General features: G+C 73.9%; 56 protein-coding genes, 1 tRNA gene and 2 pseudogenes (1 of these 59 only partly in view). 24 read left to right on the top strand and 35 right to left on the bottom strand.

Annotated elements, in window-relative coordinates:
• Positions 1-219: 219 nt before the first annotated feature.
• The 3 genes from ACSNN7_RS09490 to ACSNN7_RS09500 all read right to left on the bottom strand — a co-directional run bounded on the left by ACSNN7_RS09490 (position 220) and on the right by ACSNN7_RS09500 (position 4,562).
• Positions 220-669, bottom strand: a complete 450-nt coding sequence (locus ACSNN7_RS09490; RefSeq protein ID WP_436680305.1) for a DoxX family protein — start codon at positions 667-669, stop codon at positions 220-222.
• A gap of 114 nt (positions 670-783) precedes the next feature.
• Complete coding sequence (locus tag ACSNN7_RS09495) at positions 784-1,695, bottom strand: ABC transporter permease (RefSeq protein WP_436680306.1); 912 nt, start codon at positions 1,693-1,695, stop codon at positions 784-786.
• Entirely contained in the window at positions 1,695-4,562 is a 2,868-nt protein-coding gene (locus ACSNN7_RS09500) for an alpha/beta fold hydrolase (protein ID WP_436680307.1), read from the bottom strand. Before ACSNN7_RS09500 ends, ACSNN7_RS09495 begins: the two co-directional genes overlap by 1 nt.
• A gap of 379 nt (positions 4,563-4,941) precedes the next feature.
• Here ACSNN7_RS09500 and ACSNN7_RS09505 point away from each other — a divergent pair, with 379 nt between their 5' ends.
• Genes ACSNN7_RS09505 through ACSNN7_RS09535 form a run of 7 tightly spaced genes read left to right on the top strand, consistent with a single transcriptional unit; the run spans position 4,942 to position 13,602 of the window.
• Entirely contained in the window at positions 4,942-6,150 is a 1,209-nt protein-coding gene (locus ACSNN7_RS09505; RefSeq protein WP_436680308.1) for a hypothetical protein, read from the top strand.
• Positions 6,137-9,001 (top strand): nitrate- and nitrite sensing domain-containing protein, encoded by a 2,865-nt coding sequence (locus ACSNN7_RS09510; protein ID WP_436680309.1) that lies wholly within the window; start codon positions 6,137-6,139, stop codon positions 8,999-9,001. Before ACSNN7_RS09505 ends, ACSNN7_RS09510 begins: the two co-directional genes overlap by 14 nt.
• The gene (locus tag ACSNN7_RS09515) at positions 8,998-9,468 is read left to right on the top strand and encodes a roadblock/LC7 domain-containing protein (RefSeq protein WP_436680310.1); all 471 of its coding nucleotides are present in this window, start codon (positions 8,998-9,000) and stop codon (positions 9,466-9,468) included. Before ACSNN7_RS09510 ends, ACSNN7_RS09515 begins: the two co-directional genes overlap by 4 nt.
• On the top strand, positions 9,465-9,941 hold the full coding sequence (locus ACSNN7_RS09520; RefSeq protein ID WP_436680311.1) for a DUF742 domain-containing protein: 477 nt from the start codon (positions 9,465-9,467) through the stop codon (positions 9,939-9,941). The genes ACSNN7_RS09515 and ACSNN7_RS09520 overlap by 4 nt, the downstream gene beginning before the upstream one ends.
• Positions 9,928-10,683: a GTP-binding protein gene (locus ACSNN7_RS09525; RefSeq protein WP_436680312.1), complete on the top strand. Its 756-nt coding sequence runs from the start codon at positions 9,928-9,930 to the stop codon at positions 10,681-10,683. The genes ACSNN7_RS09520 and ACSNN7_RS09525 overlap by 14 nt, the downstream gene beginning before the upstream one ends.
• A gap of 44 nt (positions 10,684-10,727) precedes the next feature.
• Positions 10,728-11,228, top strand: coding sequence for a hypothetical protein (locus ACSNN7_RS09530; RefSeq protein WP_436680313.1), 501 nt, complete (start codon positions 10,728-10,730; stop codon positions 11,226-11,228).
• 46 nt (positions 11,229-11,274) lie between these two features.
• Positions 11,275-13,602: an AAA family ATPase gene (locus ACSNN7_RS09535; RefSeq protein WP_436680314.1), complete on the top strand. Its 2,328-nt coding sequence runs from the start codon at positions 11,275-11,277 to the stop codon at positions 13,600-13,602.
• Positions 13,603-13,670: 68 nt separating this feature from the next.
• Here ACSNN7_RS09535 and ACSNN7_RS09540 read toward each other — a convergent pair whose 3' ends face one another.
• The 18 genes and pseudogenes from ACSNN7_RS09540 to ACSNN7_RS09625 all read right to left on the bottom strand — a co-directional run bounded on the left by ACSNN7_RS09540 (position 13,671) and on the right by ACSNN7_RS09625 (position 25,258).
• A complete protein-coding gene (locus ACSNN7_RS09540) occupies positions 13,671-13,865 on the bottom strand; it encodes a DUF397 domain-containing protein (RefSeq protein WP_436680315.1) in 195 nt (64 codons plus the stop codon).
• A pseudogene (locus tag ACSNN7_RS09545) lies at positions 13,853-13,978 on the bottom strand (XRE family transcriptional regulator); the annotation flags it as partial. The gene ACSNN7_RS09540 and the pseudogene ACSNN7_RS09545, both read right to left, overlap by 13 nt.
• Before the next feature lie 308 nt (positions 13,979-14,286).
• Complete coding sequence (locus ACSNN7_RS09550) at positions 14,287-14,655, bottom strand: gas vesicle protein K (RefSeq protein ID WP_436680316.1); 369 nt, start codon at positions 14,653-14,655, stop codon at positions 14,287-14,289.
• Positions 14,649-14,894 carry a gas vesicle protein gene (locus tag ACSNN7_RS09555; RefSeq protein ID WP_436680317.1) on the bottom strand — a complete coding sequence of 82 codons (246 nt, stop codon included), beginning with the start codon at positions 14,892-14,894 and terminating at the stop codon, positions 14,649-14,651. The genes ACSNN7_RS09550 and ACSNN7_RS09555 overlap by 7 nt, the downstream gene beginning before the upstream one ends.
• Positions 14,888-15,706: a GvpL/GvpF family gas vesicle protein gene (locus ACSNN7_RS09560; protein ID WP_436680318.1), complete on the bottom strand. Its 819-nt coding sequence runs from the start codon at positions 15,704-15,706 to the stop codon at positions 14,888-14,890. Before ACSNN7_RS09560 ends, ACSNN7_RS09555 begins: the two co-directional genes overlap by 7 nt.
• Complete coding sequence (gene gvpJ, locus ACSNN7_RS09565; protein WP_436680319.1) at positions 15,690-16,058, bottom strand: gas vesicle protein GvpJ; 369 nt, start codon at positions 16,056-16,058, stop codon at positions 15,690-15,692. The genes ACSNN7_RS09560 and gvpJ (ACSNN7_RS09565) overlap by 17 nt, the downstream gene beginning before the upstream one ends.
• 1 nt (position 16,059) lies before the next feature.
• Positions 16,060-16,401 (bottom strand): gas vesicle protein, encoded by a 342-nt coding sequence (locus ACSNN7_RS09570; protein WP_436680320.1) that lies wholly within the window; start codon positions 16,399-16,401, stop codon positions 16,060-16,062.
• 4 nt (positions 16,402-16,405) lie between these two features.
• Positions 16,406-16,759: a gas vesicle protein GvpG gene (locus ACSNN7_RS09575; protein WP_436680321.1), complete on the bottom strand. Its 354-nt coding sequence runs from the start codon at positions 16,757-16,759 to the stop codon at positions 16,406-16,408.
• Positions 16,760-16,763: 4 nt separating this feature from the next.
• On the bottom strand, positions 16,764-17,540 hold the full coding sequence (locus tag ACSNN7_RS09580; RefSeq protein ID WP_436680322.1) for a GvpL/GvpF family gas vesicle protein: 777 nt from the start codon (positions 17,538-17,540) through the stop codon (positions 16,764-16,766).
• 1 nt (position 17,541) lies between these two features.
• Positions 17,542-17,967 carry a gas vesicle protein GvpJ gene (gene gvpJ, locus ACSNN7_RS09585; RefSeq protein ID WP_436680323.1) on the bottom strand — a complete coding sequence of 142 codons (426 nt, stop codon included), beginning with the start codon at positions 17,965-17,967 and terminating at the stop codon, positions 17,542-17,544.
• Entirely contained in the window at positions 17,964-19,193 is a 1,230-nt protein-coding gene (locus tag ACSNN7_RS09590; RefSeq protein WP_436680368.1) for an SRPBCC family protein, read from the bottom strand. Before ACSNN7_RS09590 ends, gvpJ (ACSNN7_RS09585) begins: the two co-directional genes overlap by 4 nt.
• A 2-nt stretch (positions 19,194-19,195) precedes the next feature.
• Positions 19,196-19,624: a hypothetical protein gene (locus tag ACSNN7_RS09595; RefSeq protein ID WP_436680324.1), complete on the bottom strand. Its 429-nt coding sequence runs from the start codon at positions 19,622-19,624 to the stop codon at positions 19,196-19,198.
• Positions 19,625-19,909: 285 nt separating this feature from the next.
• Positions 19,910-20,419 (bottom strand): GNAT family N-acetyltransferase, encoded by a 510-nt coding sequence (locus ACSNN7_RS09600; RefSeq protein ID WP_436680325.1) that lies wholly within the window; start codon positions 20,417-20,419, stop codon positions 19,910-19,912.
• A gap of 144 nt (positions 20,420-20,563) precedes the next feature.
• On the bottom strand, positions 20,564-21,463 hold the full coding sequence (locus tag ACSNN7_RS09605) for a hypothetical protein (RefSeq protein WP_436680326.1): 900 nt from the start codon (positions 21,461-21,463) through the stop codon (positions 20,564-20,566).
• Between the two features lie 188 nt (positions 21,464-21,651).
• Complete coding sequence (locus ACSNN7_RS09610) at positions 21,652-22,194, bottom strand: DUF3263 domain-containing protein (RefSeq protein ID WP_436680327.1); 543 nt, start codon at positions 22,192-22,194, stop codon at positions 21,652-21,654.
• Between the two features lie 133 nt (positions 22,195-22,327).
• A complete protein-coding gene (locus tag ACSNN7_RS09615) occupies positions 22,328-23,344 on the bottom strand; it encodes an ABC transporter permease subunit (RefSeq protein WP_436680328.1) in 1,017 nt (338 codons plus the stop codon).
• Positions 23,341-24,351 carry an ABC transporter ATP-binding protein gene (locus ACSNN7_RS09620; RefSeq protein WP_436680329.1) on the bottom strand — a complete coding sequence of 337 codons (1,011 nt, stop codon included), beginning with the start codon at positions 24,349-24,351 and terminating at the stop codon, positions 23,341-23,343. The genes ACSNN7_RS09615 and ACSNN7_RS09620 overlap by 4 nt, the downstream gene beginning before the upstream one ends.
• Before the next feature lie 121 nt (positions 24,352-24,472).
• The gene (locus ACSNN7_RS09625) at positions 24,473-25,258 is read right to left on the bottom strand and encodes a DeoR/GlpR family DNA-binding transcription regulator (protein WP_436680330.1); all 786 of its coding nucleotides are present in this window, start codon (positions 25,256-25,258) and stop codon (positions 24,473-24,475) included.
• A gap of 200 nt (positions 25,259-25,458) precedes the next feature.
• Between ACSNN7_RS09625 and ACSNN7_RS09630 the strand changes: the two genes are divergently transcribed.
• Genes ACSNN7_RS09630 through nagA form a run of 3 tightly spaced genes read left to right on the top strand, consistent with a single transcriptional unit; the run spans position 25,459 to position 28,426 of the window.
• On the top strand, positions 25,459-26,388 hold the full coding sequence (locus tag ACSNN7_RS09630) for an SIS domain-containing protein (protein WP_436680331.1): 930 nt from the start codon (positions 25,459-25,461) through the stop codon (positions 26,386-26,388).
• Positions 26,385-27,314 carry an ROK family protein gene (locus ACSNN7_RS09635; RefSeq protein WP_436680332.1) on the top strand — a complete coding sequence of 310 codons (930 nt, stop codon included), beginning with the start codon at positions 26,385-26,387 and terminating at the stop codon, positions 27,312-27,314. Before ACSNN7_RS09630 ends, ACSNN7_RS09635 begins: the two co-directional genes overlap by 4 nt.
• 2 nt (positions 27,315-27,316) lie before the next feature.
• Positions 27,317-28,426 carry an N-acetylglucosamine-6-phosphate deacetylase gene (nagA, locus tag ACSNN7_RS09640; RefSeq protein ID WP_436680333.1) on the top strand — a complete coding sequence of 370 codons (1,110 nt, stop codon included), beginning with the start codon at positions 27,317-27,319 and terminating at the stop codon, positions 28,424-28,426.
• A 138-nt stretch (positions 28,427-28,564) separates the two neighbouring features.
• On the opposite strand, the gene ACSNN7_RS09645 is transcribed toward nagA, so the two are convergent.
• Complete coding sequence (locus tag ACSNN7_RS09645; protein ID WP_436680334.1) at positions 28,565-29,776, bottom strand: DUF4032 domain-containing protein; 1,212 nt, start codon at positions 29,774-29,776, stop codon at positions 28,565-28,567.
• A 111-nt stretch (positions 29,777-29,887) separates the two neighbouring features.
• On the opposite strand from ACSNN7_RS09645, the gene ACSNN7_RS09650 reads away from it, so the two are divergent.
• Entirely contained in the window at positions 29,888-30,655 is a 768-nt protein-coding gene (locus tag ACSNN7_RS09650) for a phosphatase PAP2 family protein (protein WP_436680335.1), read from the top strand.
• A gap of 10 nt (positions 30,656-30,665) precedes the next feature.
• On the top strand, positions 30,666-31,901 hold the full coding sequence (locus ACSNN7_RS09655) for an APC family permease (protein ID WP_436680336.1): 1,236 nt from the start codon (positions 30,666-30,668) through the stop codon (positions 31,899-31,901).
• Positions 31,902-31,933: 32 nt separating this feature from the next.
• On the opposite strand, the gene ACSNN7_RS09660 is transcribed toward ACSNN7_RS09655, so the two are convergent.
• The gene (locus ACSNN7_RS09660) at positions 31,934-33,715 is read right to left on the bottom strand and encodes an NAD-binding protein (RefSeq protein ID WP_436680337.1); all 1,782 of its coding nucleotides are present in this window, start codon (positions 33,713-33,715) and stop codon (positions 31,934-31,936) included.
• Between the two features lie 87 nt (positions 33,716-33,802).
• Between ACSNN7_RS09660 and ACSNN7_RS09665 the strand changes: the two genes are divergently transcribed.
• From ACSNN7_RS09665 to ACSNN7_RS09685, 5 genes are all read left to right on the top strand, one after another.
• Positions 33,803-34,294 carry an MSMEG_6728 family protein gene (locus tag ACSNN7_RS09665; protein ID WP_334449818.1) on the top strand — a complete coding sequence of 164 codons (492 nt, stop codon included), beginning with the start codon at positions 33,803-33,805 and terminating at the stop codon, positions 34,292-34,294.
• Positions 34,295-34,332: 38 nt separating this feature from the next.
• On the top strand, positions 34,333-35,859 hold the full coding sequence (locus ACSNN7_RS09670; RefSeq protein WP_436680338.1) for an FAD-dependent oxidoreductase: 1,527 nt from the start codon (positions 34,333-34,335) through the stop codon (positions 35,857-35,859).
• 140 nt (positions 35,860-35,999) lie between these two features.
• Positions 36,000-37,145, top strand: a complete 1,146-nt coding sequence (locus ACSNN7_RS09675) for a hypothetical protein (protein ID WP_436680339.1) — start codon at positions 36,000-36,002, stop codon at positions 37,143-37,145.
• Between the two features lie 223 nt (positions 37,146-37,368).
• The gene (locus tag ACSNN7_RS09680) at positions 37,369-37,812 is read left to right on the top strand and encodes an HNH endonuclease (protein ID WP_436680340.1); all 444 of its coding nucleotides are present in this window, start codon (positions 37,369-37,371) and stop codon (positions 37,810-37,812) included.
• Between the two features lie 147 nt (positions 37,813-37,959).
• Positions 37,960-38,184: a hypothetical protein gene (locus ACSNN7_RS09685; protein ID WP_436680341.1), complete on the top strand. Its 225-nt coding sequence runs from the start codon at positions 37,960-37,962 to the stop codon at positions 38,182-38,184.
• 90 nt (positions 38,185-38,274) lie between these two features.
• On the opposite strand, the pseudogene ACSNN7_RS09690 reads toward ACSNN7_RS09685, so the two are convergent.
• The 3 genes and pseudogenes from ACSNN7_RS09690 to ACSNN7_RS09700 all read right to left on the bottom strand — a co-directional run.
• Positions 38,275-38,412 (bottom strand): annotated as a pseudogene (locus tag ACSNN7_RS09690) (DUF6228 family protein); the annotation flags it as partial.
• A 240-nt stretch (positions 38,413-38,652) separates the two neighbouring features.
• The gene (locus ACSNN7_RS09695) at positions 38,653-39,414 is read right to left on the bottom strand and encodes an enoyl-CoA hydratase/isomerase family protein (protein WP_436680342.1); all 762 of its coding nucleotides are present in this window, start codon (positions 39,412-39,414) and stop codon (positions 38,653-38,655) included.
• Positions 39,415-39,537: 123 nt separating this feature from the next.
• Positions 39,538-41,925 (bottom strand): M4 family metallopeptidase, encoded by a 2,388-nt coding sequence (locus tag ACSNN7_RS09700; protein ID WP_436680343.1) that lies wholly within the window; start codon positions 41,923-41,925, stop codon positions 39,538-39,540.
• 206 nt (positions 41,926-42,131) lie between these two features.
• Between ACSNN7_RS09700 and ACSNN7_RS09705 the strand changes: the two genes are divergently transcribed.
• Positions 42,132-42,617, top strand: coding sequence for a hypothetical protein (locus ACSNN7_RS09705; RefSeq protein ID WP_436680344.1), 486 nt, complete (start codon positions 42,132-42,134; stop codon positions 42,615-42,617).
• A 7-nt stretch (positions 42,618-42,624) separates the two neighbouring features.
• Here the strand turns inward: ACSNN7_RS09705 and ACSNN7_RS09710 are convergent, their stop codons facing one another.
• Positions 42,625-43,509, bottom strand: a complete 885-nt coding sequence (locus ACSNN7_RS09710; RefSeq protein WP_436680345.1) for a LysR family transcriptional regulator — start codon at positions 43,507-43,509, stop codon at positions 42,625-42,627.
• Between the two features lie 72 nt (positions 43,510-43,581).
• Between ACSNN7_RS09710 and ACSNN7_RS09715 the strand changes: the two genes are divergently transcribed.
• On the top strand, positions 43,582-44,244 hold the full coding sequence (locus ACSNN7_RS09715) for a type 1 glutamine amidotransferase domain-containing protein (protein ID WP_436680346.1): 663 nt from the start codon (positions 43,582-43,584) through the stop codon (positions 44,242-44,244).
• Between the two features lie 114 nt (positions 44,245-44,358).
• Here ACSNN7_RS09715 and ACSNN7_RS09720 read toward each other — a convergent pair whose 3' ends face one another.
• From ACSNN7_RS09720 to ACSNN7_RS09735, 4 genes are all read right to left on the bottom strand, one after another.
• Complete coding sequence (locus tag ACSNN7_RS09720) at positions 44,359-44,784, bottom strand: ASCH domain-containing protein (protein WP_436680347.1); 426 nt, start codon at positions 44,782-44,784, stop codon at positions 44,359-44,361.
• 30 nt (positions 44,785-44,814) lie between these two features.
• Positions 44,815-45,429 (bottom strand): histidine phosphatase family protein, encoded by a 615-nt coding sequence (locus tag ACSNN7_RS09725; RefSeq protein WP_436680348.1) that lies wholly within the window; start codon positions 45,427-45,429, stop codon positions 44,815-44,817.
• 112 nt (positions 45,430-45,541) lie between these two features.
• Entirely contained in the window at positions 45,542-45,961 is a 420-nt protein-coding gene (locus ACSNN7_RS09730; RefSeq protein WP_436680349.1) for a VOC family protein, read from the bottom strand.
• A 35-nt stretch (positions 45,962-45,996) separates the two neighbouring features.
• On the bottom strand, positions 45,997-46,401 hold the full coding sequence (locus ACSNN7_RS09735) for a helix-turn-helix domain-containing protein (protein WP_436680350.1): 405 nt from the start codon (positions 46,399-46,401) through the stop codon (positions 45,997-45,999).
• A gap of 127 nt (positions 46,402-46,528) precedes the next feature.
• Here ACSNN7_RS09735 and ACSNN7_RS09740 point away from each other — a divergent pair, with 127 nt between their 5' ends.
• On the top strand, positions 46,529-46,756 hold the full coding sequence (locus ACSNN7_RS09740) for a hypothetical protein (protein WP_436680351.1): 228 nt from the start codon (positions 46,529-46,531) through the stop codon (positions 46,754-46,756).
• A gap of 315 nt (positions 46,757-47,071) precedes the next feature.
• Positions 47,072-48,025, top strand: a complete 954-nt coding sequence (locus ACSNN7_RS09745) for a serine hydrolase domain-containing protein (RefSeq protein ID WP_436680369.1) — start codon at positions 47,072-47,074, stop codon at positions 48,023-48,025.
• A 50-nt stretch (positions 48,026-48,075) separates the two neighbouring features.
• Here ACSNN7_RS09745 and ACSNN7_RS09750 read toward each other — a convergent pair whose 3' ends face one another.
• Positions 48,076-48,744, bottom strand: a complete 669-nt coding sequence (locus ACSNN7_RS09750; protein ID WP_436680352.1) for a hypothetical protein — start codon at positions 48,742-48,744, stop codon at positions 48,076-48,078.
• Positions 48,745-49,152: 408 nt separating this feature from the next.
• Positions 49,153-49,229, bottom strand: a tRNA-Thr gene (locus ACSNN7_RS09755).
• Between the two features lie 366 nt (positions 49,230-49,595).
• Between ACSNN7_RS09755 and ACSNN7_RS09760 the strand changes: the two genes are divergently transcribed.
• On the top strand, positions 49,596-50,687 hold the full coding sequence (locus ACSNN7_RS09760; protein WP_334455595.1) for an ABC transporter ATP-binding protein: 1,092 nt from the start codon (positions 49,596-49,598) through the stop codon (positions 50,685-50,687).
• Positions 50,688-50,758: 71 nt separating this feature from the next.
• On the opposite strand, the gene rlmB is transcribed toward ACSNN7_RS09760, so the two are convergent.
• Together rlmB and cysS are read right to left on the bottom strand one after the other, a co-directional pair.
• A complete protein-coding gene (rlmB, locus tag ACSNN7_RS09765) occupies positions 50,759-51,886 on the bottom strand; it encodes a 23S rRNA (guanosine(2251)-2'-O)-methyltransferase RlmB (RefSeq protein ID WP_436680353.1) in 1,128 nt (375 codons plus the stop codon).
• Positions 51,886-53,301, bottom strand: coding sequence for a cysteine--tRNA ligase (cysS, locus tag ACSNN7_RS09770; RefSeq protein ID WP_436680354.1), 1,416 nt, complete (start codon positions 53,299-53,301; stop codon positions 51,886-51,888). The genes rlmB and cysS overlap by 1 nt, the downstream gene beginning before the upstream one ends.
• Before the next feature lie 171 nt (positions 53,302-53,472).
• Here cysS and ACSNN7_RS09775 point away from each other — a divergent pair, with 171 nt between their 5' ends.
• Both ACSNN7_RS09775 and ACSNN7_RS09780 read left to right on the top strand, forming a co-directional pair.
• Positions 53,473-54,147 (top strand): IclR family transcriptional regulator, encoded by a 675-nt coding sequence (locus ACSNN7_RS09775; RefSeq protein WP_436680370.1) that lies wholly within the window; start codon positions 53,473-53,475, stop codon positions 54,145-54,147.
• Positions 54,148-54,396: 249 nt separating this feature from the next.
• Positions 54,397-55,023 carry the 5' portion of a DUF559 domain-containing protein gene (locus ACSNN7_RS09780; RefSeq protein WP_436680355.1) on the top strand. It continues 297 nt past the right edge of the window, so 627 of the gene's 924 nt are visible here — the first part of the coding sequence; the start codon lies at positions 54,397-54,399; the stop codon falls past the right edge of the window.

Genomic DNA, 55,023 nt, shown 5'->3' on the forward strand with positions numbered 1-55,023 from the left:
GTCCTGTCGATCAAGGTATCCGGGCAGCGGGCCACCGTCGTGTGGCTGACCCGCAGCGACGGCAAGGGCATGGCCGAGCTGGACATCAAACGCACGTCGACGTACCAGCTCTCCGGCAAGAGCCTGGTCGAGGTCGGCCACACCGACGCGCCGTACGCGCCCTGACCGCACCGCCGCCGGAGCCGCGCGGAACGGCTCCGGCGGCGGACGGCCGGCGGGTCAGGCGGGTACGGAGTTCCGGCCCGCCGCAGCCGGGGTGGCCACGCCGGCGCGGCGTCGACCGATCAGGCTGTCGAGCGCCCAACTGCCCGGCCCGAGCACGACCACCAGGGCGAACGCCCAGCAGAACAGGGCGGCCAGCTCGCCGCCGTTGTGTATCGGCAACAGCCCGTCCGGCTGATGCACGGTGAAGTAGGCGTACGCCATCGAGCCCGAGGCGAGCAGCGCGGCGGGCCGGGTGAGGAGTCCGACCAGCACCAGCGCGCCGCAGACCACCTGGATCAGCGCCGCCCACCAGCCCGGCCACTGCCCCACGGGCAGGGACTCGCCTGTGCCGCGGGCACCGCCGAGCACGCCGAAGATCGACGACAGGCCGTGGCAGAGGAAGAGCAGGCCGATGACCATGCGGAAGAGGGACAGGGCGGGTCCGTTGAACCGGTCGAGATTCATCTCGCTACCTCCGGGTGAGTGGAACGGGTGCACCCAGAATCAGCCAGGAAATATCCGACTTTATGAATTTTCTGTTAACGAACCCGTCGTCCGCGGGAGTTAGCGCTCAAGTCGTCAGCTCGTGATGTCCTTTCGGGTGAATCGCCAGAAGGCCAGCCCCCAGAAGAGGGTCGCGTAGCTGACCGCCGAGATCGCACCCCGCACCACGTCGTCGGTCTGCACCGGCGTGGAGAGCAGCCCGAGCCAGGCGGTGCTGTAGTGCGTCGGCAGGAAGTCGCGCACCGCACCGAGGGCGGTGATCTGGTCCAGGATGCTGGAGAGGATCCAGAGCAGCACCGCCCCGCCGACCGCGCCGAGCGCGGCGTCGGTGGTCACCGACAGCAGGAACGCCAGCCCGGCCACCACCAGCAGGACGACCGCCAAGTAGCCGAGCACCGCCAGCAGCCGCAGCAACCCGTCGGTCGGCGCCAGTTCCGCAGCGACCTGGCTGCGCAACGGCGCCCAGCCGTACCGGAGGGTGCCGGCGAGCAGGGCGGTGCCGGCGAGCAGCAGCAGGGCCAACGCCGAGTACGCCAGCGCCACCAGCAGCTTCACCGCGAGCAACCGGGACCGGGGCACCGGCACCGCCAGCAGGTAGCGCAGGCTGCCCCAGCTCGCCTCGCTGGCCACGGTGTCCCCGCAGAAGAGCGCGACCACCACGACCAGCAGAAACGACGCCGAGACGAAGATCGAGAAGAGGGTGAAGTTGAGGCCGCCCGAGGTGGCCAGCTCGACCAGGCTGCCGAACTCGTTGCGCCCGTTGTCGTCGTCGTCACCGGAGTCGAACTGGAAGGCGATCAGGATGATCAGCGGCAGCAGCACCATGAAGCCCAGCGCGAGCTGGGTACGCCGCCGCGAGGCCTGCCGGCGGAACTCGGCCGCGAACGGCAGGGTCGCCGACGGCCGGTAGCCCGCGGCCGCGCCGCCCGGGCCGATCCGCCGCCCGGTGTCGGCCGGACCCGCCGTGTCGATGGATGAGTCCGCCATCACCGGTCACCGCTTCCCCGAGAGTTCTCGCCCACCAGGGCGAGGAACGCGTCCTCCAGGCGGCGCCGCGGCACCACCCGGTCCACCCCGATCCCGGCCCGGACCAGCTCCGCGACCACCTCGCTGCGCGCGGTGCCGTTGGTGTCCACCACCAGAGCGCCGTCGTCGTCGGGCAGCACCCGCACCCCCTCCAGCCGGTCGAGGACGACCCGCGCGGCGGCCGGGTCGGTCACGTCGAAGAGGACGCTCGGCGAGTCGCCGACGATCTCCTCGACCGGCCCGGAGGCGACGATCCGACCCTTGTTGACCACCACCGCGTGGGTGCAGGTCTGCTCCACCTCGGCGAGCAGGTGGCTGGAGACCAGCACCGCGCGGCCGTCGGTGGCGTACCGCTGGAGCACCCGGCGCATCTCGGCGATCTGCGGCGGGTCCAGCCCGTCGGTCGGCTCGTCCAGCACCAGCAGCTCGGGCAGGCCGAGCATGGCCTGCGCGATGGCCAGCCGCTGCTTCATGCCGTGGCTGTAGTTCTTGATCCGCCGGTGCACCGAGGCGCCCAGGCCGGCGATCTCCAGGGCCTGCTCGAAGTGCGCGTCCGCCGTCGGCCGGCCGGTGGCCCGCCAGTACGCCTTCAGGTTCTCCAACCCGGACAGGTGCGGCAGGAAACCGGGTCCCTCGACCAGCGCGCCGATCCGCGACAGCACCGGCGAGCCCGGCACCAGCCGGTGCCCGAAGACGTAGATCTCGCCGGCGGTCGGCTGGGTGAGCCCCATCAGCACCCGCAGCGTGGTGGTCTTGCCCGCGCCGTTCGGGCCCAGCAGGCCGACCACCTGACCGGGGTGCACCTCGAAGTCCACGTTGGAGACGGCGACGAAGCCGTCCGCGTACTCCTTGCGGAGCCGGCGCACGGCGAGCGGGACGCCCGCGTACTCCGGGTGCACGGAGCTGTCCTGGCGGCGGTGCCGGCGGCGGACGACGGCGACGACCGCGGCGAGCCCGACCACGATGGCGGCGAGCAGCCCGACCAGCACCCAGCGCCAGACGGTGGCGGTGGTGGGGATCGGCTCGGCGTCCACCGTCGGCAGGCTCACCGGGGCGTCACCGGCCGCCACGGTGTAGACGGCCGGCTCGGCCGGGCCGGCGTACGCCTGGTCGGAGGTGGCGACCACGATCCGCAGCCGGTGCCCGGCCTCGATCCGGCGGACGATCGCCGGCAGCGTGACGGTGACCGGCTGCGCGGCGTCGAGCGTCTTCGGCAGGCCGGTCAGCCGCACCGGGGCGACCAGGCCGTCGGGGAGCGTCGCGGCGCCGTTGGGGTCGACGTCGTAGAGCTTGACGAAGAGCACCGCCTCGCCGGTCGGCGACGCCGCCCGGAGCGCGAAGGTCGGCGATCCGGCGACGTCCACCGCGTCGGGCAGCGGGGCCGACTCGAACCGGGCGTGCTGGCCGGGGATGTCGCCGGCCACCCCGCCGAGCAGCGAGCCGAGCGCGCCGGCGAAGGGCACCGAGGAGATCGCGGCCGGGTTGCCGTTCGGCGGGTTGGCGATCGGCTGGGCCGGGCCGGTGACCGCGACCTCGCGCCGGGCGTCCCCGGCGGTGCCGGGATAGTCGGCGGTGCGGTAGCCGGTGGCTACCAGCCCCCGGTCGAGAGCGTCGAAGCCGGCGATCCGGGAGAAGGTGAAGTCGTCGCCGGGGGCCGCCCCCTCGCCCTTGACGTAGTGGTCGAGCCACTGGGCGGTCAGGAACTTCACCCGGTCGGAGTCGCTGGTCGGCCCGGAGCCGCCGTCGTGACCGCCGGTGAACCAGGCCACCCGCACCGGGGTACCGGTGGCGGCGATGCCGCGCGCGTTGGCGTCCGCCTCGGTCAGCGGGAAGAGGGTGTCCGCCTCGCCCTGCACGAGCAGGGTCGGCGCCTTGATCCGGTCGAGCACGGCGGCCGGGGAGGAGCGGCGCAGCAGGTCCACCGCCGCCTGGTCGGCCCGCCCGGTGGTGGCGATCCGCAGGTACGCGGCACAGACGTCGGCGGCGAACCGGCCGCAGGACGGGTCGGCGGCCGGCGCGGGGCCGGACCTCGGCCCGGTGCCCGGTCCCGCGCCCGGTGCCGGGCTGGCCGGCCCGGCGGAGGCGGGAGCGCCCTGCGGCTGGGCGGCCGAGGTGCCGGAGATCCCGGCGGGCCCGGAGCCGGCGTTGCCGCCGCCGCCGAAGAAGATCCCGGCCCAGCCCCGCTTGAACACGCCGTCGGTGGCCGGCCGGCCGGTGCTCTCCGGGAGGAAGGCCCGGGAGAGGTCGTTCCAGGTGATCATGGGGACGATCGCGTCGACCCGCTGGTCCTGAGCGGCCAGCAGCAGGGCCAGGCCACCGCCGTACGAGCCGCCGACCACGCCCACCCGGGGGTCGCCGGCGGCGTCGGTGCGGACCTCCGGTCGCTGCGCGAGCCGGTCCAGCAGCCGCTGGGCGTCCCGGATCTCGTAGTCGGGGTGGTCCAGGTGGATCTCACCGCCGCTGCGGCCGAAGCCGCGCGCGGTCCAGGTCAGCACGGCGTAGCCCCGGGCGACGAAGTCCTCCGCGTCGGACCGGACGGAGTCCTTCGTACCGCCGAAGCCGTGCGCCAGCAGCACCGCCGGCACCTTGCGGTCGGCCGAGGCGTCGTCGGGCAGCCAGAGCGTGGTGTCCAGCTCGACCGGCTGGTCGCCGGACGGTCCGGACAGGACGGTGACCAGGGCGGACTCGGTACGGAAACCGGGCCGGTCCGGCCGGGCCGCCCAGACGGCGGCGGCAGCCAGCAGCACGACGACCACCGACGCGGCCGCGACCCGGCGCCGACTGGCCAGGACGCGCCGCAGCCGCGCGGCCGACAGCGGTGATCTCATGTGGCCCACGGTACGGCGCGCTACCTGAGCGTTGCCTGGGATCCTCCGTACGTCCGTCCGGTAGGCCCGATCGGCGAACCCGAGTAGATCGACCGCGTCCCGTCCAGCCCATTAGCGGCGGTACGACTTCGGATCACGTGAATTCCGATCTTCATCCCGAAATCGGTTCGGATCCGGCCAGGACGACTCCCCTTGCGGCACTTTCCGTGTTCGATACTTGAACGACATGTGACATCGCTCGTAGTGACGCAAAACTGACTGAACAACGAGGCGTGACCCAGGTCCGGGTCGGTTAGTTTTCCGGTCCGGTGCATGGGACTCCACAGGCGACCCCCGACACCGGACGAGATCCCCCGCCGTCGCCGGAGGAGACAGATCCATGACAGTCCCCGCGCAGCGGGTCCGTCGACGGCCCTCCGCGTCGGGCCGCGTGCTGCCCGTGCTGCTCGTCGTGGCGCTGCTCGCGCCGGTGGGCTTCCTCTTCGCGCAGACCCACCGGCTGACCGGCGACGACCGGGACCTGGCGGTCCGGGAGCGGCTCGGTGTCGAGTACCTGCGCGCGCTCGGCCCGGTGACCGAGGCGCTGGTGGACGCCCAGTCCGCCGCGGTCGCCGGCCAGCCCGCCTCCCGGGACGCGCTGGACCGGGCCGTCCAGAACGCCGCCGGGGTCGACCTGCGCATCGGCGACGAGCTGCGCAGCCACGAGCGGTGGGCCGGGCTGCGCGCCAAGCTGGAGGCGCTGCCGGAGCGGACGCTCGCCGACCCGGAGGCCGCCTTCACCGCGTACGGCGAGGTCACCGACCTGCTGCTGGCCCTGCACCGCAAGGTACGGGAGAGCTCCGGGCTGGTCCGCGATCCGCAGCAGGACTCCTTCTTCCTCCAGGACAGCATCGGCCTGGACCTGCCGACCGCGATGGTCGCCGCCGGCCGGCTTGCCGATTTGACCGCGCTCGGCGCCGCCCGGCCGATGAGCGAACGTGCCCGCACCCAGGGCGAGCTGGCCGAGCTGCGGGTCGGCGCGCTCGCCTCCGCCACCGACCTGGTCGCCGGCCTGCGCCAGGCGGTGGACAGCTCGGAGAGCACCGACCTCGGTCCCAACGTGCTCACCCCGCTGGACACCTACCAGCGCGCGGTCGAGGCGCTCGCCGCCTTCTCCGGGCCGAGCGCCGGATCGCGGACCGGGCTCGCCGACCCCGGCCAGGTGGCCGCCGCCCGGCTCAACGCGCAGTCCGCCGCCAAGCAGCTCCAACCGGTCATCCTGGACCAGCTCGACGCGCTGCTGGCCGAGCGGATCGACTCCTACGACCGGGACCGCCTGCTGGCCGCCGGAGCCGCCGCCGCGTCGGTGCTGCTCGTGCTGATCCTCGCCGGTGTGCTGATCGCCGCGTACCGGGGCGCGCAGCGGCGCGCCGCCGAGGCCCGCCGGGACGACGACGCCGACAGCGGTACGCGGCCCGAGCCGCAGGCCTGGGCACCACGGACGACGGAGCCGGGCAGCCCGGCGCAGGACCACCGGCCGCTGCAGCCGGCCGGCTCGGGCCGCGACGGCGGCTCCGAACGCTGGGGGCCCTTCGATGCTGCTCGGTAGGCTCCGGATCCGGGGCAAGCTCGCCCTGCTGGTGATCGTCCCGCTGCTCAGCATGGTCGGGCTGGCCGTGCCGGTGGCGCTCGACCGGATCGCCGCCGCCCAACGGGCCGGCGAGACCGCGGACACGGTACGGCTGGCCAGCCGGATCGGCAGCCTGGTCCAGGAGCTCCAGCAGGAACGCATCCTGTCGGTGGGGCTGCTGCTCGGCCGGGTGCAGCGCACCGAGCTGATCCAGCGGGCGGCCGCGGTGGACGACCGGGTCGCCGACCTGCGCGCCGAGTACGCCGACCGGCTCTCCGCCGACACCACGGCGGCGCTGGACGGCGTCCACAAGCTCACCGACCTGCGCGCCCTGGTGCTGGCCCGGGCCGCCACCCCGACCCAGGTGATGGAGGTCTACGGCCCGATCGACATGGCCCTGATCGAGTCGCTGAAGCTGCCGTCGCGGGTGGACACCAGCACCGCGGCCGGGCGGCAGGTGCTGGCGCTGGACGGACTGCTCCGGGCCGACGAGGGGCTGGGCGCCTGCGCCACCCTGATCGTGCTGGTGAAGGCGACCAGCGATCCGCGGGTGGCCGCCTCGTACATCGCCTGCATGGCCGCGCTCGACGTGGACAACCTGCGGTTCCGTAGCCTGGCCACGCCCGAGCAGTACAAGCTCGCCCTGCTGGAAGACGCGGCGGTGGCCGCCCGGACCAGCCCGACCTTCCTGGTCGACAGCGTCAAGGACCCGATCGCGGCGATCCGGGACGTGCCGCTGGACGCGCTCTTCCCGTCGGTCCGCTCGATGATCACCCTCGGCCAGTTCGTGGAGAAGAAGATCGTCGCCGACGTCATCGCCGAGACGGCCGCCGAGAAGCGCTGGGCGCTCACCACGGCCTGGCTGGTGGTCGGGTCGGCCGGCCTGGTCCTGCTGACGGTGGTGCTGCTCAGCTTCGCGGTGGCCCGTACGGTGGCCCGGCCGCTGACCCGGCTCACCCGCTCCGCCGACCGGGTCGCCCGGGTGGCCGAGGCCGAGCTGGTGCGCGTCGCCGACGACGAGTCCGAGGCCGGCCCGGCGGTACGCCTCGACCCGGTCGACGTCCGGGCCCGGGACGAGATCGGCGACCTGGCCCGCGCCTTCGAACGGGTGCAGAGCACCGCCGCCCGGCTGGTCGAACGCCAGGTGGCCGGCCGGCGCAACGTGGCGCAGATGTTCGGCCACGTCGGACGGCGTACCCAGAACCTGGTCGGCCGGCAGATCGCGCTGATCGACCGGCTGGAGCGGCAGGAGACCGACCCGGGCCGGCTGGAGCACCTGTACCGGCTGGACCACATCTCCAGCCGGCTGCGCCGCAACGCGGGCAGCCTGGTGGTGCTCTCCGGCGCGACCGGCACCGACGGGCACGTCGCCCCGGTGCCGCTGGCCGACGTGGTGCGGCTGGCGCTGGGCGAGATCGAGGACTACACCCGGGTCGACGTGCAGGTGCCGGCCGAGGTCTCCGCCGCGCCCGCCATCGTCGGTGACCTGGTGCTGGCGTTGGCCGAGCTGATGGAGAACGCCACCGTCTTCTCCCCGCCGCACACCCGGGTGGTGGTCTCCGGCGAGCTGACCGGGACCGGCGCCCGGCTCTGCGTGGTGGACCGGGGCATCGGCATGACCGAGGAGCGGCTGGCCGAGGAGAACGCCCGGCTCACCCGCCGGGAGCGGCTGGACCTGGTCCCCACCGAGGTGCTCGGCCTCTTCGTGGTGGGCCGGCTGGCCCGCCGGCACGGCTGGACGGTGCAGCTCGCCCCGACCGCCGGGGGCGGGGTCACCGCCCGGCTGGACGTGCCGCACCCGCTGCTGGTCGTGCGGCAGGCCGACCGGGCGGGCGCGACCGTGGCGCGGGCCGCCGTACCGGCCCGGGACCGCCGGTCGCCGGCCGCCGCGATCGACCCGGCCCGCTCCGGGCGGGCACTGACCGGGGCGTCGGCCGCGCCAAGCGCGGGCCGGGCCGACAGCCCGGCCGCCGGCTTCGATCCCTCGCTGCTGAGCCGGGCCACCCGCACCATGGAGTCCGGCGAGTCCTGGGACGCGTTCGGCACCGGGGCGGCACCGACCGGCGGCAGCGCGTTCCTGGAGATCCGACCGGCCGGCGAGGACGCCGGGGAGGCCCCGACCACCCCCAGCGGGCTGCCGAGACGGCGCCGGCCCGACGAGTTCGGCGACGCGCCCGCGCCGGCCGCCGGGGGCGTGCCGTTCGCCGGCCGCCCGCCGGCCGCCGCGCCGCACTCGGTGGAGATGCCGCTCGCACCGTCGCTCTTCGCCCCGCCGGCCGACGCGCCGCCCGTGCCCGCCGGTCCGCCGCCGGGGCAGGCGCCGCCCACGCCGTCGCTCTTCGGGCCGCCGGCCGTCCCGCCGGCGGCGGAGGTCCGGCCGCCCGTCCCGGCCGCCCCCGCGCCGTCGCTGTTCCCGCCGGCCGGGCCGCCGTCCTGGCCGCCGGCGCCCGCCGGGACGCCGACCATCCGGCAGCGGGTGCCGGGGGCGACCCTGCCACCGGCCGCGCCGGCGGTCGGCCCGGTGGACGCCTCCGGCGCGGACCCGGAGGCCGCCCGGGCACTGGTCGAGCAGTTCCAGTCCGGGGTACGCCGGGCCGAGCAGTCCCGACCGGCCGGCCCCGCCGCCAGCCCGGACCGTCCCCGGCTGACCCGGCGGGTACCCGGGGCCAACCTGACGGTCGCTCCGCCGCAGCAGGCCCCGGTGAGCCGGCCGCCGCAGGACCCGGCCGAGGTCCGGGAGCTGATCACGGAGTTCGAGGCGGGTGTCGCCCGGGCTCTGCGTGAAGTCAACACCGACCACCGCCACGACGAAGAGGAATCATCACGGTGACCAGCCCGTTCCTGCACGACAACGTCGACCACCCGGCCCACACCGGTCCCGAGCTGAGCCCGGAGGCGCGCACCTTCAACTGGCTGCTGGACTCGTTCACGTCGAGCACGGCCGGGGTCATGGAGGCGATCGCCGTCTCGTCGGACGGGCTGCTGATGGCCATGTCGGCGATCAAGGACCGGTCCAACGCCGAGCGGCTCGCCGCCGTCGTCTCGGGCATGACCAGCCTGGCCGGCGGGGCGGCGAGCTGGTACGCCCTCGGCGGCCTGAACCGGGTGATCGTCGACATGGCCGACGGCTACCTGCTGATCAGCGCGATCAGCAGCGGCTCGGTCCTCGGCGTGGTCGCCGACCGGTCGGCCAACCTGGGCACCGTGGCGTACGAGATGACCCTCTTCGCCGGGCGGGCCGGCAGCGCGCTCAGCCCGAGACTGATCGCCGAGCTGAAGAACGCCGTTCAGCAGTGACCCCGCAGGCCGCCGGCGAGGAACCGGAACCGGACCCGATGGTCCGGATCCGTCCCTACCTGCGGACGCCGACTGCCTCCGGCGCGGGCGGGCCGGCGCCCGAGCCCGATCCGGAGGCCGACCGGCCGGCCGGCCCGCGCCCGTTCGTGCTCACCTCCGGCCGGGTCGCCGGGACCGACCCGGCGATCGGCTTGGAGACCCAGGTGACCGCCCGGCCGGGCGGCGGCTCGTGGGCGGCCACCCCGCCGGCCCGGCTCGCGCCGGAGTTGCAGGCGATCATGGCGCTCTGCGCCGAGCCGATCTCGGTCGCCGAGATCTCCGCCAAGATGCGGATGCACTTCGGCGTGACCCGGGTCCTGGTCGGCGACCTGCGGGCCGCCGGTCACCTCGACGTGCACGTCGGGGACGGCGACGACGCCCTCGACCCCGACATCATCCTGCGAGTGATTGAGGGACTCCGTGCGATCTCCTGAATGGCCGGTCGCCCCGCTGGGCGGGCTCTCCTCGAACAGCGCATCCGCCCGCTACGGCAGCCCGTCGGGCGGGGGCCAGGCACCTCCGCCCGCGCCGCCCGTGGCCGCGCCGCCGCCGTACCGGCCGCCGGGGGCGCCGCAGGCCGGCCCGGGTACGGCGGCCCGGAGCGAGCCGGGTGGCAAGCCGCCGATCCCGGTGAAGATCCTGATCGCCGGGGGCTTCGGTGTCGGCAAGACCACCACGGTCGGCGCGATCTCCGAGATCGCCCCGCTGACCACCGAGGCGTTGATGACCACCGCGGGCATCGGCGTGGACGACCCGGGCACGCGGAGCGCGAAGACCACCACCACGGTGGCGATGGACTTCGGTTGCGTCACCATCGACCGCAGCCTCAAGCTCTACCTGTTCGGCACGCCGGGTCAGGCCCGGTTCGGGTTCATGTGGGAGGACCTGGCCCGGGGCGCGCTCGGCGCGCTGGTGGTGGTGGACAGCGCACGGCTGGACGACTGCTACCCGGCGATCGACTTCTTCGAGCGCGCGGGACTGCCGTTCGTCGTCGGGGTGAACGCCTTCGACGGGCGGCTGGCGCACGACCTCGGGGCGGTCCGGTGGGCGCTGGCGATCGGCGACCACGTGCCGGTGGTGCGCTTCGACGCCCGGGACCGGCTCTCCGTGCGGGACGCCCTGCTGGTCGTCCTCGACCGGGCGCTGGACCGGGCCACCCGGGAGCGGGGGAGCTGAACCTTTCGCCGATAGGAGCCGTACAGCACGAAGAGGGGGGCGTGATGAGAGGTGGTCTGGACGAGACGCTGGCCCGGATGGCCCGCCGGGAGGAGGCGCTGCGGCGCCGGGCGGGCGAGGAGGCCGGGGCGTCGAGCGTCGCCTTCGAGGCGACGGGCCACGCCGGATGGTCGGACGAACCGGGGTGGGACGGGGCCGGCCGGCCCGAGGTGAGCCCGCCCCAGGCAGGGCCGGTCGCCGACGGGCGCGATCCGGTGGAGGAGGTGGCCGAGGCGGTCCGCCAGGTGGTGGCCGCGTATCCCGGGCTGTCGGTGGTGCTCCGGGTGGAGCACGAGGGCCGGACGTACCCGCTGCGGGTCGACTGGGGCGACACCGCGGTGGCGGTCGGCGCGGAGGACACCACCACGCCCCCGCCGGCCTGGCCGCGGCCGGTCAACACCGGGCCGGTGTGGCCGACGGGCCGGGACTCGGCGGGTACGGACCCGGCCGCCCGGCTGGCGGAGATGATCCGCCGGGACCCGTCGCTGCTGGCCGACGACCGGTGACCGGGACGGCCCGGCGGGTCGGGCCGGAGGTCGCTACTGTCGGGCGATGGCCGAACCGGACCTGACCCTCACCGCGAGCCTGCGGCCCGCCGCGCTGGACGCCCGACGGGGCGTCGTACGGCTGCACCCGGAGGTGCTGACCGCGCTGGCGCTGCGTCCGGGCGACCCGGTGCGGCTGGTCGGCCGGCGGGTGACCGCCGGCATCGTGGCACCCGCCGAGCCGACCGCGAGCGCCGCCCTGCTCTACGCCGACGACCTGGTGCTGGGCAATCTGGGGCTGCGCGACGGAGCGCGGGTGACGATCGGCCCGGCGCCGGTGCTGCCCGCCCGCCGGGTGACGCTGAGCGGCCCGGTGCCGGTGGTGGCCGCCGTGTCGCCGGAGATGCTGCGGCTGGCCCTGCTCGGCAAGATGGTCACCCCCGGCGACGACGTCTCCCTGCTGCCGCAGGACGTGCTGCCGGACGCCTCGGTGCGCAGCCTGGTCGAGGCAGCGCGGCGCAGCCTCGCCAACACCGTCGGGTACGCCTGGACGAGCACCCTGCTTTCCGTCGTCGACGCCGAGCCGGACGCGGGTGCGCTGGTCACCATGGACACCGTGGTCGGCTGGGAGCACGGCCCAGCGACCCACGGCTCGCCGGGACCGGCCCGCCCCACGACGAACCGCCTCGCGCCCGGTTCCGGCCCGGGCACCGGGGCCGCAGCGAACGGGGCCACCGGCGCGGGCGGGGCCGGCACCGACCAGGACCCGGCCGGGGCGTTGCGCACCGGTGCCGGGCCGGGCGGAAGCGGACCGGAGGCGGCGGACGAGGTGCCACACGTCGACGAGCTGCCCGGGCTGCGTACCCAGGCCGAGGAGCTGACGGAGCTGCTCGACCTCGGCTTCCACCACCGCGAGGTGCTGGGCCGGCTCGGCACCACGGTCTCACTCGGCGTGCTGCTCAGCGGGCCCGCCGGCTCGGGCAAGTCGGCGCTGGTCCGGGCGGTCGCTGCCGCCGTCGGCGCGTGGGTGCGCCCGCTCTGGGCGCCCGAGCTGGCCGCGCTCAGCAACGACGCGGCGGCCCGGCGGCTGCGCGAGGCCGCCACCGAGGTACGCGCCGGCGGACCGGCCGTGCTGCTGGTCACCGACGTGGAGGCGCTGGCCCCGGCCGACGAACCCGGCCCGCTGGCCACCGTGTTCCGCCAGGTGCTCGCCGAGACCGTCCGTGCCGGGGCGGCGGTGGTCTGCACCACCTCCCGCCCGGAGGCGGTCGACCCGGCGCTGCGCGCCCCGGACCTGCTCTCCCTGCGGATCACCGTGCCGCTGCCCGATCCGGCGCTGCGCCGCGAGCAGCTCACCGTGCTCACCCGGCAGGTGCCGCTGGCCGAGGACGTCCGGCTGGACGAGGTGGCCGGCCGTACCCCCGGTTTCGTCGCCGCCGACCTGGCCGCGCTGGTTCGCGAGGCCGGGGTGCGCGCGGCGCTGCGGCAGAAGGCCGCCGAGCGGCCGACGGTGGCGATGGCCGACTTCACCGCCGCGCTGGAGGTGGTCCGGCCGACCACGATGGCCGCGTCCACCCTGGAGCTGGCCTCGGTGACCCTGGAGGACGTCGGCGACCTGGCCGAGGTGAAGCAGACCCTCACCGAGTCGGTGCTCTGGCCGCTGACCTACCCGGACACCTTCGCCCGGCTGGGCGTGCAACCGCCCCGGGGGGTGCTGCTCTACGGCCCGCCCGGGTGCGGCAAGACCTACCTGGTGACCGCGCTGGCCGGCTCGGGGCGGGCGAACGTGCTGTCGGTGAAGGGCGCGGAGCTGCTCTCCAAGTGGGTCGGGGAGAGCGAACGGGCCGTCCGGGAGCTGTTCCGCCGGGCCCGCGAGGCCGCGCCCACGCTGATCTTCCTGGACGAGGTGGACGCGCTGGCCCCGGTGCGCGGCCAGGCCAGCGACGGGGGTACGACCGACCGGGTGGTCGCCGCGCTGCTCACCGAGCTGGACGGGGTGGAGGCGCTGCGCAACGTGGTGGTGGTCGGCGCGACCAACCGCCCGGACCTGGTCGACCCTGCGCTGCTGCGCCCCGGCCGGCTGGAACGGCTGGTCTACGTGCCGCCACCGGACGGCCCCGCCCGGGCGGAGATCCTGCGCGCCTCGTCCCGGACCGTGCCGCTGGCGCCGGACGTGGACCTCGCCGCGCTGGGCGGGGAGCTGGACGGTTTCTCGGCGGCGGACTGCGCGGCGCTGATCCGGGAGGCCGCGCTGGCCGCGATGCGCGAGTCGCTGACCGCGTCCACGGTCACCGCCGCGCACGTGGCCACCGCCCGGCGGCGGGTCCGCCCGTCCCTGGACCCGGCGCAGGTCGCCTGGCTGGCCGCGTACGCGGAGAAGCAGGGGGCACGCTGATCAGTCGATCGCCATTGCGAAGCGCCCGCTCTCAGGGAGTAGCGGGCGCTTTGCTTTGCCTGGTCTGATCAGCCCCGGTCGGTCACCCGGCTCACGAAGGCCCGCCACGCTGCCGGCGCGAAGACGAGCGCCGGGCCAGCCGGGTCCTTGGAGTCTCGTACGCCGACGACGCCGGTCAGGTTGTCGGCGACCTCTACGCAGTCGCCGCCGTTCGAGCTGCTGCGTGTGCTCTTGCGCCACTGCGCGCCGGTCAGGTCAGCCATGATCGCGCCTCTAAGAAGTCGATGGTCTGGCGACGTGGAAGTGCCACCGACCGCAGCGTATCCCAGATGGCCCACAGTGCGGCGGTGTCGTTGGTCAGGCGTCCGGCGGCCCGCCGAAGAAGTCGCCGGGTTGGACACCGGGGTGCGCCCCGCCGACCTTGCCGAGCGCTTCACAAGGTGGGCCCACCCTCGCGGCTGACTCCCTAACCCGCGCTCCGTCGGTGCGGCAGACACCCCGGGAAGCGTGATACCTCAGAGTCATATTGATACCTCTGAGGTATCGCGCTCGTGGCGGAGTGCGGGTCCGCTGCCCCCGCCATAGCCGCGCCGTGCCGCGGGTGGGCCACGTACGCAGCGGTCGTCGGCTTCCTCCTCCCGCCGGACCGCGGCCCCCGACGAGCGGCGGAGACAGCGCGCGGCCTCAGTCGGTGGGGAGCAGCGGGCCGAGCGGGCCCAGGTCGAGGTTCAGATCCTCGGGGGCGAGACCGAAGTACTCGCGCAGCTCGGTCATCTGCTCCTCCAACGCCATCAGCGTGGCGCCCACCCGTTCGATCTGCTCCTCGGTGAGGTCGCCGAGGTCGACCCGGCGCAGCGCCTGCCGTTCCATCAGCTGCCGCAGCAGCTCGATCACGGTGAGCACGAGGCTGGCCAGGCCCCGCTCGACGGAGTCCCGGTCGACGGCGAGCCGCCGGTCCAGCGGCGTCACCCGGGGTGCCTGCCAGCTCGGCTCGCCAAGGGCCGCGGCCAGCTCGGCCGCCTCGTCCCGGCGCGGCCCCGGCCCGGTCACCACGCGGAATCCCCGGGTGGCACCGCGGGATCGGGCAGCTCGGGTGGGGTGAGCGCGCCGACCGACGCGACCAGGGCGCGCAGCGAGATGCGGACCAGGTCGATGTCGGCGATGGCCAGGGTGATGTCGCCGGAGATCACCACGCCGGTGGCGAGCACCCGGTCGAGCAGGTCGACCAGCGCCACCGGGCGGTAGGCCAACGGGTCGTCGGCGCTGCTGGGGGCGAGCGAGGTGGTCACCACGCCGCCTCCCGGACGGTGTGCGCGGGCTGCTCCGGACCGTCCGCGACGAAGGAGTACGGCGGCCACGGGCCGGTCAGCTCCAGCCGGATCTCCGGGTGCCGGTCGGCCAGCTCCCGCACCAGCCCGGCGAAACCGTCCACCCCGGTGCCCTGGACCAGGTACGCGCCGTTGAGCACCATCGCCGTCGCGGCGCCGGAGAGCCGCCGGTCCTGCGGGGCGTGCCGACGCGCGGCGACGGCGTACCCGGCGAGGGCGGCGTGCACGGCCGCGGCGGCCTCGCCGGCGATCCGCTGCCCCTCGTCCCGGGCGGTCAGCTGGGCCCGGCGCCGCCGCAGGTACGCCGCACCCGCCCCGCCCGCGCCGGTGGTCGTCTCGGTGCGGGGCAGGGCGCCCGGCACCACGTACCCCTTGACGCCCCACTCGCCGCGGCCGGTCAGCCGGTCCAGCGCGGCGGTCAGCTCGGCCTGCCGCTCGGCGAGCATGGCGGCGACCCGGGTCTCGTCGTGGTGCACGATGGCCAGCCGGGCCGGCACCACCGCACCGGCCCGGCTGAGCGCGTCCACCACCGCGTGGTGCGCCCGCGCGGCCCGCTCCAGCCAGGCCAGGTCCTCCAGGTTGCGGCGCAGCGCCTCCTCGCCGTACTCGGTCAGCGGCGCGGCACTGACCACCGCCGCCAGGCCGGCGGCCCGGACGGCCCGCACCGGCGCACCGTCCATGCCGGGGACCGTGGCCAGCGCGGCCGGGTCCACGTCGCGGACCACGCCGTGCAGCCAGGCGCCGACCGACACCGCCGGATCAAGTGCCGTACTCATTCCACCCCTCCCGTACGGCTGCTCGGCGGGCCACCCGGGGGCGGCGTTCCGCCTCGACCTGCTCCGGGTCGCGGGGACCCGGCTCGACCGGCGGGCGGGCCTTCGAGCTGAGCCACGGATCGTGCTCCCACCAGTCGATGCCGATCTGCCGTGCGGTGTCGACCGAGGCGATGACCAGCCGCAGCTTCAACGTGAGCAGCTCGATGTCGAGCAGGCTGACCCGGATGTCGCCGGCGATCACGATGCCCCGGTCGAGCACCCGCTCGAGGATGTCGCCGAGGTTGGCCGGCTCGTGCCCGGCACCCATCACCTGGCCCGTGTTCTGCACCACCGCTGGCCGCGGACTGGTCATCTCAACCCCCGTCGCCCTTTCCCCGCTGGTAGCGGCGGGTCCGCCGGTAGCCCAGCAGGTCACCCGCCATGTCGAGTTCGACCTCGTAGAGGCCGAGCAGGTCGGTGGAGGCGGGGATGCGGTGGTCCTCCACCACCTCCACCCCCACCAGCCAGCCGTCGTCGGTGGCCTGGATCGAGGTGATCCCGAGCGGGTCCTTGCCGGTCAGTCCGACGACCTGGCGCAGCCCCTCGCGGGCCGCCTCGGCGGCCGAGACCGGCTCGTAGTCCTCGTCGTCGTACCGGTCCTCCGGCTCGTGCCGGCGCTCGCGGTCGCCGTCGCCCCGTAGGCGTCCTGAGGTCATCCGCTCACCTCCCCCGCCGTCGTTCGAGGTCGTCCCGCCGGTCCGCCCGTCGTGGCCGGCCCGCCGCCCGCCGCCGGGCGGCGGGCCGCCGGTGCGGGCGGGCCGGCGTGGCACCGGCACCGCCACTGCCGCCGGCGGCGCCGGTCAACCGGTTCAGGACCTGCTGCTGCCCCCGGTCCCGTTCCTCCGGGGTGATGTCGCCGGCCTCGGCCGCCCGGTCCAGCTCCTCCAGCTCGCGCCGGATGTTGGCCGGGTCGTACTGCCGCGCCTCCGCCTCCCGGGCGATCACCTTCATCACCGAGGTGAGGCCCCGCACCGGCGCGTACGGCAGGGTCAGCAGCGTCCAGAGGATGTCCATCGCCTCACTCCGCCAGTTGGTGCGCGGTGACGAAGTCGTACGGGGCGAGCGGCCCGAGCAGCCGCATCCGGACCACGTCCCGGCGCTGCTCGGCGAACTCCTCCAGCACCCGGACGAACTCCTCCTCGTCCTCGGTGTCGACCAGGAAGGCGACGTTCATCGCGTCCAGCTCGTTGCTCGGCAGGCGCGGCGCGTGCGACACCACGTACGGGGTGAGGGTGTCGATCAGCGCCCGGTTCTCCGCCTCCCGCCGCAGCTCCACCCCCTGGCTGATCATCTCGCCGAGCCGGATCCGCTGTTCCCGGCTCTCCGCCTCGGGCCGGCCGCGCACCTGGTCGGCGAGCGCGGCGGCGGCGCTGTTCTCGGCGAGGAAGTCGCCGATCACCGCCTCCTCGTCGAAGCGGCCGTGCACGGTGTACTGCAACCGGTCCTCGAACTCGTCGAGGGCGTTGGCGAACCGGTCGTGGTGGGCCGCCAGCAGGTCCTCGACCGCGTCCGGCCCGGTCACCACCGTGCCGAAGCGGACCGGCAGCACCGGCGCGACGGCCGCCGTCCCGTCCAGCAGCGTCTGGTACGCGGTCAGGTCGGCGGGGCGGCCCATCGGCTCCTCCAGCCCGACCTCGCTGACCAGCGCGGCCAGCTCACCGTGCCGGACCACGGTCACCTCGCCCGGCGGGTCGCCGACCCCCTCCGCGTCCGGGGTGGGCTCCACGTCGGACGGCACGATGCCGTAGATGAACAGCCCGGTCGTTCCGCCCGGCTGAGCCTGCTCGTCGGTCATCTCACCGCTCCTCGTCCCGGCGTCGGCGGGGCCGCTCGCGATCCCGGCCCCGCTCGCTCAGCGAGTCCGCCACCGCGCCGCTGATCTCCTGGGCCGCCTTGCCGAGGCCGGAGATGGCCCTGCCCTTGGTCGCCGCACCGGCCGCGTCCCCCACCAGGTCGGGCAGTCCCTTCTGGTTCTTCGGGGTGATGCTCAGCCGGTCCACCGCCTCGGCGAACCGCAGGTACGTCTCCACGCTGGCGATCACGATCCGCGCGTTGATCTCCAACAACTGGATGCCGACCACGGCGACCGAGACCTGGGCGTCGATCACCACGCCCTTGTCCAGCACCGTCTCCACCACGTCGGCGAGGGTGCCCCCGGTACCACCGCCCGCGCCGCGTTCCAGGGCGCTACCGGCCTGTCCGCCGGTCGTCGCGATCGTCACTCGCCACGCTCCTCACGCCGGCGGCGGACCACCGGCCGACGCGGGGGCTCCGGAGCACGCCGGGTCACCGGACGGGGGCGCTGCGGTTCCTCGCGGGACTCCCGCTCCGGGCGCGGCTGGGGGCGGCGGGCCCGCTCCGGCTGGCGGCGACGCGGCGGGGGCTGCTCCTGGTCGAGCTCCTCCTCGCCGTACCCCTCGTCGAAGTCCTCGCCCTCGTCGTACGCGTCGTACTCGTCCTCCTCCGGCGGCCGGCGGCGCTGCGGCGGCCGGCGGCGGCCACGCTCGCCGGGCCGGCGCTCCTCCTCCGGCTCCTCCTCGAGCTCCTCCGCGGGCTCCCCGGCCCGGCCCCGCTCCCGCTCCTCGCGGGCCTCCTGCTCCTCGCGGGCCTCCTGCTCCTCGCGGAGCGCGGTCTCGTGGTCCTTGACCACCTGAGAGTCCTCGATCTCGCCGCGCCAGCCCTCGACGGAGTCCGGGTCGAGCACGGTGCTGGTCATCACGTGCCGGACGAAGTGCTTCAGCTCCAGCCGGACGCGTCGGCCCTGGGCCCGCCAGAGGTTGCCGGTGTGCTCGAAGAGCCCCTGCGGGTGGTACTCCAGGACGACCAGGATGCGGGTCAGATCCGGGGCCAGCTCGTGGAAGCTGACGGTGCCGTCCACCGACCCCTTGCGGCCCTTGGACCGCCAGTGGATGAGCTGGTCCGGGATCTGCCGGACGATGGTCGACTCCCAGGTCCGGTGCGACCAGAAGACCTGCGCCTTCCAGGTCATCTTCTCGTCGGAGTCGTTCTGGGCCTGCTCGACCTTCTTCATGAAGCTCGGGAAGTCGCCGAACTGGGTCCACTGGTTGTAGGCGACCCGGACCGGCACGCCGACCTCGATCGCCTCGACGATGTTGGTGACCTTGAGCTTCTTGCCGCCCTTGCCACCCTTACCGCCGCCACGGCCGAACGCCGACATCAGCTTCTCCTTACCGCCGGCCAGCCCGGCCTGGAACATGGCCCGTACCGGGGACTTGCCCTCGGCCAGCTTCTGGGCACCGGTCGCGGCGGCGATGAGGCCGGGGCCGCCGCCGGCCTTCGCGTACTCGCTGAGTCGGCCGGTGGCGCCGGTGACCCGCTCGCTGACCACCGCGACGGCCCGCTCGCCGATCGCGGACGCCAGGTCCCGCAGGTCGGCGCCGAGCTGCTCCTTCGCCCGGCCGGCCAGGGCACTGGGATCCGTCGGCATGCTCACCGCCCCCGCTCGCTCGACGCCGGGTCCGCGCCCCGGTCGTCCGACTGCTGCTGGTCGGTCGGCTCCTGCTCCTCGTCGGGGGCGGAGCGCTGCCCGTCGTCGCCACCACTCCCGCCCGACCGGCGGCGCAGCGCGTCGGCGCTGCCGCGCAGCTTGCCGCTGATGGCGTCGATGCCGCTGCCGGCGGCGGCGGTCGCGGCGGCCTTGCCGGCGGAGGCGAGCGGGCCGCCCAGCTTGCCCAGGCCCGAAAGGTGGGGGGACGAGGTCAACAGGTCGCCGCCGCGCTTGAGCAGCTGACCGGGATCCCGGCTGGCTCGCCCGGCGGCGACGGCGGCGGCCAGGGTGAGGGCGGTACGCAGTTTCTTCCGTCGCCCGAGGACATATCCGAAGCCGACTGCGAGGCCGACCCGCATACCGCTCTTCATCGGTTCTCCTTCACTCCCCGGTGGTCGACGCTCCGATCACCGGAGGCCGGGACCAGCAACCGGGGAGATTGCGCACGGCGGGCCTGCGATCGGGCGTCCCGTATTGGCGGACCCGGGCGGCAGTACCCGGGGACCCCTGCGCAAAACATTTCCTCGCAATTTCCGGGGCCCATTACCGAACTCTCGGGAAGGGCGGCACCCGGCGGTGATCAAAGCGGCAAATGGGGCAGGCGCAGCGCGTCGGCCAGCAACGACGCGGAGAGGATCAAACTCCGCAGAGAATCGTCAGAGTGCCGGAGGAATGGCGTCCAGGCAGATTTCGGCGTGCACCTTCTCGCCATTCTCGCGCAGTTTGGCGCCGCATTTCCTGAGCACCTGGACCGCCCCGATGTTGTCCCGGGTGGTCTCCGCGACCACGGCGCGCATCCCGGCCGCAGCCGCCTCGTTGAGCAACTCGCGCAGGGCCCCGACGCCGAGGCCCTGCCCCCGCGCCGAACGACCGAGCCACATCCCGGTCTCCACCAGACCGGGCTCCTCGCAGCGGCTCATCCGCACCATGCCGACCACCTCGCCACCGGCGACGATTGCGTACATGCGGGTGCGGGTGGGGCCGTCCAGACCGGCGAAGCTGGCCCGGTGGAACTCGCGGAACGCTTCCCGACGGGCGAGCGACCAGCCCGCGGGCGCCTCGATCGGGGGCATCACGTCACCCGGCTCCGCCTCGGCCACCGCTACGGAGAGCAACGGCTCCAGATTCCGCTCGTCCACCGGCTCCAGTCGTACCGCACCCGTCACAGTGCCGCAGTCTGCCGGTACCGCCGCCGGTCGTCCAGCCTTTCGGGCCGCGATTGGCCCTCCGGCCGCAGGTACCGGCCGGTCGTCCCATCAGGGTGTTCCGCGTCACGCTCCGCTGTCGACAGCCCGTCGGGCCCGCGCCGATCAGGCCGAGTACGGGAACTCGCAGAGCACCGCCGAGGCGTCGTCGGCGCGCTTGTGCCGCCGCAGCCGCTCGGGATGGTCGCGCTCGGCGGCGCGTACCCGCTCGATCAGCGCCCCCGGCCCCTGCGCGGTCACCAGGTCGAGCAGCCCGGCCCAGTCGAGCATGCCGAACTCCTCCACGGCGCAGGACGCCCCGTCGGAGAGCAGCACCGCCCGGCGGACCGCGTCCGGCCCCCGCAGCGGCCGGGTGCCGGTGACCGCGTGGAACGCGGCGTCCGGGTCCGCCGCCGCCACCCAGTAGCCGTGGGTGCGGTTCATCCGCTCCCGCTGCACCTGCACCGCCTGCCGGAACCGGGTCTGCGCGTCGGCCTCCCCCGCCGGCAGTCCCGCCGCGATCCGGCGCAGGTCGGCCAGCGCGCCATCCAGCCGGTCGTCGGAGATCACCTCGACCCTGTCGCCGACGTCGAGGACCAGCGGGCTGTCGCAGAGCACCAGGTAGTCGATCTCGTCGCCGCCCTCCCGGAGCAGGCAGACGGTCGCCGAGGGGGTGCCCGGGTGGCCCAGGTCGCAGGCGTCGCCGTGGTCGGCACGGACCGCCAGCAGCGCCGCGGCGAGGCTGCTCACCAGGGTCGCCGTCGGCCGGGCGGCGACGGCCAGCCCGATCCGGGCGGCCAGGTGACGGACGAACCACGCCGGGCCGTGCACGCACCCGGTGTCGAACCCCTCCGGCACGGTGGCCCCGTCGAGCACGCCCACCAGCGGCCCGAACCGGAAGACCACGTCCTCGTTCTCGGGGCGGCCGGGGGCGGCCACCGAGGCGGACCGGACCCGCATCCCGTACGCCTCGCCGACGGTCCGCACCGTGTGCCCCGCCGGGTGTCGCGCCTCCGGTCCCACCATCGACCTGCTCCCCTCGCCGTCGTCCCGCGGTCCGGCTACCCGGCCCGGCCGGCACCATGCCCGTTCCCGGGACCACCGCGAACGGGACGAACCGGCCGTTGGGTGCCGACGTAGCGTCAGCAGGTCCGCGCCGTCCGGGAGTGGACCTGGACCTTCCCCGCCGTGGGCACCGCCGGTACGAGCAGTGGTCAGCGCCGGCGGTTGCGGGCCCGCGAGGAGCGCAGCCGGCGCAGCCGCCCGACCAGCACCGGCTCGGCGGCCAGCGCGGCGGGCCGGTCCAGCAGGGCGTTGAGCAGCTGGTAGTAGCGGGTGGCGGAGAGGCCGAAGGTGTCCCGGATGGCCTGCTCCTTGGCCCCGGCGTGCTTCCACCACTGCTGCTCGAAGGCGAGGATCCGCTCTTCCCGCTCGGTGAGGGTGTCCGGCGCGTTCCGGTCGGCCGGTGCGCGCTGCGCCGGCACCGCCTCGCCCGAGACGCCCGCCTGTGACCGGTCAGACCCGGACACCGCACCCGCCACGTCGGCGGGGACGGCGGGTCCGGCCGCCGGCTCAGCGGCGGAGCCGATCGCGTCCGCGGGGACGGTGGCAGCGGCCGGGTCGGCGGGCTCCGGGGCGTCCTCGGCCGGCGGGGCGCTGCGCGGCGGGGGAACGACGGGTCCGGTCCGCTCGTCGGTGGCGGCCCGCCCGGACGGTTCCGGCCGGTCGGTGGCGGCCGGGGACGCGTCGGCGGGCATGTTCGCTCCTCACACAGCGCGGGCGGCCGGCAACTGCGCGGCCGACCGGGGGGACCCCAGCGTAACCAGGGCCGCCACCCGGCGCACCCGACGCCGCCGGGCCCCGCGCGGTGACGCGGGACCCGGCCGGCGGTCAGGCGATGTCGCGCCGCCGCATCGTCCAGAGGGCCGCGCCGAGGATCACCGTCAGCCCCACCGCGAGCAGCACCGAGGACTGCTGCCAGGTGATGGTGAGGGTCTCCGGCTTGCACTCCCCGAAGTAGGTGGCCTGGCAGGAGTCCCAGTCCTCCAGGGTGACCTTCTTCTGCATCCAGGCCAGCACGTAGGTGGGCAGCAGCCACGCCGCGGCGAAGCGCACCCCCGCCATCTCCAGCAGGACGCCGAGGCCGAACTGGCCGACCACCATCAGGGCGACGACCCCACCGAGTGCCATCGCCGTGTGCCGGCCCAGCGAGGCGAGCGCGAAGCCGATGGTCGCGGCGACCAGCGCCAGCACCACCCCGCGCAGCCCGGCGAGGGCGAACGACTGCCAGGTGCCGGACGTCATCTTCGCGGTACTTCCACGCAGGTTCGCCACCAGCCAGAAGCTGCCGAACCAGAGCACCGTCGCCGGGACCGCAACCGCGAGCAGACCGCTGAGCAGCGCCGCCAGCTTCGTCAGGAGTACGGTCAGCCGCTTCGGCCGCCACAGCAGCAGGTTCATCATCCCGCCGGTGCTCCACTCCGCACCGACGAAGGAGGCCCCCACCACGAACCCGACCAGCGCCAGGATGGCCGCCAGCGGCAGCAGGGTGTCGCCGAAGTTGCTGCGGAAGTCGAAGGTGGAGGGCAGGAACCACTCCGCCTGGATCGCCTCCCGCGGCGGCGGCTGGATCATCGCGCAGTCGTCGGGGTACTGGCTGGGCTGGCCGGTGCCGCTCGTCTTCGCCTTCTCGCACTCGGCGCGATACTGCTCGTTGCTGCGGACGTCCTGTTGCCACTGCTGCTCGGCGGCGCGCTCGGCCTGGGCCCGCGTACCCGCGTCGATCTTCTGGTTGGTGAAGAAGACCCCCACCACCACGGCCGTCAGGACCAGCAGTCCCAGCAGGGCCGACCAGCGGGTGAAGCGCCGCTTGGTCAGCCGGCGCAGCTCCGTACGGTAGAGACTCATGCTCCCCAACCTCCTCCGGCGGTGCCGGCCTGCTCCGACCCACCGACCTTCGTGGACTGGTCCACCTGGCGGTGCTGACCGGGCACCGGCGCGGTCGCGGTCAGCTCCAGGAAGACGCTCTCCAGGTCCACCGCGATCGGGGCCAGTTCGCTGACGTACAGGTGCTGCTCGGCGAGGAGCCGGCTGACCGAGGCGGGCTTGTCCACGCCGGCGAGCAGCAGGTGGTCGGGGTGCCGGGTCACCGACACGCCGGCCCGGCCGAGCAGTTCGGCGGCGGCGGCGAGGTCCTCGGCCGCGTCCAGCCGGACCCGGACCGCGCCGTGCGAGTGCGCGGCGAGCACCTGGTCGACCGGGCCGAAGGCGACCCGCCGGCCCAGCGAGATGATGGTGACCGAGTCGCAGATGAGCTGGATCTCGCCGAGGATGTGGCTGGAGAGCACCACGGTCATGCCGGATTCGGCGAGGGTGCGCATCAGGGTGCGCATCTCCCGGATGCCGCCGGGGTCGAGGCCGTTGGCCGGCTCGTCGAGGATCAGCAGCTTCGGGTTCTTGAGCAGGGCCGAGGCGACCGCGAGCCGCTGCTTCATGCCGAGCGAGTACGTCTTGACCCGCTCACCGGCCCGGTCGCGCAGGCCGACCAGTTCCAGCACCTCGTCGATCCGGATGGCCGGCACCTCGCCCGCGCCGGCGAGCAGCGACAGGGTGTCCCGCGCGGAGAAGTGCGGGAAGAACTGCGGGCTCTCCACGATCGCGCCGACCTGACCGGCCACCGTGGGCAGCGCCGCGGGCACCTCGTGGCCGAGGATGCTCATCCGGCCGCCGTCGGGCCGGATGAGGCCGAGCAGGGTCCGCAGGGTGGTGGTCTTGCCCGACCCGTTGGGGCCGAGAAAGCCGTGCACCTGGCCCGCCTCGACCCGCATGTCGAAGCCGTCCAGCGCGTTGCGGGTGCCCCGCCGGCGGCTCTTGTACGTCTTACGTAGACCTTCGATCTCCAGGACAGCCGACAAGCTGCGCCTCCCCCGATGGTTGGCTTATGACAGCGGTCACCATACTCGGTATGCTCCAGAGGGCAATACCCGGTATGCATCGGGGCGTCGAGTCGCTACCGACCGTGTATCAACGAGACACTCAGGCGCAGATGACGTTGACCCCGGCGGCGCGGAACGCCTCCACCACGTCGGGCGACGCGCCCGAGTCGGTCACCAGGGTCTCCACCCGGTCCACCGGGCAGATCCGGGCGAAGGCGTGCCCGCCCAGCTTGGACGAGTCCGCGATGATCACCACACGCTTGGCCCGGGCCACCATCAGGTTGTTCATCGCCGCCTCCCCCTCGTGATGGGCGGCGGCGCCGAGCTGCGGGTCGACGGCGTCCACGCCGAGCAGGGCGACGTCCAGGGTGACCTCGCGCAGCAGCGCCCCGCCCAGCGGGCCGACCAGCTCGAACGACTTCGGGCGCACCACCCCGCCGGCGACGACCACCTTCATCCGGGAGCGGACCAGCAGCTCGTTGGCGATGTTCAGGGCGTTGGTGACCACGGTCAGCTGGGCGCCGTCGGCGCTGGTGTTCAGGTCCGGGCGGACGGCCAGGGCGCGGGCGACCTCGGTGCTGGTGGTGCCGCCGTTGAGGCCGACCACGGTGCCCGGGGTGACCAGGGCGGCGGCGGCCGCGCCGATCCGCTGCTTCTCGGCGGAGTGCTTGGCGGTCTTGTAGCGCAGCGGCAGGTCGTACGAGACGCCGTTGGCGACCGCGCCGCCCCGGGTCCGCGTGATCATCTGCTGCTGGGCGAGCTGGTCGAAGTCACGCCGGATGGTGGCCTGCGAGACGTCCAGCCGCTCGGCCGCCTCCTCGACGCTGACCCGGCCACTGTCGGTCAGCATCTCGAGCAGAGCGTTCCATCTGGCGTACCGGTCCACCGCGGGGGCCTCCGTTGACTCTGCACGATCGGTGATTGATTGCGTGCACAGTAGTGCGCAAAACTACGAGGGCGCAAAACAATCATCTGCGCGATCTGAGGGCTGGTTGCCACGGCCACCCCCGTTCGCGCAGAATAACGCGCGAAAGACGGCCGTAATGAGCCGTATTGCGCACCGCCGCCTGTGCGAGGAGTTTTCCCATGGCGTACGTCGACGCGGAGATCGCTAGCCAGCCCGACTGCTGGCGGGAGGCGGCACAGCTCGCCGGTACCGTCACCGCCGACCTTCCCCGCCCCGGCGAGCGGGTCGCCGTCGTCGGCTGCGGCACGTCCTGGTTCATGGCGGCGGCGTACGCCGGGCTGCGCGAGCGGGCCGGCCACGGCGAGACCGACGCCTTCCAGGCCAGCGAGTTCCCCACCGGCCGCCGCTACGACCGGCTGATCGCGATCACCCGCTCCGGCACCACCACCGAGTTACTCGACCTGCTCACCGCGCTGCGCGGGCGGACCCCCAGCACGGTCCTCGTCGGCGACCCCGCCTCGCCCGCCACCGGACTGGCCGACGCGGCGGTGACCATGCCCTTCGCCGACGAGCGGTCGGTGGTGCAGACCCGCTTCGCGACCACCGCCCTGGCGCTGCTCCGCGCCCACCTCGGCGACAACGTCGAGGCGCTCGCCGCCGACGCGGAGGTCACCGTCCGGGCCCCGCTGCCGATCGACCCGGCCCGCATCGAGCAGGCCACCTTCCTCGGCCGGGGCTGGACGGTCGGACTGGCCCAGGAGGCCGCGCTCAAGTGCCGGGAGGCGGCCACCTTCTGGGCCGAGGCGTACCCGGCGATGGACTACCGGCACGGCCCCATCTCGATCGCCGCGCCCGGCCGGCTGGTCTGGGCGTTCGGCGAGCTGCCCGACGGGCTGGCCGAGGACGTGGCGGCCACCGGCGCGGCGTTCGTGCACAGCCGCCACCACGGCTGCCGGACGGTGCTGGGCAGCTGGGCGGCGGGGCGTACCCCGGTCGACCCGATGGCCGACCTGATCCTGGCCCAGCGCTTCGCGGTCGCCCTGGCCACCAGCCGCGGCCTCGACCCGGACGCGCCGCGGCACCTGAGCCGTTCCGTGGTCCTCGCGTGACCGAAGTCCCCCACGGTGCCCCGGTCGTCGTCGCCCTGGACGTCGGCGGCACCGGGATGAAGTGCGCGCTGGTCCGCCCGGACGGCGTCGTGGTGCACGCCGAACGGCACCCCACCGGCGCGGAGCGCGGCCCCGCCGCCGTGGTCGACACCATCCTCGACGTGGCCGAGGGGCTGGCCGGCAAGGCCCGCGCCGACGGCAACACCCCGGTCGCCTGCGGCATCGGCGTGCCGGGGCTGGTGGACGAGGCCGCCGGAGTGGCGGTCTGGTCGGCGAACGTCGGCTTCCGGGACGTACCGCTGCGGGAGCTGGCCGCCACGCGGCTCGGACTGCCTGCGGCGCTCGGCCACGACGTGCGCGTCGGCGGCCTGGCCGAGAGCCGGCTCGGTGCCGGGCGCGGGGTCGGGCACGTGCTCTTCGTCGCCGTGGGCACCGGCATCGCCGCCGCCCACGTGGTCGGCGGGTCGGCCGCCGCCGGGGCGCACGGCGCCGCCGGCGAGCTGGGCCACATCCAGGTACGCCCCGACGGCCCGCGCTGCGGCTGCGGGCGGCCCGGCTGCCTGGAGGCGGTGGCCTCGGCCTCGGCGGTCGGCCGCCGGTACACCGAGCTGGCCGGCGTCGCGCTGACCGCCGCCGAGGTGGCCGAGCGGGCGGCGGCCGGTGAGGAGCTGGCCGGACGGGTCTGGCGGGACGCCGTCGAGGCGCTCGCGGACGGGCTAGTCACCGCCCAGGCGCTCTACGACGTGGAGACCATGGTGATCGGCGGCGGACTGGCCCGGGCCGGGGAGCGGCTGTTCGACCCGCTGCGGGCGGCGCTGCGAGAACGGATCACCTTCCACCGGGAGCCGCGCCTGGTCGCGGCAGCCCTCGGCGACGAGGCCGGCTGCCTCGGCGCTGCCCTGCTCGCCCTCGACAGACTGGAGTAGTGATGGCCCTGCGGGTGAACGGCAAGGTGGTGACCCCGACCGGCGTGATCCGGCAGGGGTGCGTGGAGATCAACGAAGACCGGATCACCGCGGTCGCCGAGTACCCGGCGAAGCGGGACGGGCACTGGATCGTGCCCGGCTTCGTGGACATGCACACCCACGGCGGCGGCGGGCACACCTTCACCACCGGCGACGCCGACGCGGCCCGGGCGGCGGCCGCCTTCCACCTGGGACACGGCACCACCACGCTGCTCGCCAGCCTGGTCAGCTCCCCGTTCGAGCTGATGCGGGAGGCCACCGCCGCGTTCGCCCCGCTGGTGAGCGAGGGGGTGCTGGCCGGTGTCCACTTCGAGGGGCCGTACCTGTCGACGGCGCGCTGCGGGGCGCAGAACCCGGAGTACCTGCGCGATCCCTCCACCGACGAGCTGGCCGAGCTGATCGAGCTGGGTGCGGGCGCGGTGCGGATGGTGACCCTGGCCCCGGAGCGGGCCGGCGCGCTGGACGCGATCAAGCTGCTCACCTCGCACGGCGTGGTCGCCGCGGTGGGCCACACCGACGCCACGTACGACGAGACCCGCGCCGCCGTGGGGGCGGGCGCGAGCGTCGCCACCCACCTGTTCAACGGCATGCGGCCGCTGCACCACCGCGAGCCCGGCCCGATCGTCGCCCTCCTGGACGCCCCGAACGTGGTGTGCGAGCTGGTCGCCGACGGCGTGCACCTGCACGACGGCATGCTCACCTTCGCCACCTCGACCGCCGGCCCGGAGCGGGCCGCGCTGATCACCGACGCGATGGCCGCGGCCGGAATGCCCGACGGCGACTACGAGCTGGGCGGCCAGGCGGTCACGGTGGCCGACGGCGTGGCCCGGCTGGCCCGCGACGGCTCGATCGCCGGCAGCACCCTCACCATGGACGCCGCGCTGCGGCACGCGGTGGCCGCCGGCATTCCGATCACCGACGCGGTCCGCATGGTCGCCACCACCCCCGCCCGGGCGATCGGTCTCGGCGACCGGCTCGGCGCGCTCCAGGTGGGGCTCCGCGCCGACCTCGTGGTGCTCGACGACGAGCTGAACGTGGTCCGGGTGATGCGCGGCGGCACCTGGCTGGAGTGAATGGCCGGACGCCGCTCGGCAGCCGGGGGCACCCTTCCTACGGACCCTGCAGACCTGATGTCGTAGCTGAATCGCCGCGATTCATCTACGACATCAGATTTGTAGTGTCCGCCCCACACCCCCGGGTCCACTGGGCGGTCAGCCGACCGACGGCACCTCGACGCCGAGGACGGCCTGCTCGTCGGGGCGGTGCACCAGCACGTCGGCCAGGTACGACTGCACCGCCGGGCCCATGCCGACGTCCCGGCCGGCCTGCTCGGAGAGCAGCCACTTGTGCTCGATGATCTGCGCGAAGAGCTCCTGCGGCTCCAGCTTGCGGCGCAGGCCCGCGGGCACCGCCCGGACCACCGGCTCGAAGACCTCGGTCAGCCAGCGGTGGGCGGCCTGCTGCTCGTCGGTCAGGTCGCTCTCCACCCGGTACGCGTCCAGGTCGTTGAGCAGCCGGCGGGCCTGGTTCTCCTCGGCGTCGAGGCCGGTCAGCCGGAGCAGCCGCCGGGTGTGGTAGCCCGCGTCGACCACCTTCGGGCGGACCAGGTAGCGCCCGTTGTCGACCGTCGACATGGCCACCTCGGCGACGTCGAAGCCCAGCTCGTTGAGGCGGCGGATGCGCCCCTCGATGTCGTGCCGGGCCTCCCGCTCGACCGCCTGCTCGTAGGTGATTTCGTGCCAGAGCCGCTCGTAGCGCTGCACGACCTCCTCGCAGACCACCTCCGGGTCGATGGACTCGTGCAGCAGCCCGGCGGCCTGCAGGTCCAGCGCCTCGCCGAAGATGTTGACCCGGGCGATCTCCAGGTCCTCGCCCCGCTGGCCGTTGGAGAGAGAGGTGTGCAGGGCACCGGTCTCGGCGTCGACCAGGTAGGCGGCGAACGCGCCGGCGTCGCGGCGGAACAGGGTGTTCGACAGCGAGCAGTCGCCCCAGAAGAAGCCGGTCAGGTGCATCCGGACGATCAGGGCGGCCAGCGCGTCGAGCAGCCGGCTCAACGTCTCCGGGCGCAGGGTGTGCGAGAAGAGCGCCCGGTAGGGCAGTGAGAACTGCAGGTGCCGGGTGATCAGCACCGACTCGAGGGGTTCACCGTCCTCGGTCTGCCGGTCGGCGACGACCGCCACCGCCTCCACCGCCGGGAAGTCGATCCGCTCCAGGGCCCGCAGCAGGTCGTACTCCCGTTCGGCGATCCGCTCGCGGGTCTCCTTGAACGCGTAGACGTAGTCACCGAGCCGGACGAACCGGACGATGTGCCGGGAGATGCCCTGGGGCAGTGCCACCAGGTGCTGGGCAGGCCACTGCTCCAGCGGGGTCGACCAGGGAAGGTCGAGCAGCGCCGGGTCGACGAGGGCCGAGGTGATCCGCACGGGGACAAGTGTGAAGGGTGCGCCCCGCCGAACGCTTCCCTTCGTGGCTCGGCACACAGCCGCCGCGGCCCGCGCCGGTCGGCCGCCGTCCGCGGCCGGTAGCGTGATCGCGTGCGGGAGACCACGACGGTACGCGGTACGGCCGGGCCCCGGCGGCTCCGTCCCGCCGGCTGGTGGTGGGACGCGCTGCTGCTGGCCGGGCTGGTCGGGCTGACCGTGGCGCTCGCCACCGACCACCTCTTCGGCGTCGACCGGGCGGTCGCCGACTGGACCGAGGACCACCGGCCGGCGGCGGCGTACTGGGTGGCCCGGGTGTTCAACTTCCTCGGCCAGGGCACCCCGCTGACGCTCCTCGCCGCCGGGCTGGGCGTGCTGCTGGCGGTCCGGCTCCGCTCCGTCCGCCCGGTGCTGCCCCCGGTCACGGCCTTCGCGCTTACCTACCTGACCATCGGGCCGCTCAAGGTGTGGACCGCGCGCCCCGCGCCCAGCGCGAGCGTCAAGGAGCCGTACCTGCCGCCCGAGCAGACCCTGCCGCTGTTCCAGCACGAGCTGCCGGTGAGCTACGCGCAGTCCTACCCGTCGGGCCACGTCGCCAACGCGATCGTCTGGTACGGCGTGCTGGCGCTGCTGATCGCGCCGCTGCTGCGCAACTTCGGCCGGGAGCTGCCGGCCTGGCTGCTCACCGTCGTCCGGCTGGTGCCGCCGCTGGTGGTGCTGACCACCACCACCTACCTGGGGTGGCACTGGCTGACCGACTCGGTGGCCGGGCTGCTGCTCGGGCTGCTGCTGGACCGGCTGCTGCACCGGGTGCCCTGGGACGCCCTGCCCCTGCCCGGCCGGTTGCGCGCCTGGGATCGGCCGTTCACCTCGATCACCTAGTCTGCGGCGCGTGGAGCGGCTGAGGCGCCGGCTGGGCGTACCCGACGCGGTGGTCGTCGGACTGGGATCGATGCTCGGCGCGGGCGTCTTCGTGGTCTTCGCCCCGGCCGCCGCCGCGGCCGGCGGCGGCGGGCTGCTGGTCGCCCTGGCGCTGGCCGGCTTCATCGCCTTCTGCAACGCCACCAGCTCGGCCCGGCTGGCCGCCCGCTACCCGGAGTCGGGCGGCACCTACGTGTACGGGCGGGAGCGGCTGAACCCGTTCGCCGGCTTCCTGGCCGGCTGGGGATTCGTGGTCGGCAAGACGGCGAGCTGCGCGGCGATGGCGCTGACGATCGGGGCGTACCTCTGGCCCGGGCAGGCCCGGCTCGTCGCCGTCGCGGCCGTGCTCGCGGTGACCGCGGTGAACCTGCGCGGCATCGGCAAGACCGCCGCCGCGACGAAGATCCTGGTGGTCGTGGTGCTGGGGGTGCTCGCCCTGGTCGCGGTGGCCGGCGTGGCGGCCGGCGACGTGCGGCTCGACCGGCTCACCGAGTCCGGCGGCTCGGCCCGGGGCGTGCTCACCGCGGCCGGGCTGCTCTTCTTCGCCTTCGCCGGGTACGCCCGGATCGCCACCCTCGGCGAGGAGGTGCGCGATCCGGAGCGGACCATCCCCCGGGCGGTGCCGCTGGCCCTCGGCGTGGTGCTGGCGGTCTACCTGCTCCTCGCCGTGGTCACGGTCGGCGTGCTGGGGCCGGACCGGCTGGCCGGCTCCACCGCGCCCCTGGTCGATGTGGTGACCGCCGCCGGGCTGCCCGGCCTGGCCTGGGTGGTCCGGGCCGGGGCGGCCGTCGCGGTGACCGGGGTGCTGCTCTCCCTGCTCGCCGGGGTCGGCCGGACCCTGCTGGCGATGGCCCGCCGCCACGACTTGCCCGCCGCGCTGGCCGCGGTGCATCCGGTCCACCGGGTACCGCACCGGGCCGAGCTGGCGGTGGCCGCCGTGGTGATCGTGGTGGTGGCGATCGGTGACGTGCGCGGGGCGATCGGCTTCTCCAGCTGCACCGTGCTGGTCTACTACGCGATCACCAACGCGTCGGCGCTCACGCTCGGCCGGGACCCGGCCCGGAAGGTGCCGGTGCGGGCACTGGCCGGGGCGGGACTGGTCGGCTGCCTGCTGCTCGCGGTCAACCTGCCGCCGGCCGGCGCGCTCGCCGGCTTCGGCGTGCTGGCCCTCGGCGCCGCCTGGTACGCCCTCCGCCCCAGACCCTGACCCCACGCCCGTCCCGTCTGATCCGCGGCCGGTCATTCCTCCGGTTCGCGGGGGGCCGGTGGGCCGGCGGGCGCGGCGGGCAGCGGGGTGCTCTCGCGCAGCAGCGCGCTCAGCCCGGCCCGCCGGGCCACCACGGTCAGCCGGTCCCCCGCGTTGATCACCATCCGGGGGTCGGCGGACCAGTCCGTCCGCTGCCCGGCCCGGGTGTGCGCGAGCAGGCGTACCTCGCCGGGGCGGGCCACGGCGGACAGCGGCCGGCCGTCCAGCGGCGCCCCGGCCACCACCGGCACCTCCACCACCAGCAGCGCGTGCCGGTCGACCGGGATGGTGGCGATCACCGCCCGGTCCAGCAGGGCGGCCGCGAACGCCGGCGCGGCCAGGTACGACACGCTGCGGGAGATGCCGATGCCGAACGCCTGCTGGATCCGCTCGGCGAAGTCGCCGTCGAAGAGCCGCAGCACCACCCGCAGCTCGGCGTTGAGCCCCCGGGCGTTGAGCGCGGCGCGCAGGTTGACCCCGTCGTCGGTGGAGACGACCACCAGCGCCTGGCAGGTCTCCACGGAGGCGGAGCGCAGGGTCTCCTCCCGGGCCGCGTCCCCCACGATCAGCGGTACGCCCAGCCGGCGGGCCAGCGCCGCGCCGCGCGCCTCGGCGGTCCGGTCGATCGCCACCACCTCCACGCCGAAGTCGCGCAGCTGGGCCATCACCCGGGTGCCGATGTTGCCCAGCCCGACCACCACGACGTGGCCGGTGCGGTCCGGTTGGATCCGGCCGGCGTGCAGGGCGAGGCGGGCGTTGACGATGCCGTCGACCACCACCGCGGTGATCAGCGGGATCAGCGCCAGCCCGGCGAGGTTGAGCACCACCTGCATGATCTGCGCGGCGGCCGGCTTGGTGACGTCCGGGTCCTGGCCGCTGAGCGTGGTGACCAGCGTCAGGTAGAGCGCCTCGGCCCAGCTCACGTCCACCGCGCGGGAGTTGAGCCAGCCGAGCACCGCGATCACCACCAGCAGCACGATCACCGCGATCCCGATCTTGCGGGTGGCGAAACTGCGGACGGCCCGGAGCAGCACCGCGAGCGGCTGCCGGCGGCGGCGGGCCCGGACCAGCCGGCGGGCGGCCAGCTCGGTGCCGGCCGGCTGGCCGGTCGCCTCGGCGAGCACCACGTCGGCGGTCGGCTCGTCGGCGGGCAGCACGCGGACCAGGGTCGGGTCCGTGGTGACGGCCAGGCCGCAGACGACGTCGCCGGGGCGGACGTCCTCGCGGCGGGCCACGTATAGGGTGCGCCCGGCGTGCCGGAAGTGGGTGGGGGCGACCTCGCCGAGGGCGGCGGCCACGAACGCCGGCGCGGCGATCGAGGCGTCGGAGAGCACCGCCGAGTCGGGGAAGAGCTCGCGCAGGCCGTTGGCGAGGCTGGTGTTGAACATGCGCACCACCAGGCGCAGCCGGGGCTCCACCTCCTGCGCGCAGAGGGCGGCGTGCATGTTGCCCACGTCGTCCTGATGCAGCAGGGCCAGCCCGTCCGCGCCGGCCAGGCCGGCCCGGCGGAAGGTGGTCTCGTCGAGCCGGTCGGCCCGGACCACCTGGATGCCGTCGATGTCGCGGCCGTCCGGCCCGTCGGAGCGGCGGCGCTCGGGCACGACCAGGGTGATGCGGACCCGGCCCTGGGCCAGCTCGGTGGCGAGCAGCGCCTTGACCACCCAGTAGGCGAGCGGGTCGTTGCCGCAGACCACGTAGTGCGGCCGCGTGTCGCCGTTGGCCCGCAACCGCCAGCCGGTCGCGCGGCGCGCGCGATCGCGCAGGGGTTCCGCCATGACCGGATCGTAGTCAGCCGGTCGCACCGGGCGCAGCCCCGCTGATCATGGGCGCATGTCGGGGCGTACGGCGGGTAGTGCAGCGGCATGCAGACGTTCCTGCCGTACCCGGACTTCCTGGCGAGCGCCCGGACGCTGGACCAGAAGCGGCTGGGCAAGCAGCGCGTGGAGACCATCCAGGTGCTGCGCGGGCTGACCCGCCCCGGCTACGGCTGGCGCAACCACCCGGCGGTGAAGATGTGGGCCGGGTACGAGGAGGCGCTCACCCGGTACGGGCTGGACATGTGCGCCGTCTGGTGCGAGCCGGGCCGGGCGGACACCTGCGCCGGCACCATGACCACCGACCTCGCCGCGGCCTGCGGGATCGAGCGGATCAGGACGCAGGCCGAGCTGGCCGAGGCCGGTGAGCTGCCACCCTGGCTGGGCCGGGAGGACCTGCACCTGAGCCACCGCTCGTCGCTGCTGCGCAAGGACCCGGAGCACTACCGCCCGCAGTTCGGCGACGTCCCGCCCGACCTGGAGTACGTCTGGCCCGCCTCCGACCGGGAACGGCGCTGTCTGCTGCCGTCGGAGAGCTGACCGGGCAGACTGGAGGCTCCGTCGGGCGGAGGGTGCACATGGCGCTGTCGCAGCTGCTGGGCCGGCTCATCGGCGTACGGGAGCGGGTGGTCGACCCGGGCGGCGGTGGCGCCCCCCGCGTGCCGCACCCGGTCGAGGCCGTGGTGGTCGGCGGCGGGATCGCCGGCATGTCGGCGGCCGTGGTGCTCGCCGAGCGGGGCGTGACGGTCACCGTGCTGGAGGCCGCGCCGACCCTCGGCGGCCGGCTGGGCGCCTGGCCGGAGGCGCTCGCCGACGGCACGCAGTTCACCGAGCACGGCTTCCACGCGTTCTTCCGGCAGTACTACAACTGGCGGTCGATCCTGCGCCGCATCGACCCGGGTCTGGGCTTCCTCAAGCCGATCCCCGGGTACCCGATCCTGAGCGGGCAGTGGCCGGCGGAGGAGTTCGGCAAGCTGCCGCCGGCCTCGCCGATGAACCTGCTCACGCTCCTGCTGCGCAGCCCCAGCCTGCGCCTGGCCGACCTGCGCGGGATGGACCGCGACGCCGCACTGCCGCTGCTCACCTACGACCCGGAGCGCACCTACGCCGAGTTCGACCGCACCACCGCCGACGAGCTGCTCACCTCGCTGCGGCTGCCGGACCGGGCCCGGGCCATGCTCTTCGAGGTCTTCTCGCACTCGTTCTTCAACCGCGAGGCGGAGATGTCGGCCGCCGAGATGATCGCCCAGTTCCACTTCTACCTGCTGGGCAACCCGGAGGGGCTGGCCTTCGACTGCCCGGACGAGGACTACGCGACGGCGATCTGGCAGCCGCTGACCCGGCACGTGGAGAAGCACGGCGGCCGGGTCGTCACCGACGCCGCCGCCACCCGGCTGGACCGGGAGCCGGGCGGCTGGCGGGTGAGCATCGCCGACGGCTCGTCGTACCGGGCCGGGCACGTGGTGCTCGCCGTCGACCCGCCCGCGCTCGCCGCGCTGGTGGCAGCCTCCCCCGGTCTGCGGGGGGCGGCGCCCCGGCTGGTGGCGCGGATGCCCGCGTTCGGCCGGCCCGGTCCGCCGTACGCGGTGGCGCGCTACTGGATGGACGGGGACGTGCGCGCCGACCGGGCGGTGTTCAGCGGGGTCTCCCGGCAGCCCACCCTGGACTCGGTGACCCTCTACCACCGGCTGGAGAACGAGTCCCGGCGGTGGGCCGAGCGGACCGGCGGCTCGGTGGTGGAGCTGCACGCGTACGCCTGCGACGAGGGCGTGCCCGCCGAGGAGCTGGCCGAGCGGATGCGGGTCGAGCTGACCACGCTCTGGCCGGAGGCGGCCGGGCTGCGGGTCCGCGAGCTGCGTGCCCGGGTGGAGGCCCAGGCCCCGGCGTTCACCCCGGGCAGCCACGCCGACCGGCCGGGGGTACGCACCGACGCCGACGGCCTCTATCTGGCCGGCGACGGCATCCGGACGGAGTTCCCGAGCGCGCTGATGGAACGTTCGGCGGCGACCGGCATCCTCGCCGCCAACCACATCCTGCGGGCCGAGGGCGCGGCGGCCGAGCCGGTCCGGTCGATCCGCCCGCGCGGCCTGCTCGCCCGCCGCTGAGGCATCCCCGCCGGGGCGCGATCTTCAGCGAATCGCCCCTTTTGTCCGCCTGGCTGCTCTACGCTCGACTGACGTCGATCAACGCCGGCGAGTGCCGGCACGGGAGGTCAGGAGGGGTGTCGCCACTGCATCGGTCCGCTGTGGACACCGCACCGGCCGAGGACGGGCGCGACGACGCGTACGGGCTGCTCCGCGACGAGCGGGCGTGCATCGTGACGGCGCTGCGGCTCGGCTGGTGGATGGCCGACGCGTATCACCGGGGGCAGACCGTCGACCTGACCGGCGGTGACCACCGCCCGGCCACGGCGCCCGCGAAGCTGTCCAACCTGACGGAGATGTCGGGCCGGCACCGGATGCGGATGTACCTCGACGGGGTGGACGTGGCCCTCGCCCAGATCGCCCAGCTGACCAGCACCGACCGGCCCGGCCCGTCCACCGCGGCCGCCCGCGCGTGCCTCGGCGAGGGCGACGGCCCCGTCGAGGTGACCACCCTGCTGCTCGCCATGGACGAGCTGAACGTCGACGTGCTGCGCTGGGCGACCGCCACCAACCACCGGGTGGGGCTGGCGTACCGGCTGGGCCGCTCGCTGGCCGACACCGTACGGCAGGGCGACGGCGAGCAACTGGTCCACCGCTTCGGCGGCCGGCAGGTCGAGATCAGCCGCTGGCTGGACGAGCTGGCCAGCGTGCTCCCCCCGTACTCGGCGGCGGTGGTGCGACGCTCCCTGGCGGCGTGGGCGGCCGCGGTCACCCGGGCCGGGGCCGGCGACGCGGCCGAGCTCTCCCGCGAGCTGCGCAACCAGGGGGAGCTGTGGCGCGGGGTGCTCACCGGCGGGCTGCACCCGAGGGACCTGCTCGACGAGGAGAACTGGGCGGTCATCGCCCGCAACCTGATCATCCGGGACCGGAAACTGGTGGTCCAGGCCGCCCGGGGGATCTTCTGGCCGGTGCTCGTACCCCTGCTGGCGGTGCTCGGCGCGGTCGTCGGGGTGAGCGCCGCCGCGGCGGCCGGCTCACCCACCACCCGGGCGGCCGTCGCCCTGGTCGGCCTCGGCGCCGGGCTGACCGCCATCTGGCGCTCGGTCTCCGGGCCGACCCTCTCCGTCGCCGCCGAGATCAATCGGCCGCTGCTGGACAGCGAGCTGACCACCCAGATGGCGGCGCGGATCAACACGCCCCTCGCGGCCGCGCGGGCCGCCGGCGGCGCCGGGCGGCAGCGACGCCCGGACCGGGCCGAGGGCGGATCGAAATACGTTGCCCCTCTCTCCGGGGTGGACCTACCGTGATCGCGCAAGGTCAACCAGCCCGCCGGGAGTCAGTCATGTCGTTGTCGCACGTCACGTGCGCGTGGTCGACGCTGCCGTCGGACGGTTGCCGAGCCGAAGGTCCCCGGGGCGGGGAACCCGACTGACGCGTGCCCGCACGCGCTGCAGCCGCCCGTCCCCACCCGGACCGGGCGGCTTTTCGCTGTCCGGACCGGTCCGCCGCCGATCGTGAAGGGAGAGCCCGGTGGACGCCGTCCTCGTCATCAACGCCGACCTCGGCCCGCTGCACCGGGTCACCGTCCAGCACGCGATCCGGATGCTGTGCCGCCGGGTCGCCGAGATCCACGAGGCCGAGCCGGACCAGGTGATCGGGGTCTTCCCGGTCCCCCGGGTGGTCCGCCTCGTCCGGTACGTGGTCACCCGCTGGCGGTTCCACGCCGGGCCGGCCTGGTCCCGGGCCGGCGTGCTGCGGCGCGACGCCCGGTGCTGCGCGTACTGCGGCGGCCCGGCCGGCACCATCGACCACATCCTGCCCCGCTCGCGCGGCGGCCGGAACACCTGGAAGAACACGACCGCCGCCTGCTACGCCTGCAACCAGCGCAAGGGCGACCGGACGCCGGCCGAGGCGGGCATGCCGCTGCGGCGGGAACCGGTGACGCCGAGCTGGGCCGCGTTCGCCGGGCGGTGATCGACCGGCCGGCGGGCACAGGGGGCCGCGTCGGAGAGGTACGCCTCCGGCGCGGCGCCCGCCGGTCCCCTCAGTCCGAGGCGACGGCCAGTCCGCGCAGCGCGCGCACTGCTCAGCCCGCGCGCCTGGCTGCCGATCCTGCGTGCGGTGCTGCGCAGCTCGTGGGCCGTCCTGCGGGGCCGGGAGCGCCCACCGGCGGCCGTTCCGCACGGCGGGCGGTTCGGGCTCCCCGCCGACTTCCTGATCGCCCCGGACGGCTCGGTCCTGGCCAGCAGGCACGGCGAGCACGTCTACGACCAGTGGTCGGTCGACGAACTGCTCAGGCTCGTCACGTCGCCTTCGACTCCGCCGGCTCCGGGGACCGGCGGCTGACGGACGCCGACCCGCCCTCGCCGCCGGAGCTCACTGCCGCCCCCTGCGGGCCGACGCCAAGGATGGGTTGCCGACGCTACGGACTTGATGTCATGGACGACTCACGGCTCGGGCAGGAACCTCGCGAAGGTCCGCGGCGAGGCGGCGCAGCTGCTCGCCGGGTTCGTGCCAGATCGTGATCGACGCCCGCCACGCGTCCGACGGCGACACCCGGGGTTCAAGATCCCAGGTCGGTGCGACACCCCGGGTCCGCCTGGCATCGGATTGTCACGTCGAGCTCGTCGGCAGGCAGGCGAAGATGCGGCACGGCAGGGACGGTAGAGCCTCCGGGTACGCCGGGGCAGGCGCATTCCCGGCTCGCGCGACCTGGCGATCCGTCTACGCCATCAAGTCCGTAGCGACCGGAAGGTGTCCGAGGATGCCGGGCCGGCCGGCCCCTCGAACCGACGGGGCCACGATCAGCGCCGGTCAGGGGCGGTCGGACGGTGACCAGGCGAAGTTCGGCAGCCGCCGCTCGCGGTGGGCCGCGACGCCCTCGCGGGCCTCGCCGCTGTCCCGTACCTTCCGGTGCCACCAGGCGATCCGGGCCGGCCCGGCCCGGTCGTCCACGATCTCCTTCGCGGCGGCGACGCTGAGCGGCGAGCGCTGAGCGATGGCGGTGGTGATCGCGTCCACCCGGGCGGCGGGATCGTCGACCACCTCGTCCACCAGGCCGACCCGCAGGGCCCGCTCGGCGTCGATCAGCTCGGCGGTGAAGAGCAGGAACTTCGCGGTGGCGGGGCCGACCAGCCGGGTCAGCCGGCGGGTGGTCGGGGCCGGGTAGACCAGTCCGAGCCGCGCGGGCGGCACGCCGAAGCGGGCGTCCGGGGCGGCGACGCGCAGGTCGCAGGCGACCGCGAGCTGGCAGCCGCCGCCGACGCAGGGCCCCTGGACGGCGGCGACGGTCGGCTTGGCGAAGGCGGCCAGCCGCTCCTCGGCGACGACCGCGATGCTCTGGTCACCGGCGTCCAGCAGCTCGTCGAGGTCGCCCAGGTCGGCCCCGGCGCAAAAGGTGCCGTCCGCGCCGGTGAGCACCAGGGCGCGTACCCCGGGGTCGGCCTCCAGTCCGTCGAGCAGCACCGGCAGCCGCCGCCACATGTCTGGCGTCATCGCGTTGCGCCGGGCCGGGTTCCGGATCGTCACCGTCGCCACCGCGCCGGTCACCTCGACGGTCAGCTCCGCGTCCGACACCCAGACCACCCCTTCCCGCCGGCCGGCGCGCGCCGGCCCGGTCCGGCGACCATAACGGCGCGGGCCCGGCGACCACCCGCGAGGGGTGGCCGCCGGGCCCGCCGACGGTGAGGTCAGGTCAGGTCAGGCGACGTTGACCGCGGTGTCGTCGACCACGAAGGACGTCTGGAGCGAGGAGTCCTCGGTGCCGGTGAACTTCAGGGTGACGGTCTGGCCGGCGTACGAGGCCAGCGAGAACGACTTCTGCGCGTACCCGGCGGCCTTGTTCAGGTTCGAGTAGGTCGCCAGGGTCGCCAGCACCGTCCCGGAGGAGCTGAGCACCTGCACCCGGAACGTGTCGTACGCGGTGCCGGTGGTGGTCTCCGCCGAGTCGATGTGCAGCCAGAAGCTGAAGTTGTACGACGTGCAACCGGCCGGCAGGCTCACCGCCTGGGAGAGCGTGTCGGTGCGGGTGCTGCCGTAGCCGTTCAGCCAGGCGTTACGGGTGCCGGTCCGGGCGGGCTGGCCGGTGAACGAACCGATCACGCCCGAGGTCGACGCCCACGGGGTGGTGCCGGACTCGAAGCCGGGGTTGCCGAGCTTCTGGCCGGCGCCGGTGCAGCCGCCGCCGGTGCCGTTGACGGTCAGCGTGTAGGTCGCCGTCCGGTTCACCGAGCCGGCGCCGGTGACGGTCACCGTGTAGGTGCCGGCCGGGGTGCCTGCCGTGGTGGCGATGGTGAGGGTCGACGAACCGCCGGAGGTGACCGAGGCCGGGCTGAACGAGGCGGTGGCCCCGGTCGGCAGGCCGGTCGCGGAGAACGTCACGGTCTGCGCGGTGCCGCTGGTGGTGGCGGTCCCGACGGTGGTCGAGACCGAGCCGCCCGCGGTCACCGAGCCGGAGGTCGGGGAGAGCGAGACGGAGAAGTCGTTACCGGTCGACGAGCAGGGCGCGTCGTTGCCGGAGACGGCCACCGCGGTCCACGCCGCCTGGACGGTCCTGTACTCGGTGGAGCAGTTGCCGTACAGGTCGGTCGCCGCGCGCAGCGTGTAGGCGCGGGCGGTGTTCGACGGCGTGGTGTTGTTGACGTACGAGGTGTTGGAGGTGAAGTACACGTCCAGGGCGCGGAACCAGATCTTCTCCGCCTTGGCCCGGCCGATGCCGGTCACCGCCGGGGCGGTGCCGCAGATCGGCGAGGTGCCGTACGCGGTGGAGCCGGTGCCCTCGGCCAGGTTGAAGAAGAAGTGGTTGGCCACCCCGGACGAGTAGTGCACGTCCTTGTTCTTGGTGCCGGTCGTCCAGCAGGTGTCGGACGAGCCGTCCAGCTTCGGGTCGTACATGTAGCGCAGCGGCGTACCGTTGCCGTTGATGTTGATCTTCTCGCCGACCTGGTAGTCACCGGGGTCGGCGGTGGTGTTGGCGTAGAACTCGACCATGTTGCCGAAGATGTCGCTGGTGGCCTCGTTGAGGCCGCCGGACTCGCCGGAGTAGGTCAGGCCGCCGGGGACCACGTTCTCGGTGACGCCGTGGCTCATCTCGTGCGCGGCCACGTCGAGCGAGACCAGCGGGCGGGAGTTGCCGGAGCCGTCGCCGTAGGTCATCCGGGAGCCGTCCCAGAAGGCGTTGACGTAGTTGTTGCCGTAGTGCACCCGGCTCGGCACGCCGCGGCCGTCGCCGAAGATGCCGTTGCGGCCGTGCACGTTCTTGAAGTAGTCGTAGGTCTTGGCGGCGCCGAAGTGGGCGTCGACACCGGCGCGCTGGCGGGTGTTCGTGTCACCCCAGCTGTTGTCGTTGTTGGTGAACGTCGTGCAGGTCGACGTCCCGTTGTTCATGTCGCAGGTGCTGCCGTTGCCGTGCGACGGGTCGATCATCTGGTACGTGCTGCCGGAGAGCGTGGTGTCGACCTCGACCGTGCCGGAGTAGACGCTCTGGCCCGTGCCGGCCACCATCTCGATCTCGTCGTACGAGCCGATCACCTTGCCGGTGAGCGCGTCGCTGATGACGTGGAAGCGCGACGGGGTCTGGCCGTCGGTGTGCCAGCCGGAGAGCACGGTCTCGTAGGCGAGGCGACCCTTGCCGGAGCTGGCGTCGACGAAGAGCTCGGGCGAGCCGACGCTCTCCAGCTTGCCGGAGAAGGCCTTGCGGGCCGTCGCCTTGACGGAGGTCAGCGTGACCTTCGGGGCGGTCGCGAGGGTGAGCGGTGCGGCCAGGCCGACCGAGGAGCCGGCGTAGCTGCCGTTGGGCGCCGTGTGGATGACGAAGTCACCACCGTAGACGCGCAGGCCCTTGAAGGTCCGGGTGTAGCGGGTGTGCGCCGCGCCGTTCGCGTCCACCTTCGTGCGGACCGCCTGGTACGACTCTCCGCTGACGCCCTGAACGGCGCCGGGGTTGTTGCGGAGCAGGCTTTCGGCACGAGCTGCGGGTGAGGTGTCCGGGGCGGGGGCGCTGGGGGCCGCCTGCGCTGCGGTGGCGACGCAGGTCAGCATGCCGCTGGTAAGCAGCGCTGCGCTGACGGCGGCGAGGGTTCTCTTCACGTGCCCTCCTGACAAGGAAAGATGTGACGGGGGTAGTCACGCATGTAAATATGCAGATACATGAAGCAAAAGAGAAGGGGGGAAGCGCTTCCATCCCGCGACACTGGCCGAACGGAGGATGAGCCCTGGTGAGGGAACCCGGCGGCGTCGATGCACGTCCGAACGGCATGAGATCATCCGTCCTGGCCATTGTCAAGATCGTAACTGTGGCCGGCCTCCTGACCGGCTGCTCAGCAACCGGTTCCGGTTCACCTGCACCGGCGTCGGACACCCCCACCGGCGGCACCGCCACGGCCACCTCCGGCACCGCCACGCCGAGCGGCACCGCCAGCGGCGTCCTCGCCGCGACCGCCCGCCCGGTGACGCTGACCCGCAGCGGCGGCTTCGCGGGCGGCACCGAGACGGTGACCGTCGGACCGGACGGCCGATGGACGGCGACCGATCGCACCGGAGCCGCCCGGACGGGTCAGCTCTCCCCCGCCGAGATCGACCGGCTGAGCGCGCTGAGCGGCCTCATCCCTCAAGGCGGCGGCCCGGGCGGCCCGGACGCCCGCTGCGCGGACACCTACACCTACCGGTTGACCGTCGGGCAGAACACCGTCGACTGGACCGACTGCCAGAACGGTCCCCAACCGTCGTCCACCGCGACCGAAGTGGCCGACCTCCTGCTCCGCGTCGGCGGCCTGCGCTGACGCCGGGCTACCAGCCCGCCGCCGCGGTCAGCAGCGCCCGCCGCACCGCCTGTACCTCGCGCCGCCCGGCCACCGCCGGCCGGGCGGCCAGGAAGAGCGTGTTCAGCGGCGGCACCGGCGGGCTCAGCAGCGGGCGCAGCGCGCCGGAGGCCAGCTCACCCCGGCACAGGTACGTCGGCAGCACGCTCGCCCCGGCACCGGCCACCACGGCCGCCAGCACCGCGCGCAGGTCGGCCACCACCAGGCTGGGCGTACGGGTGAGCCGGGTGTCGAAGACCGACCGCCACCAGCGGCGCAGGATCGGCGCCTCCTCCGCGTAGGCGACCAGCGGCACGTCGCGCAGGGCCTGCGGGGTCACCGGGTCGGGCAGCCGCTCGGCCCAGGCGGGCGCGGCGACCAGGGCGAACTCCTCGTCGTAGAGCGGCTCGGCGGTCAGTCCCCGTCGTCGCGGGCGCACACTGCTCACCGCCAGGTCGAGCCGGCCGGCGGCGACGTCGTCGAGGAGCTGCTCGGGCAGCCCCGCGGCGACCCGCAGCTCCAGGCCCTCGGCGACCAGCCCGGCCACCGCTGGCAGCGCCCGCTCCGCGAGGAACTCGGCCGGTCCGCCGAGGAAGACCGTCCGGGGGTACGGCGTGGCCGTGTCGTCGGCGAGCACGGCGTCGAGGCGGTCCAGCGGCTCGGCCACCCGGCGGGCCAGCTCGTCGCCGGCCGGGGTGGGCAGCACGCCTCTCGGCAACCGGTCGAAGAGCGGGCGTCCCACCGCCTCCTCCAGCGCCCGGACCTGGGCGGTGACCGTCGGCTGGGCCAGCCCGAGCAGCTCCGCGGCGGCCGTGATCGAACCGGACCGGTGCACGGCCAGGAAGCTACGGAGCAGGTCGAGCGACACCTTCACATCAGCAAACCTATCGCCGATGTGTCCTTCGCCTATTGGTGAGCTATGGATTCGCGCGCCAGCATGGTCGGCATGACACGTGCACTCATCGCGCTGACCAGCCACCGCCAGCTCGGCACCACCGGCCGCGAGACCGGCTTCTACGTCGGCGAGGCCGCGGAGCCGTGGGAGGTGTTCCGGGCCGCCGGCTGGGACGTCGACCTCGTCTCGGTGGCCGGCGGCCGGCCGCCGGTCGACGGCCATGACGAGAACGACAAGACCCAGAACGACTTCCTGGCCACCGCCGGGGTGGAGCACACGGCCCGAGCCGCCGACGTCGACCCGACCGGGTACGACGTGGTCGTTTTCGCCGGCGGTCACGGCACCATGTGGGACTTCCCCGACGACCCCGACCTGGCGCGCATCGCCGCAACGGTCTACGAGCGCGGCGGGATCGTCTCGGCGGTCTGCCACGGCCCGTCCGCGCTGGTGAACCTGAAGCTCTCCGACGGCTCGTACCTGGTGGCGGGCAAGCGGGTGGCCGGCTTCACCAACGACGAGGAGAGCGCCGTCGGGCTCACCGACGTGGTTCCCTTCCTGCTCGCCGACAAGCTCACCGAGGCCGGTGCCGTGCACGTCCCGGCGCCGAACTTCACCGAGCACGTCGTCGTCGACGGCCGCCTGGTCACCGGTCAGAATCCGCAGTCCGCCCGCGCCATGGCCGAAGCCGTCGTCACCGCCGTCACCTCCCGCTGACCCGTCCCACCCCCCTCTCCCGGGTCCCAGATTCACGGAAAGAGTGGCTGTTCCGCGCGGAACAGCCACTCTTTCTCCGAAAGTGCCGCCATCGGTGGGCTCGCGGGGAGGGGGTCAGTGGCGGTGGAGGAGGCGGAAGCGTTCGGCGACCGCCAGGGTGTCGTCGTCGACGGTGAACTCCGGGTCGCCGAGCCAGCCCCGGTAGTCCGGCCCGTGCCAGTACGCCTCGTGCCCGGCGCGCCAGGCGGCGACCGACTGGTACCCCTCGCCCTCGTCCTGGGCGTGGTCGAGGTCGACGTCGCCGAGCCGGACGACGCGTACCTCGGTCAGCTCGATGAGCGCGACCGGGCGGTCGGCGGAGTCGACCACCACCGAGCGTTCACCGACCACCGGCAGCGGCTCGCCGTCGCGCTCGTAGTCCTGCAGCAGGCCGGTGGTGGAGGTCTTCGCGCCGGCGAGGACGGCGGCGACGAGCTGGTCGCGCAGCGGCCCCGGAAAGGCGAACTCGGTCTTCGGCAGGTCGGGCGGCGGGGTCGTCATCCGGCGACCGTAGCCGCCACCGCCCGCCGGTCACACCCGATAATCGCTGGGCAGCCCGGTGCCGCGCAGCTCCGGCGGCAGGTGGGCCACGTCGTTGAAGGCGATCAGGCTGGGCGGCCCGGACGAGCTGTAGCGGATCACGGTCAGCCCGGCGTTGTGGTGGTTCACCCCCAGCCAGCGCCGCGCCGGGGCGTCCAGGGCGTGCCGGACCAGCCAGGCGATCAGGAAGTTGTGGGTGATCACCAACTCGCGTACGTCACCCTCGGCCGGGGCGGTGGCGAACCGGGCGACGGCCTCCGCCGCCAGTCGCGGCCCGTCGGCCCGCTCGCGCTCGGAGAAATGGGCCAGGAAGTCCGCGTACGCCACGGGCAGGCCGGCCGGATCGGTGTCGTGCGGCAGATGGTCACCGGCCAGCTCGGTCTCGTACACCGGGACCCTCGGCAGCGACGCCGCGACCACCTCGGCGGTCTCGGCGGCCCGGCGCAGCGGGCCGTGGTGGATGGCCTGCAACGGTACGGCCCGCAGCCGCTGGCCGAGCAGCGCGGCCTGACGGCGACCCCGCTCGGAGAGCCCCACCTCGGCCGACTCGACCTCCGGGCGGTCCTGCTCGCCGTGCCGAACCAGATAGAGCAGTCGGGTGGCCATCGTCGTCTCCTCGTGCGGCCGGGAGGCGCGATGCTAACCCGCGCCTCCCGGCCGTCGCCGCCCCGCTCACGGTCAGCGAGGCCACCGTCGCAGCGCTGCCATGAAGGCCGCCTCAGGCCCGGGGGAACATCTGGCCGATGCGGATCTTGTTGCCGAACGGGTCGCGGATGCCGAAGTCGATCCCGTACGGGCGCTCCATCGGCTCGTCGGTGATCTCCACCCCCTTGGCGACCAGGTCCTCGTACGTCTTGTGGGCGTCGTCGGTGGTCATGAAGAGGTAGCCGCCCAGCGCCCCCTTGGTCAGCAGCTCGCGGACCTGCTCGGCGGTGGCCGGGTCGAGCGCCGGCGGTCCGGGCTTCTCCAGCAGGATCTCGCGCTCCGGGTCGCCCGGGAGGTTGACCGTGAGCCAGCGCATGAAGCCGAGGTCCTGGTCGGTGTTGATCTCCATGCCGAGCTTGCCGACGTAGAAGTCGAGGGCCTCGTCCTGGTCGAGGACGTAGATCTGGGAGCGGCTGATCGCGTTCATCGTCATGCCCATGACGCTAGAGGTCGCCCCTGACCTGCTGCTTATCCAAAACTGCTCGGTCTGGTCCAGGCCTTGGTGAAGCAGCTCGGCACGCTCGCGGCCCCGGCCGAGCGGCGCCTGCGGAAGTCGCTGGGCGATTCCCCGACGATCTGCCGGAACGTCCGGCTGAACGACCCGAGGCTGCTGAAGCCCACCGCGAAGCAGATGTCGGTGACGTCCCGGTCGGTCTCGATCAGCATCGACATCGCCCGCTCCACCCGCCGCCGTTGCAGGTAGCGGTGCGGGGTCTCGCCGAACGTGGCGCGGAACGTGCGGATGAAGTGCGCCTCGGAGACGAGCGCTATCCGGGCCAGCGCCGGGATGTCCAGCGGGTCGGCGTACGCCCGGTCCATGGCGTCCCGGGCCCGCAGCATGGCCCGGTTCGACTCCTCCACCGCACGACTCATCGGCCCCCGCCTCGTCGTCACCGCCGTCAGCGCCAGGCTATCCCCGTCGTCGGCAGTCGAAGCGGCCCGGGCCGTATCCCGCGCGGCGGGGCAACGCAATGGTGTACATCGATGCAACAATCTAACTGTGAAAGAAGTTTCCAAATTCCCCACCGTCCGGTACTTCGCCCAGGCGAACCCGGTCGGGCCCGGCCAGGACGACGTGCCGGCGCTGCTCCGTCGGGTCGCGGACACCATCGAGGAACTCGGGCCGGTGTGGATCCAGGACGTGACCCTGGGGAACGAAATCAACGAGCACGGTGACTGGTACTCGCTCACCGTCTACTTCCACGAGGAGTCCAACGGCGGCGAGTGAGGCGGCCGTACGGCCACGCCCACCCGACGCCTCTGCCAGCATCGCCCTGGCGCAACGAGCTACGCCTACCGACCCGGATGCCCGCGTCACGCGCGTTCGCAGAGCGCGTACTGGTCGCGGCTCGGTCGTCGGCGCAGGCGCCGTCGTGGCGAAGGACGTGCCGCCGCTGAGCGTGGTGACGGCAACGAGCGCGGTCGAGCGGAGGCGTCTGGCATGACGGAGATTCCGGTATAACCAGCGGTGTGTTCCGCTGGCCGGTATCGCTTCCCGGGAGGCCATGTGACGACGACCCAGGTACGTGACCGCCTGGACGGGATGCTCAGAGCCGGCCAGGTCGACGGTCTGCACGCCGTGGCAGCCGTTCGCGGCGGCCGATGCCTGCTGGAGTACTACGGGGCCGGCGAGGACTTCGCCTGGGGCGACTCACTGGGTGTCGTCGAGTTCGGACCCGGGACGCTGCACGACATCCGGTCGGTCACCAAGAGCGTGACCGCGCTGTTGTACGGCATCGCCCTCGGGGAAGGGCTGGTGCCGCCGCCGGCGGAGCCGCTCCTGCCGCTGTTCCCGCAGTATCCCGACCTGGCGGCCGACCCCCAGCGTGCCCGGCTCACGGTGGAGCACGCGCTGACGATGTCGTTGGGGTTGGACTGGCGCGAAGATCTCCCGTACGACAGCCCGGCCAACGCCGAGATCGCGATGGAGCTGGCACCGGACCGGTACCGGTACGTCCTGGAGCGGCCGATCGTTGAGCCACCCGGGTCCCGGTGGACCTACTGCGGCGGTGCCAGCGCCCTGCTCGGCCGATTGATCGCCGACGGCACCGGGCAGTCGCTGCCGCAGTACGCGCAGGACATGCTGTTCGCGCCGCTGGGCATCGGCAGCCACCAGTGGATGACCGGCGCGGACGCAGTGGCCTCCGCCGCGTCCGGGCTGCGACTCGCGCCCCGTGACCTGGCCAGGATCGGCGAGCTGGTGCTGACCGAGGGAACCTGGGACGGCCAGCGGGTCGTCTCCACCGACTGGATCCGCGCGATGCTCCAGCCACGCCTGCAGACCAGCTGGGGCACCCGGTACGGCTACCAGTGGTACATCGAACCCATCGCCGGCCACCGGGTGTACGCCGGTATGGGCAACGGCGGCCAGCGGCTGTTCGTCCTGCCCGACCTGGACCTCACCGTGGCCGTCACCGCCGGCAACTACAACGACCCCGACCAGTGGCGGACCCCGCTCACCGTGCTGGAGCGGGTCGTCCTCCCCGCAACGGCCTGACCCACGCCGCGCCCGCCGGCGCAGCGCAGCAAGGAGCCATGGCAGGCCGCCTACTCCACATCCTTGGCAAGGACTGCGACCGCCACCTTGCCCACCACCGTCGTCAGGACGTAGTTGGCTGTGCCACTGAAAACGACACCTACGCCGATCGGGACCGCCTTCGCCATCGCCTTCTGGGTGAAGGTGATGGACACCCGCTTGAACAACTGCTTGATCGTGACCAAGGCGGGTCCCCGCAGGTACTGGTAGACCAGCTTCTGGGCGATCTTCTGGACCGCTGCCTTGCCGCCGCCCGCCGCCAACTGTTCCGCCGAGCCGGCCAACGCGAGCACGAAGGCCAGGTGCTTCTTGTCCTCACTGCTCAGCTCGGCCTCGTAGACCTCGACCAGACACATGCACATGTCGATCTGGAGCTTGAGTGCCACGGCGAGGTCGGCGGCCCCGCCGCCCAGGACAGCAACCGCCGTCCCGATCCCCGGAATCACGCTCGGGGCCGCGGTGACCACACCAGCGGCTGCCGAGATCTTGGCGTACCGGTCAATGACCTTGGCGGCGATCCGGCCCTTGTCCTCCAGACTCTCGGGCTCCCGCTTGAACTTGGCCTCGAAGGCCGCACGGTAACCCCCCACGAGCTCAGCGGCCGCCTCAGGCGTGATGGCGATCGCCTCCACGGCTTTCTGGATCGGAGACGGCTCGAGCTCGCCCACCGCGTCGTCCATCGACTTCCTTCCGGGTCCGCTGCACTCATACGACGGGGGCAACCACTGTGCACCCGCTCCACCGGGTCGTCCGGCAGCACCAGGGGGATGGTGAGCATCCACCGACGGTTGCGACGGCCGCTGCCCCCCTCACCGCGGTGTGGAGTTGGCGGGAACGAAGTCAGATGTTCGCCACTGCTCCCGCTCGTCGACCATCCTCTGACCATCTACTTCTGGGCGCTGAACGTTGCGGCGCGGCCGCTTCCGATGACAGCCCTGACCGCCTTCCGCACCCGCCGCAATCGACTCGGAGGGATGCATCAGGCGCTCGGCAAGCTCGACGGGCGGCTGTCATGACCGCCGTTGCTGTCAGCGTTGCCGTCATCCGGCAGAGCGGCGTCATCAGCCGCCGCGGAAGCCTGATGAGGTTGGAGCCCCCGGCCGGGATCGAACCGGCGACATCTCGCTTACAAGGCGAGTGCTCTGGCCAGCTGAGCTACAGGGGCGCGTGTGTCGACGTCAGCATAGCGACTGGTGCCCGGAAATCCCGCTCGGCAGGTGTCCCGAGCACGGAAAACGTCAATTTCCCGACCGCTGCGGCCCCGTATCGGCCGCGGCGGACCCGGACGGCGCGGCGATTGATGCCCGGGAGTGCCCGCCTGACCGGAATGCGTATGCGCTCGATCCCACCCGTCGTACCCCGTCTTGGCACGGTGTCGAAAGCCGTTTACGGTGCAGTGACACGGACGACACCCCCGGCCGGCTCCGGCCACCCCCAGGGACGTCGCCCGTGGACCGGCATCGAGGGTGCCGGTGGCTCCTTCACTCGGATCGTCCGGCACGTTCCTGCCGGTGAAAGGAAGCGCACCACCATGGCTACGGTCACCTACGCGAAGGCGTCCCGGATCTACCCGGGCACCGAACGCCCCGCGGTCAACCAGCTCGACCTCCAGATCGGCGACGGGGAGTTCCTCGTCCTGGTCGGCCCGTCGGGTTGCGGTAAGTCCACCAGCCTGCGGATGCTCGCCGGCCTCGAGGACGTCGACGACGGCGCGATCTACATCGACGACCGGGACGTCACCCACCTGCCGCCGAAGGCCCGCGACATCGCGATGGTCTTCCAGAACTACGCCCTCTACCCGCACATGTCGGTGTACGAGAACATGGCGTTCGCGCTCAAGCTGCGCAAGACCTCCAAGGACGAGATCGACCGGCGGGTCAAGGAGGCGGCGGGGCTGCTCCAGCTGGAGGAGTACCTCAACCGCAAGCCGAAGGCGCTCTCCGGTGGTCAGCGCCAGCGGGTCGCCATGGGGCGCGCGATCGTCCGCGAGCCGCAGGTCTTCCTCATGGACGAGCCGCTGTCGAACCTCGACGCCAAGCTCCGGGTGCAGACCCGTACCCAGATCGCCTCGCTGCAGGCCAAGCTCGGCATCACCACGGTCTACGTCACCCACGACCAGGTCGAGGCGATGACGATGGGTCACCGGGTGGCCGTCATGCTCGACGGTGTGCTCCAGCAGGTGGACACTCCCCGCGCGCTCTACGACACCCCGGCCAACGTCTTCGTCGCCGGCTTCATGGGCTCCCCCGCCATGAACATCAAGACCGTCCCGCTGAACGAGCAGGGCGCCGCCTTCGCCGAGATGCACATCCCGCTCACCCGGGAGCAGGTCGCCGCGGCCCGCGCCGAGGGTGGCGACGGCAAGGTGACCGTCGGCTTCCGTCCGGAGGACTGCGACCTGGTCAGCCCGACCGAGGGCGGCATGCCCGTCGTGGTCGAGCTGGTCGAGGACCTCGGCTCGGACGCGAACGTCTACGGGCACGCAGCGCTCCAGGGTCTCGACGAGCGCTTCGTGGTCCGCACCGACCGGCGCACCATGCCGAACATGGGTGACACCGTGTTCGTCAAGCCGCGCGCCGGCCGGAGCCACGTCTTCCACGCCGTCACCGGCAAGCGGATCTGACGTACGCGTAAGAAAAGGGGCGGCCCGCTGTCGGCGGGCCGCCCCTTTCTCGTCGTGCGTGTGCGGGCCGGTCAGCCCTCGGCGGCGCGGCGGCGGGACACCTCGGCGAGGGTGACCGCGGCGGCGACGCTGGCGTTGAGCGACTCCACGTCGGAGATCATCGGGATGCTGACGGTCAGGTCGCAGGTCTCCCCGACCAGCCGGGACAGCCCGCGCCCCTCCGAGCCGACCACCACGACCAGCGGGCCGACGGCGGCCTCCAGGTCGTACAGGTCGGTCTCGCCGTCGGCGTCCAGGCCGACCACCATGAAGCCGGCGTCCTGGCAGGCCTTCAGCGCCCGGGTCAGGTTGGTGACCTGGGCGACCGGCACCCGCGCGGCCGCGCCGGCACTGGTCCGCCAGGCGGTCGCGGTGATCCCGGCGGCCCGCCGCTCGGGTACGAAGACACCCTGCGCGCCGAACGCGGCGGCGGAGCGGATCACCGCGCCCAGGTTGCGCGGGTCGGTGACCCCGTCCAGCGCCACCAGCAGCGGGGCGGTGTGCTCCACCGACGCGGCCAGCAGGTCCTCGAAGGGCTCGTACGCGAACGGCGGCACCTGGAGGCCGACGCCCTGGTGCAGCACGCCGCCGGTCATCCGGTCCAGCTCGGCCCGGCTGATCTCCAGGATGGCGATGCCCCGGTCCGCGGCGGTCCGGATGATCTCGTTGACCCGGTCGTCGGCGTCGATGCCCTGCGCCGTGTAGAGCGCGGTCGCCGGCACCTGGGTGCGCAGCGACTCCAGCACCGGGTTGCGCCCGACCAGCAGCTCCGGGGTGTCCTTCGACGGGGTGGACTTGCGGCCCGGCGCGACCCGGGGACCGGTCCGGCCGGTGGGCTTGCCGCCCCGGCCGCCCGTGCCACGGCCCGCCGGAGCGCCCCGGCCGCCGCCGCGGCCCCAGGTGGTGTCCTTGGTGCCCGGCTGACCGATCTTGGGGGCGCGCCCCTCCTCGGCCGCCGCGCGGCGCTCCTTGTCCTGCTTCCAGGCGGTGCGCTGCGGCAGCTTCTCGGTGCCCGAGTACGCCTTGTGCCAGGGCCGCTCGTCGGCGGGCAGGGTCTTGCCCCGACCCGCCAGAGCGTCCTTGTTCTTGCCGCCGGAGCCCTTGCGGGCACCCGCCTTCGGCGTCAGTCGCCGGCCACGGCGCTGCGAGTTGCCGGCCATCAGTCCTGCTCTCCAATAGTCCAACGGGGGCCCTGGGGGGTGTCCTCGACCACCACGCCGGCCTGCTTCAGCTGGTCGCGTACGGCGTCCGCGGCGGTCCAGTCCTTGCGGACGCGGGCCTGGGCACGCTGCTCCAGGGCCAGCGCGACCAGGGAGTCCACCACGCCGCGCAGGTCGTCGGCGCGGTCGCCGCCGGTCCACGCCGGGTCCAGGGGGTCGACGCCGAGGATATCCAGCATGGCACGCGTGGAGGCCAGGGTGGTGCGGACGGTCACATCCTCGCCGGCGGTCAGCGCGGTGTTGCCGTCCCGGACCACCTCGTGCAGCACCGCCAGGGCGGCCGAGGTGTTGAGATCGTCGTCCATCGCCGCCACGAAGCCGGTCGGCAGCTCGCCGAGCTGGCCGCCACCGACCCGCTCGGCGGCCCGCTGGACGAAGCCCTCGATCCGCCGGTACGCCACCGCGGCCTCGCGCAACGCGTCCTCGGAGTAGTCGATCCGGGAGCGGTAGTGCGCGGCGGCGTAGTAGTAGCGCAGCTCCACCGGGCGTACGCCCAGCGAGTCGACGTACGTCAGGTCGAGGGCGTTGCCGAGCGACTTGCCCATCTTGGCGCCGCCGATGCTGAGCAGGCCGTGGTGCACCCAGAACCGGGCGAAGGGCAGCCCGGCGGCCTGCGACTGGGCGATTTCGTTCTCGTGGTGCGGGAACGTCAGGTCCAGCCCGCCGCCGTGGATGTCGAACTCGGCGCCGAGGTAGCGCCAGCACATCGCCGAGCACTCGATGTGCCAGCCGGGGCGGCCCCGGCCCCACGGCGACGGCCAGTAGGCGTCGGCCGGCTCGTCCGGCTTGGCGCCCTTCCAGAGCGCGAAGTCGCGCGGGTCGCGCTTGCCTCGCTCGGGGGCGTCCCCGGCGGACTGCATGTCGTCGGGCGACTGCCCGGACAGTGACCCGTACGCCGGCCAGGAGGCCACGTCGAAGTAGACGTCACCGGAGCCGTCGGTGGCCGGGTAGGCGTGCCCGGTCTCGATCAGCCGGGCGATCAGCTGGTGCATCTCCGGGATGTGCCCGGTGGCGCGCGGCTCGTACGTCGGCGGCAGCACGTTCAGCGCCCGGTAGGACTCGGCCAGGATCAGCTCGTTGGCGTACGCGATCGACCAGAACGGCTGCTCCCGCTCCATCGCCTTGACCAGGATCTTGTCGTCGATGTCGGTCACGTTGCGGATGAAGGTGACCTCGTAGCCGGCGGCGAGCAGCCAGCGGCGCAGCACGTCGTAGTTCACGCCGGAGCGAAGGTGACCGATGTGCGGCGGGGCCTGGAGGGTGAGACCACACAGGTAGACCCCCACCTTGCCGGCTTCCCGCGGGACGAAGTCCCGCACCGATCGGGTGGCGGTGTCATACAGGCGTAGCGTCACCGTACAAGGGTAGCCGCCCACGCTTGCGCGGGTCGCCCGGAGCCGGGTCGTACGCTGCGTGCTGTGGAGACGACGGCGAGGGCCGGCGAACCCGGCGACGCGGCGATCAGGCCCGATGCCGGTGCGCCGCAGCGGGCTGGCGTCGGAGCGACGCAGGGGGCCGGCGTCGGGGTGGCGCGGCGGGACCCGGCGGCGGCCGGCGACGGGGCGGCCCGCCCCGCGGAGACGGCGCAGACCCTGGACCGGGGCCTGCGCCTGCTGCATCTGGTGGCCGACGCTCCCGCCGGGCTGACCGTGACCGAGGCGGCGAACCGGCTGGGCATCGGCCGGGCGGCCGTCTACCGGCTGGTCGGGGCGCTGACCGGGCACGGGATGCTGCGCCGGGACGGCGACGGCCGGCTGCGGCTGGGTGCCGGCGTGCTGCACCTGGCCCGGCGGGCCCAGCCGCTGCTCGCCGAGGGGGCGCTGCCGGCGCTGCGCCGGCTGGCCGAACAGGCCGGCGCGACCGCGCACCTGACGGTGGTCGAGGGCGGCGAGGGGGTGGCGCTGGCGGTGGTCGAGCCGAGCTGGACGTCGTTCCACGTGGCGTACCGGACGGGCGCGCGGCACCCGCTGGAGCGGGGGGCGGCCGGCCGGGCGATCCTCGCCGGCCGGTCGGGCGTGGCCGACCCGGTGAGCACCGTCGGGGAGCTGCAACCCGGGGCGTACGGGGTGGCGGCGCCGGTGCTCGGGGTACCGGGCCTGGAGGCGAGCGTCGGAGTGGTGGCGCTGGCCCCGCTGGACGCCGACACCGTCGGCGCGCAGGTCCTCGCCGCCGCCAGGTCGATCGCCACCGCCCTCTCCTGACCCCGACGCACGACTCGCGGCAAGATCCACTCCATTTCGCCGAGGTGGCGGTGTCAAACGCGACGGATCCCCGCCACATCGGCGACACGGAGTCGATCTAGGCCGCGGCGGCCCGTCGGCAGCAACCGGAGCGCGGTTACCACAGAATTCGGCGCCGGCGGGCGTCGTCCACAGGGCGGGCATACCTGGCCGGCGCTGTTTGTCCACAGGGGTGTCGCAGTACGAGCGGCGACGGCAACGCTCCTTGTCATGCCCCCACCACCTCATCGCCCGTCCGCGCTCGCCTGGCGGGTCTTCCGCGGCTCGGAAGCGATACGGCGTGGCCTGCTCACCCGGCACCAGTTGCGCGGCGCCGCCTGGATCCGGGTCCGCCAGGACGTCTACGCCGACGCCCGCCTCGACCGGGATCACACGCTGGCCTGCCAGGCCACCATGCTCCGCCTGCCACCGGAGGCGGTGATCGCCGGTCCGTCCGCGGCCTACCTGCACGGCGTCACCCATGCCGCCGGATTCGGCGACGTCGTGCACGTTCGGGTGCCCCGAACCGTCCGCCTCGGCTCCATCGGCGGCATTCGGGTGCACACCAGCGACGCGGTGATCCCGCCCGGCCGGCTGGACGCGACCGGCGCGACACGGGTTCCTGCCGCCCTCCCCCGGTCGGACCCGGCGCAGGCCGCCTGGGAGACGGCCGCCTGGCTGGAGCCCGTCCGGGCGGTCTCCGTCATCGACGCTCTGCTCGGTATGGGCCTGACATCCCGGGACGCCCTCGCCGAAACCGCCCGCCGGCAGGCCCACCGCCCGGGCGGTCGACGCGCCGCCCGGGTCTTCGACCTGGCCGACGCGGGAGCGCAGTCCCCGCCGGAGTCGTACCTGCGG

Origin of the sequence: Micromonospora sp. URMC 105, from assembly GCF_051386295.1 — a bacterium.
Classification (GTDB): Bacteria; Actinomycetota; Actinomycetes; order Mycobacteriales; family Micromonosporaceae; genus Micromonospora.

What these genes read in the sequence shown, in the direction of transcription:
- ACSNN7_RS09615 (WP_436680328.1), bottom strand. Translation starts at nt 23,344, where the DNA reads ATGAGTCTCTACCGTACGGAGCTGCGCCGGCTGACCAAGCGGCGCTTC.
- ACSNN7_RS09540 (WP_436680315.1), bottom strand. Translation starts at nt 13,865, where the DNA reads ATGGCTGACCTGACCGGCGCGCAGTGGCGCAAGAGCACACGCAGCAGC.
- ACSNN7_RS09670 (WP_436680338.1), top strand. Translation starts at nt 34,333, where the DNA reads ATGGCGCTGTCGCAGCTGCTGGGCCGGCTCATCGGCGTACGGGAGCGG.
- ACSNN7_RS09535 (WP_436680314.1), top strand. Translation starts at nt 11,275, where the DNA reads ATGGCCGAACCGGACCTGACCCTCACCGCGAGCCTGCGGCCCGCCGCG.
- ACSNN7_RS09610 (WP_436680327.1), bottom strand. Translation starts at nt 22,194, where the DNA reads ATGCCCGCCGACGCGTCCCCGGCCGCCACCGACCGGCCGGAACCGTCC.
- ACSNN7_RS09505 (WP_436680308.1), top strand. Translation starts at nt 4,942, where the DNA reads ATGACAGTCCCCGCGCAGCGGGTCCGTCGACGGCCCTCCGCGTCGGGC.
- nagA (WP_436680333.1), top strand. Translation starts at nt 27,317, where the DNA reads ATGGCCCTGCGGGTGAACGGCAAGGTGGTGACCCCGACCGGCGTGATC.
- ACSNN7_RS09745 (WP_436680369.1), top strand. Translation starts at nt 47,072, where the DNA reads ATGCTCAGAGCCGGCCAGGTCGACGGTCTGCACGCCGTGGCAGCCGTT.
- ACSNN7_RS09490 (WP_436680305.1), bottom strand. Translation starts at nt 669, where the DNA reads ATGAATCTCGACCGGTTCAACGGACCCGCCCTGTCCCTCTTCCGCATG.
- ACSNN7_RS09580 (WP_436680322.1), bottom strand. Translation starts at nt 17,540, where the DNA reads ATGACCGACGAGCAGGCTCAGCCGGGCGGAACGACCGGGCTGTTCATC.
- ACSNN7_RS09570 (WP_436680320.1), bottom strand. Translation starts at nt 16,401, where the DNA reads ATGACCTCAGGACGCCTACGGGGCGACGGCGACCGCGAGCGCCGGCAC.
- rlmB (WP_436680353.1), bottom strand. Translation starts at nt 51,886, where the DNA reads ATGGCCGGCAACTCGCAGCGCCGTGGCCGGCGACTGACGCCGAAGGCG.
- ACSNN7_RS09530 (WP_436680313.1), top strand. Translation starts at nt 10,728, where the DNA reads ATGAGAGGTGGTCTGGACGAGACGCTGGCCCGGATGGCCCGCCGGGAG.
- ACSNN7_RS09715 (WP_436680346.1), top strand. Translation starts at nt 43,582, where the DNA reads ATGACACGTGCACTCATCGCGCTGACCAGCCACCGCCAGCTCGGCACC.
- ACSNN7_RS09730 (WP_436680349.1), bottom strand. Translation starts at nt 45,961, where the DNA reads ATGACGATGAACGCGATCAGCCGCTCCCAGATCTACGTCCTCGACCAG.
- ACSNN7_RS09720 (WP_436680347.1), bottom strand. Translation starts at nt 44,784, where the DNA reads ATGACGACCCCGCCGCCCGACCTGCCGAAGACCGAGTTCGCCTTTCCG.
- ACSNN7_RS09595 (WP_436680324.1), bottom strand. Translation starts at nt 19,624, where the DNA reads ATGAAGAGCGGTATGCGGGTCGGCCTCGCAGTCGGCTTCGGATATGTC.
- ACSNN7_RS09560 (WP_436680318.1), bottom strand. Translation starts at nt 15,706, where the DNA reads ATGAGTACGGCACTTGATCCGGCGGTGTCGGTCGGCGCCTGGCTGCAC.
- ACSNN7_RS09735 (WP_436680350.1), bottom strand. Translation starts at nt 46,401, where the DNA reads ATGAGTCGTGCGGTGGAGGAGTCGAACCGGGCCATGCTGCGGGCCCGG.
- ACSNN7_RS09510 (WP_436680309.1), top strand. Translation starts at nt 6,137, where the DNA reads ATGCTGCTCGGTAGGCTCCGGATCCGGGGCAAGCTCGCCCTGCTGGTG.
- ACSNN7_RS09495 (WP_436680306.1), bottom strand. Translation starts at nt 1,695, where the DNA reads ATGGCGGACTCATCCATCGACACGGCGGGTCCGGCCGACACCGGGCGG.
- ACSNN7_RS09575 (WP_436680321.1), bottom strand. Translation starts at nt 16,759, where the DNA reads ATGGACATCCTCTGGACGCTGCTGACCCTGCCGTACGCGCCGGTGCGG.
- ACSNN7_RS09590 (WP_436680368.1), bottom strand. Translation starts at nt 19,193, where the DNA reads ATGCCGACGGATCCCAGTGCCCTGGCCGGCCGGGCGAAGGAGCAGCTC.
- ACSNN7_RS09725 (WP_436680348.1), bottom strand. Translation starts at nt 45,429, where the DNA reads ATGGCCACCCGACTGCTCTATCTGGTTCGGCACGGCGAGCAGGACCGC.
- gvpJ (WP_436680319.1), bottom strand. Translation starts at nt 16,058, where the DNA reads ATGACCAGTCCGCGGCCAGCGGTGGTGCAGAACACGGGCCAGGTGATG.
- ACSNN7_RS09630 (WP_436680331.1), top strand. Translation starts at nt 25,459, where the DNA reads ATGGCGTACGTCGACGCGGAGATCGCTAGCCAGCCCGACTGCTGGCGG.
- ACSNN7_RS09660 (WP_436680337.1), bottom strand. Translation starts at nt 33,715, where the DNA reads ATGGCGGAACCCCTGCGCGATCGCGCGCGCCGCGCGACCGGCTGGCGG.
- ACSNN7_RS09605 (WP_436680326.1), bottom strand. Translation starts at nt 21,463, where the DNA reads ATGGTGGGACCGGAGGCGCGACACCCGGCGGGGCACACGGTGCGGACC.
- ACSNN7_RS09665 (WP_334449818.1), top strand. Translation starts at nt 33,803, where the DNA reads ATGCAGACGTTCCTGCCGTACCCGGACTTCCTGGCGAGCGCCCGGACG.
- ACSNN7_RS09750 (WP_436680352.1), bottom strand. Translation starts at nt 48,744, where the DNA reads ATGGACGACGCGGTGGGCGAGCTCGAGCCGTCTCCGATCCAGAAAGCC.
- ACSNN7_RS09500 (WP_436680307.1), bottom strand. Translation starts at nt 4,562, where the DNA reads ATGAGATCACCGCTGTCGGCCGCGCGGCTGCGGCGCGTCCTGGCCAGT.
- ACSNN7_RS09760 (WP_334455595.1), top strand. Translation starts at nt 49,596, where the DNA reads ATGGCTACGGTCACCTACGCGAAGGCGTCCCGGATCTACCCGGGCACC.